Below are 51,108 nucleotides of genomic sequence, written 5' to 3'. Positions count from 1 at the left end.
GTTCGACTTGCATGTGTTAAGCACGCCGCCAGCGTTCATCCTGAGCCAGGATCAAACTCTCTGATAAAATGTTTGATTCGATCACTCAAGACAACCGTTTGGCTATCTCTCGTTTTTACTGCTTTTGGTTCGTTCGAACCGTTCTTAAAAATGTAAAGAAATTTTCGAGAATCGTATGTGTTTCACTGTTTAGTTATCAAGGTTTGTTGTTCTTTTGAACAGCTTGCTCATTTTATCTCATCCAAAACTGTTTGTCAAGAACTTTTTTAATTTTTTTCGAAGTTTTCAACTTCTCAAAAAATTAAAGCGGAGAAGGAGGGATTTGAACCCTCGCGCCGCGTTAACGACCTACTCCCTTTCCAGGGGAGCCCCTTCGGCCAGCTTGGGTACTTCTCCAAATTGCCCTACTTACTAAGTAGTTCTGATATTTATCTCTATCGCTCTCAGCGACAGGTGATATTATATCTCGTATCTTTTATGTTGTCAAGTACTTTTTTAACTTTTTTCAAAAGTTTTTTTATTATGTATTTGACTAGCGGAGAGAGTGGGATTCGAACCCACGCGCCCTTGCGGACAAACGGTTTTCAAGACCGCCTCGTTATGACCACTTCGATATCTCTCCATATGTTGTTTTTCAACATTTTTTGTGCTGTTTTGTCAGCGCATGTTGTATTCTATCATCAAATATCTTACCTGTCAATAACAAATTTGATATTTTTTTCAAAAAATTGGACATATAGCTTCAATTTCCGCTATATGCCCATATTTACAGGGATTTTTCCTCTGTTCTATTCTCTGTTTTCTCTCAAAAATGCCTCTGCAATGACAAGATCTTCCGGTGTTGTAATCTTGATATTACGATAGGAACCTTCCGAAAAGCGGATTTTCACCCCGGTCTCATGTTCTGCTACCATGGCATCATCTGTAATCCCGGTCATTTCTTTCTTAAGGATGCTGGTATATGCGTCGTAGATCAGCGGATACCGAAAGATCTGTGGAGTCTGAACGATCCATACACTGCTGCGATCCGGAGTTTCACTGACATTTCCCTCCGCATCTGCAATCTTAACCGTGTCTTTGGAGGGCATGCCAACAACACTGGCACCTGTCTGTGCTGCTGCCATAAGTCCTCTTTCGATGATCCCATTATCAATAAACGGTCTGGCACCGTCATGGATCAGTACGTATTCCGTGTCTTTGCACGCACGAAGTCCTTCATAAACGGAATCATACCGCTCTTTTCCACCGGATACTACGGCAGAAACTTTTGTAAAACCGTATTTTTCCACGATTTCTTCTCTGCACCAGGAAACATGCTCCTCCCCTGTCACCAGAATGATATCCCGGATCAGCGGACTTTCCTGAAAACAGCGCAGAGAATAACAGAGCACCGGCATTCCGTTAAGCTCCATAAACTGCTTCTGTATTTTGCTGTGCATACGCTTTCCCTGCCCTGCAGCCAGGACAATGGCTGTATTTCTGCACTCTCCCATGATCAATTACCCCGGATTCTTTTATCGTTCGCCAAGTTTCAGGTTCGGAACTGCATTCAGGTCCCAGCTATGGCGTGTTCCCTTGATATACTCATAATAAGCAGCCACTCCGATCATTGCCGCATTATCTGTGCAGAAGATCGGTGACGGGCGGTAAAATTTGTATCCACGGTCTGTGCATGCCTTTTCCATGGCAGCGCGAAGTGCTCCATTGGAGGCAACACCTCCTGCAATAGCAATTTTTTTCATGCCAAAATCAGCTGCCGCCTGCATGGTATGTTCTACCAACACATCAACAACCGCTTTCTGGAAGGATGCCGCGATATCCGCACGGTTTACTTCCTCGCCTTTCATTTTTGCACCGTTTAAGTAATTAAGAACTGCAGATTTCACGCCGCTGAAGCTGAAATCATATGGATTTTCGCCGATTTTTGCACGTGGAAACTCAATGGCATCCGGATTTCCCTCTTTTGCAAGCTTGTCGATCTTCGGTCCTCCCGGATATCCAAGGCCAATAGCACGGGCAACTTTATCAAAAGCTTCTCCCGCCGCATCGTCTCTGGTACGTCCCAGAATCTCAAACTGACCGTAATCCTTCACAATGACAAGATGGGTGTGTCCACCGGATACAATGGCACAGAGAAATGGCGGTTCCAGATCCGGATGCTCAATATAATTGGCGGAAACATGTCCTTCTATATGATGCACACCTACCAGGGGCAGATTTCTTGCATAGGCAATGGCCTTGGCTTCTGCCACGCCTACAAGAAGCGCGCCCACAAGCCCCGGCCCGTAAGTTACACCGATAGCATCAATATCATCCAGGGTGACATTTGCCTCGTCCAGCGCTTCCTGAATGACCTGATTGATTCTTTCGATATGGTTTCTGGAGGCGATTTCCGGTACAACGCCTCCGTACAGTTTATGGATCTCGATCTGTGATGAGATCACGTTTGATAAGACAGTCCTTCCGTTTTTTACAACGGAGGCTGCCGTTTCATCACAGGAGCTCTCAATACCAAGAATTAATGTATCTTTCATTTTTTTCAGTCCTCTTCAAAATTCAGTTCCACACTTTTACCGTCTTTTCCCGGCCATGCCTTCGGAAAGATCTCACGGACTGTATCCATGTAATCGTCCGGACGTACCAGAGACGGGCTGTAATGGGTCAGCCACATTTCCCCTACTCCCGCATCCCGGGCAAGGGTAGCCGCTTCACGAAACGTCATATGCTTGTAGCCTTTTGCCTTTTCGATCTTGTCATCTTCACCGTACATTCCCTCGCAGATAAAAAGATCGGAGTCTTTTGCATTGCGCAAAATGGACTCTGTTGGTCTGGTATCTGTGGTGTAGGTAAGCTTGATCCCTTTTCTCGGCGGACCAAGTACCATATCCGGTGTGTAGATCCGTCCTTCATCTTCCACGGTCTGGCCTTTCTGCAGGGGATTCCAGAATTTCAGCGGAATCTCATGCTCTCTGGCACTGTCGGGAGAAAATTTCCCCTGACGCAGGATCTCCAGGGTATACCCGTAGCATGTAACATTATGGTTTACCCGGAATGCAGTGATCCGGTAACCATTCAGTTCCAGAACCTCCTCCGGTTTCGTGATCTCGATAAATTTAATTTCAAAAGGCAGTTCCGGAGCGATCACACGCAGCGCGTTTACCACACGTTCCAGGCCTCTTGGTCCTACCAGTGTCAGGGGTTCTGTGCGGTCCGCATTTCCCATGGTCAGAAGAAGTCCCGGAAGTCCGCTGATATGATCCCCGTGATAGTGGGTAAAACAGATCACGTCTATAGGCTTGAAGCTCCAGCCCTTTTCTTTAATGGCCACCTGGGTACCTTCCCCGCAGTCGATCATCAGGCTGCTGCCATTATAGCGGGTCATCAGCGCGGTAAGCCATCTGCGTGGCAGCGGCATCATTCCTCCGCAGCCAAGTAAACAAACATCTAACATATTTTTCCTCTTTTCCTGTTCTGTGGCAAAGTTTCTTAAGATGCAGTGCGTGTCATAAGGACAGCATCTTCTGTGGGATCTGTATAGTACGCCTTACGCAGTCCGTCTCTCACAAAGCCCTGCCGCTCATAAAGCCGAATCGCCGTCTCATTTCCCGCGCGGACTTCCAGATGGATCATGGTGATCCCCCTTTCTTCTGCCAGACGGATCATGCTTTCCATAAGGAAATTTCCAATTCCCTCTCTCTGGCGGTCTCTGCGGACAGCAACATTGGTCACATCCCCCTCGTCCAGCACAGTAAGAAGGCCGCAATACCCAAGGATCCGGCCTTTTTCTTCCACAACAAGAAACATTGCATTCTCTTTCATAAGAAATGTCAGAAATCCTTCTTTTGTCCAGGAAACAGAAAAAAGTTCCTCTTCGATCTCCATGACCTGATCCAGGTCATCCACCAGCATCTCTCTTAAGATCATGCTTTTTCCCCTTCTGATTCTTTTTTCAGCCTCTGGGCACGCTCCCGCTCTGCCTGTGATACACGGAGATAGTCCGGTTTGTGCTCAGCTGCAGTCTCTGTTCTGCCCTCTTTATAATAAAGGATGCCAAGTGCACCTACCGCTCCGGCTCTCTGTCTGGAAAGATGAGACGGTGCAAAAGAAAATGGTACCTCAAGCTTATCTGCAATAATATCTTTAAATACCGGAACCCCATCTCCCAGGAATGTCACGGTTTCTCCCATCTCATTCAGCATGGAAAGAAGTTCCTCGATTCCCACTGCCATCTGATCTTTTACAGTCACAAGTCTGTGGTCTTCATAATGGTAGATTCCCGTATAAACCTGTTTTCTTCTGGCATCCATGATCGGGCAGATCAGCCCATTTACATCATAGAGATTGTATGCCAGCGCTTCCACGGTGGGAATCCCTACCAGTGGTTTGTCAAGAGCAAGTCCCAGTCCCTTGGCTGTGGCAGAGCCGATACGAAGTCCGGTAAAAGATCCCGGGCCTTTGGCTACCGCAATGGCGTCAATGGTCTTAAGATCCAGCTCTGTCATCTTCACGATCTCATCCAGCATGGGAAGAAGGGTCTGTGAATGTGTTTTTTTATAATTAACCGTATATTCCGCTACCAGTGTATCATCCTCCACAACGGCTACCGATGCCACGATCCCGGAACTGTCCAGTGCCAAAACTCTCATTCTGCCTCTTCCCCTCTCTCCTCAATGGTGATCTTTCTGTACTCAAAACCCTTCTCAAGGTCTTTCTCAATGGTAACTTCAATCCTTTTTTCCGGGAGGATCTCCTCAATGAGTTCTGCCCATTCGATGAGGCAGATTCCCTGTCCGAAAAAATAATCATCGTATCCGATCTCCTCCATTTCTTCCAGATCTCCGATACGATATACATCAAAATGATAAAATGGCAGACGCCCGTCCTCATATTCCTGGATAATGGTAAATGTGGGGCTGTTTACAGGTTCTGTGATTCCAAGACCTGCTGCCACGCCCTGTGTAAATACGGTTTTTCCAACTCCCAGGTCGCCTGTCAGTGTATAGATCTGTCCCGGTTTCGCATTCATTCCGATCTTTCTTCCGACCTCGAATGTCTCCTCCGGATCATGCGTTTCTATGATCATATTTTCCACCTTTTTCTTGCACAATTATTCTTTGCATATTATAATAGAGCGAACAGCGAAATACAATACTTTTTAAAAAGGAGTGCGAAAACTATGGCAAATCCTATCGTTACCATCACAATGGATAATGGCGATGTAATGAAAGCGGAATTATATCCGGAAGTTGCCCCGAACACAGTAAATAACTTCATCAGCCTTGTAAAAAAAGGCTTTTATGACGGCCTGATCTTCCACCGTGTTATCAACGGTTTCATGATCCAGGGCGGATGCCCGGACGGAACCGGTATGGGCGGTCCGGGATACAGCATCAAAGGCGAGTTCTCCCAGAACCGTTTCAAAAATGACCTGAAGCATACACCAGGTGTTCTCTCCATGGCAAGAGCCATGCATCCGGACTCTGCCGGAAGCCAGTTCTTTATCATGCACAAGGCAGCTCCACATCTTGACGGAAGCTACGCTGCATTCGGTCAGATCATCGAGGGCATGGATGTTGTAAATGCTATCGCAGAGACAGACACAGATTACAGCGACCGTCCTCTTGACGAGCAGAAGATCAAATCCATGACTGTTGATACCTTTGGTGTGGATTATCCGGAACCGGAGAAATGCTGATAAGCAAAATTTTCTGAAATAAAGGAATTATTTAAAAAAACATGAAAAAGCCCCGTGAAAGACAGACTGTAACGAAAACATCTGCCGTTTCCCGGGGTATTTTTTTGCCAGAAACCTGTCCTGGGCTGCTCTGTTTATTCCGACACTGTTTACGCCATAAAACAGGCATTCCGCTTTTTTCGACACTCTTTTTCCTTTATTTTTCGAAGGTTTTCACTTCTCCGTTTACTTTTGCAAAATACAGCTCTGCATCTTTCTCAAGTCCGGCTCTTCCGTTGGTTCCCTCTGTGATGGCTTTTTTCACCTCTTCGATCTGGTCATCCGGCACAATAAGCTTCAGGACAACCTTGTCGGTATATTCGGAATCCAGGATTGGCAGGCTTCTTTCTCCCGCAATATACTGGATCTTACCGATTCCTGTATAATCGGTCGTCACCTGAAGCGATATCCCATGATGTTTCTCGATCACGGTACTTGCTGCAAGTCCGGCCTGGACAGCTCCTGAGTAGGCACGTACAAGTCCTCCGGTTCCAAGAAGAACACCACCAAAATATCTGGTCACCACGATGGCTGCATTATAGATCCCGGCGCCCAGAAGCACATCCAGCATGGGTCTTCCTGCTGTTCCGGATGGTTCTCCGTCATCACTGCAGCGTGTGGCCTCCCGGTTCATTCCTACGGAATATACATAGCAGTTATGACGGGCATCCCAGTATTTCTTTTTCATTTCTTCAATAAAAGCAAGGGCCTCTTCTTCGGTTTCCACAGGACGGACCGTTGCGATAAAACGGGATTTCTTTTCCACAAGTTCGCCTTCGCCGCCTTCGTATATGGTTTTATAATGTTCCAGCATGGTTTACGCCTCCGTTGTCTATCACATTTCCAGATATTGCCACATCAGATTCCGCTTCTGCTATCTTGTCCGCGGGAATTTCCTCATCTGATGTTCTCTCTGTTTTCTGCAGAGTTTTCTTTATTGTATAATAATTATCTCCATTGCACAATGTATAAGATATCATGAATTGTGAAATTTTTTTTAAGGGTTTATTTAACATTCTATATTTGCTATAATGAAACGGATTATAAAGGAGGAATAACATGAACTACGGAAAAAGATCCACTTCCAAGAAGCGGAACGCTCTGATCTCCCGTACTTCCATGCTGGAAAAAAGAGCACATGTTTCGTTTATCCGGGTTTTATTTACAGCTCTGATTGCGGTCTGCGTCATGGTTATCTGCCTTGGTATCGGCTCCTTCCGGGGCGTGATCGCCGGTGCACCTGATGTCAACGATGTGGATATTTCACCTCTCGGATATGCAACCTTCCTGTATGATGACCAGGGAACACAGATCCGACAGCTTTCAGCACCTACATCCAACCGTCTTCCGGTCTCTCTGGACCAGATCCCGGTCAGTCTGCAGCATGCAGTGGTAGCCATTGAGGATGAACGTTTTTATGAACATAACGGTATTGATGTCCGGGGTATCGCACGTGCCGGAATGAAGGCGATCACCACCGGTAATTTTTCCGAGGGTGCCAGTACCATCACACAGCAGCTTCTGAAGAATAATGTTTTCACAGACTGGACCAACGAGTCCACACAGCTGGAACGTTTCACACGTAAGTTTCAGGAGCAGTACCTGGCTGTACAGGTTGAAAAGAAATACGATAAATCTGTAATTCTCGAAAATTACCTGAATACCATCAACCTTGGTGCAGGTTCCTACGGCGTACAGGCAGCTTCCAAGAAATATTTCAATAAAGATGTATGGGATCTGAATCTTTCTGAATGTGCAACCCTTGCAGGTATCACTCAGAATCCTACCAAATTCAATCCGATCACCAACCCGAAAGCAAATTCCAAGAGACGTAAGGAAGTTCTGGATCACATGCTAGATCAGAACTATATCTCACAGGATGAATATAACGAAGCACTGAACGATGATGTTTATACCCGTATTCAGGCTGCACAGATGGAAAATACAGAAGAAGAAAGCACCGTTTACACATACTTTGAAGACGAGGTTACCAATCAGGTCATCAGCGACCTTATGAATATCAAAGGTTACACCAAAACTCAGGCAACCAATCTTCTCTACAGTGGCGGTCTGAAGATCATGACAACCCTGGATTCCAGTATTCAGAAGATCCTGGATGAAGAGTACGCGGATCCGGATAATTATCCGGCTGATGTACAGTATGAGCTGGACTACGCACTGACCGTTCAGGATGCAGACGGAAACCAGAAAAATTACAGCAAGGAAATGCTGCAGCTCTATTTCCGTGATCAGGATCCGGAATTCGATCTTCTCTTCGATTCTCCGGAAGAAGGCCAGCAGTATGTTGATCAGTACAAGGCCAGCATCCTGGCTGACGGAAGTACCGTGGTTTCCGAGCGCGTAAACTTTGCACCACAACCGCAGTCTTCCATGTCTGTCATCGATCAGCATACCGGTTATGTAAAAGCCCTGATCGGTGGCCGTGGTGAAAAAACAGCCAGCCTGACACTGAACCGTGCCACAGATACAACCAGACAGCCTGGTTCTACCTTTAAGATTGTATCCACCTATGCTCCGGCTCTGAACGAAAAAGGTGATACACTGGCTACCACATTTATGGATGAACCATATGAATATCCGGACGGCTCTCCGGTTAACAATGCCACACGAAGCTATGGCGGCGAGACCACGATCCGTAAGGCAATCCAGAATTCCATCAATGTTGTTGCAGTCAAATGCCTGGAACAGGTTACTCCTGCTCTTGGTCTTAAATATCTGGATGATTTCGGATTTACAACTCTGGCACATGGAACTGAGGCAGATAAAGATGCCAACGGAAATATATGGAGTGATGCCAATCTGGCAACAGCACTTGGCGGAATTACCAATGGTGTCAAAAATGTTGAACTCTGTGCCGCATATGCAGCGATCGCCAATGGCGGAAATTATATTAAACCAATTTACTATACACAGATCCTTGACCATGACGGAAATGTCCTGATCGAAAACACTTCTGTTTCCAGATCTGTGATCAAAGACAGCACCGCTTACCTGCTTACCAGCGCTATGGAGGATGTTGTAAAGAAGGGTACCGGTACTGCCTGCCAGCTTGATAATATGACTGTTGCAGGAAAAACAGGTACTACCGAAGATTATAATGACCTCTGGTTCGTTGGTTACACACCATACTACACATGTGCTGTATGGTCCGGTTATGACAACAACGAGAAAATCCCTGAGGATGCCCGTAATTTCCACAAGAATCTCTGGAAAAAAGTTATGAACCGTATCCATGAAGGCCTGGATGACAAAGATTTCGATATGCCTTCCAGTGTGGAAAAAGCCAGCGTCTGCTCAGAGACAGGACTTCTCCCTCGTGCCGGTTGTCCGACCATAACAGAATATTTTGATATTTCCAGTCTTCCAACAGAATACTGTGACAAGCACTTCTACGGAAGCAGTGATTACAGTGAAAATGATTATAGTTACAGTGAAGACACTGATGCAGACACAGATTCCGCCGCTGCCGCTATTCCGACTGCTGCACCGGACGGAACTGACAGTACTGCCGGCGGTGACAGTACCGATAATACCGGTGATAATTCCGGTGGCGACAATACCGATAATACCGGTGATAATTCCGGTGGTGACAACACCGATAACACCGGTGATAATTCCGGTGGTGACAACACAGGCGGTGATGACGGCAGCGGCGATAACACCGGCGGTGATGACGGTGGCGGTGATGACGGTGGAGACACCGGAGGTGATACTGGCAGCGATGGCGATCCTGTAGAATACTATTGATCAATCATTATAACGTAAAAAAGTGGACTCCCGAATATGGGAATCCACTTTTTTTATCTTATTTTTCTGATCAGAGTACCATCTTGGCTGCGCCGTAAATTCCGGCATCATTTCCCAAGGTTGCGATCACGATCTGTGTATCTTTACAGGATGCAAATGCATACTTTCTGTAATATTTCTGAATACAGTCAACAAGCGGCTGACCCGCTTTGGAAACGCCACCGCCGATAACGATGGTTTCCGGATCTGTCACACAGGAAATGATCGCAAGGGCACCGCCAAGCTGCTCTCCAACTTTTTTCATGGTTGCAGCTGCTACCGGATCATTCTCCTTGAATGCATCCAGAACTGCTTTTGCTGAAATATTCTCCATATCTCTGAGCACACTTTTCTCTTCGGAAGCTGCAAGCTCTTTTTTTGCCATACGTACAATTCCGGTTGCGGAGGCAAACTGCTCCAGACAGCCCCTGTTTCCACAGTTGCAGGATTCTGTCTCGTGATGATCCACATTGGCATGTCCGATCTCTCCGCCAGCGCCGTGATGGCCTGTTACGATCTTACCATCAACAATGATTCCACCGCCAACACCCGTTCCCAGTGTAACCATGATCACATCGGAGGAACCTGCTGCCGCACCTTTCCACGCTTCGCCAAGAGCAGCCACATTGGCATCATTGCCAGCTTTTGCATGAAGTCCTGTCAGTTCCTCCATTTCTCCTGCAACATTCTTGTAACCCCAGTAAAGGTTTACCGCCCGATCTACCTCACCTTTGGAGTTTACCGGTCCAGGAACGCCGATTCCAACACCTTCTACGTCGTCTTTGGAAATGCCTTTCTCTTCGATCTTGGCATTTACGGCTGCTGCCACATCCGGAAGGATCTGATCTCCGTTATTCTCCTTGCGGGTCGGAATCTCCCATTTCTCAACAAGAGTTCCGTCTGTGCGGAAAAGTCCGCATTTTACAGTTGTTCCACCTACATCAATTCCAAAACAATATGTTCCCATTTCCTATCCTCTCTTACTCTTCGTCGTCTGGATTCTCTCTCTTCTTGGCAAGGTTCGCCTGAACACGCTTGTACAGTGCCTCTGCCGCATTGTATCCCATCTTCTTCTGTCTGTGGTTGACAGCGGCAGCCTCAACGATGATCGCCAGGTTACGTCCCGGACGGATCGGAAGAGAATGGCATACAACCTTGTTTCCAAGATACTCTGTATATTCCTCATGAAGTCCCAGACGGTCGTATTCCTTATCTCTGTCCCACTCCTCAAGCTTGATAACAAGATCGATCGACTGGGTATCCTTAACACTCTCGACACCGAACAGTGTTTTTACATCGATGATACCGATGCCTCGAAGTTCGATAAAATGACGTGTGATATCCGGTGCAGAACCTACCAGTGTCACATCACTGACCTTACGGATCTCGACAACATCATCACTGACAAGACGATGGCCTCGCTTGATCAGCTCCAGAGCAGCCTCGCTCTTACCGATACCGCTCTCACCTGTGATCAGAATTCCCTCGCCATAAACATCCACCAGTACACCATGAATGGAAATACACGGTGCAAGCTGTACACCAAGCCAGCGGATGATCTCTGCCATGAAGCTGGAAGTTGTTCTTTCTGTCACGAATGTCGGAACATTATATTTAACAGCCAGATCGATCATGTCCTGAGACGGACGGGTCATGGTACTGAAAATAACACATGGAATCTTGCTGGAGATAAAACGCTCATATTTAAAACGTCTCTCTTCTTCATTGAGCTGCATCAGATACGTATACTCTACATATCCAATGATCTGTACACGCTCATTCGCAAAATGCTCCAGATATCCGGTAAGCTGAAGCGCAGGTCTGTTGATCTCCGCAGTCTTGATCACGATGCCTGACAGGTCGATTTCCGGAGTCAGATTGTTAAGCTCCAGTTCCTGTACCATCTTTGTCAACTGTACACCCTTCATACTTTTTTCTCCTTTTCGCTGAAAGTTTGCATTCTCACCGCCGTTTTATCAGTACATGGCGGTTACTTGATATCCGCTGTACCAGAGCGTGAGACATCTTATCCTTAATTATACACAATCACGGTTGAAACTGCAATGCAGCATCAGGATTTATGAAAAAATTCATAGACCTGACGGGCGCTTCCCGCGTTCATGCTCTCTGTCTGTGCAAGTTCTTCTTCCGAAGCATCACGGATGTTTTCCACAGATTTGAATTTACGGAGAAGTGCTTTCCTCCTGGTGTCACCGATTCCGGGAATATCATCCAGAATGGAATGGACCTGTTCCTTACTTCTGAGAGAACGATGGTACTCAATGGCAAAGCGGTGTGCTTCATCCTGTATCCTGGTGATCAGACGGAAACCTTCACTGGATGTATCAATGGGAATTTCCACATTATTAAAATACAGACCTCTGGTCCTGTGATGATCATCCTTCACCATACCGCAGACCGGAATACGGATTCCCAGATCATTCAGCACTTTCAATGCAATATTCACCTGACCTCTTCCACCATCCATCAATATCAGATCCGGCAGTCTTGCAAAACTGTCAAATTCTCCGTTACTCTCATGGGTAAATCTTCGGGTTAATACCTCTTCCATACTGGCATAATCGTTCGGTCCCTGCACCCATTTGATCTTGAACTTGCGGTAATCACTGCGCTTCGGACGGCCTTTTTCGTAAACGACCATGGAACCTACTGACTCAAAACCACTGATGTTGGAAATATCGTAAGCTTCCATCCGCACCACATTTTTCAGGCCCAGCCATTCCTCCACTTCGTGAACAGCACCGATCGTACGGCCTTCTTCTCTTTTAATCCTCTCTCTGTCCTTTGAGAGAACCATACGGGCATTTTCCAGCGCAAGCTCCACCAGTTTTTCCTTGGTACCTTTCTTTGGAACACGGATATGCACTTTCTGCTTCCGCCTTGTTGTCAGCCACTCTTCGATAATTTCCGCATCCTCGATCTCACTCTGAATCATGATCTCAGAGGGGATAAACGGAGTACCTGCGTAAAACTGTTTCAGGAAACTGGAAAGAACCTGAGATTTTGTATCACCTTTTGCCACCCGGAGATAAAAATGATCCCTGCCGATCAGCTTGCCATCCCGGATAAAAAACACCTGCACAACGGCATCCTGGTCACGGAGGTCTTTGCTCTCATCCATGGCCACTGCAATGATGTCACGGTCCTCCTGTCCGTAGCCCGTGATCTTCTGGCGTTCCCCGATCTTTTCGATACTGCGGATCAGGTCACGGTATTCCATGGCATCCTCATAGCGCATTTCCTCTGAAGCTTTCTGCATTTTTTCCATCAGTTCACTGATCGTATCCTGAAAATCTCCGTTCAGAAATTTGATCACTTTATTGATGTTTTTCCTGTATTCTTCCTGACTGATATAGCCCTGACAGGGTGCCTTGCACTGCTTCATATGATAGTACAGGCAGGGGCGGTCCTTTCCCGTATCTCTTGGAAGATTACGATTGCAGGAACGTACCTGATACAGTTTCCGCACCAGCTCGATCACATCTTTTACCGCCCCGCCGCTGGTATAAGGTCCAAAATATCTGGCCTTATCTTTTTTCATTCTTCTGGCAAAAAGTACTCTCGGGTATGGTTCATTGACAGTCACCTTGATAAATGGATAACTCTTATCATCCTTGAGCATAGTATTATATTTGGGACGGTGCTCTTTGATCAGATTACACTCCAGCACAAGAGCTTCCAGCTCAGAGTCCGTAATAATGTACTCAAACCTGGTTATGTGCGTAACCATTCTTTCAATCTTCGCCCCTTTGTTACGGCTGCTCTGGAAATACTGGCGCACACGGTTTTTCAGGCTGATAGCTTTTCCCACATAGATGATCTCATCTTTCTCACCATGCATGATGTAAACTCCCGGTTTTGCCGGAAGTTTTTTTAATTCTTCCTCGATTATGAACATAATTATTCTCCTGTTTTACCATTACGGTAATAAGAAAACCGGGATTTCTCCCGGTTTTCCGATGATCTGTTTTATGCCTGTGATCCCGGCTTTTCTTCTGTTTCTGTATGATCGGTATCTGTCGCCTGAACAGTTTCTTCTGTTTTCTCCGGTGTCTGTGGAACCTCTGTCAGGTTCTGCCCTGACATCTCAGGTCTGAGCTTGGCTGCTTCTGTTTCCACTGTTGTGACATCTTCCGCATTTTTCACAGTGTCCTGTTTATTGGACACTTCTTTTTCATCTTCGGAAAGGACCAGATCATCCAGATTCTCCGGGATGTCCATTCCCTGCTGCACCGCACGGAGGATCTTCATAAATTCCTTGCCGGTGATGGTTTCCTTACGAATGAGATATTCTGCGATCTTATCCATCTCTTTTCTGTGGCTTCCAAGAATCCTCTTGGCCTCCTCATAAGAATGATGGAGAAGTTTCATAACTTCATGGTCGATCTCTGTTGCGGTATCATCGCCACAGTTTAAGACTGCTCTTCCGCTTAAGTACTGATCTTCCTGTGTTGCCAGTCCCATCAGTCCGAATTTCTCAGACATACCGTACTGTGTGATCATGGCTCTGGCCACCTTGGTAGCCTGCTCAATATCATTGGCAGCACCCGTGGTAACTGTATCAAATACGATCTCCTCTGCGGCACGTCCGCCAAGATAGCCTACCAGCATAGCTTCCAGCTCTTTCTTGGTATTGAGATATTTTTCTTCCTCAGGTACCTGCATAACGTAACCAAGTGCTCCCATGGTGCGGGGTACAATGGTGATCTTCTGTACAGGCTCCGCATCTTTCTGAAGAGCATTTACCAGCGCATGGCCGACCTCGTGATAAGATACGATCCTGCGTTCCTGCTTGCTTAAGATACGGTCTTTCTTCTCTTTACCAACAAGAACTACCTCTACGGACTCCTCCAGATCTTTCTGGCAGACTGCCTTACGTCCCTTCTTGACCGCAAGGATCGCAGCTTCATTGATCATATTGGCAAGATCCGAACCTACCGCACCGGAAGTTGCAAGGGCAATTGCCTCAAAGTCAACTGTCTCATCCAGAAGCACATTCTTGGCATGTACCTTCAGGATATCCACACGCCCCTTAAGATCCGGCCTGTCAACGATCACACGTCTGTCAAAACGTCCCGGGCGGAGAAGCGCCGGATCAAGAACTTCCGGTCTGTTGGTAGCAGCAAGGATCAGAAGACCCTTGGAAGTGTCAAAACCGTCCATCTCCGCAAGGAGCTGGTTCAGTGTCTGCTCACGCTCGTCATTTCCGCCGCCATAGCGGGAATCACGGCTCTTACCGATGGCATCGATCTCATCAATAAATACGATACACGGTGCATTCTTCTTGGCTTCCTCAAAAAGGTCACGGACACGGGATGCCCCCACACCTACAAACATCTCCACAAACTCCGATCCGGAAAGGGAGAAGAACGGCACCTGTGCCTCACCGGCAACTGCCTTTGCAAGCAGTGTCTTACCGGTTCCTGGAGGGCCTACAAGAAGGGCTCCTTTCGGCAGTTTGGCTCCGATGGCTGTGTATTTTCCGGGGTTATGAAGGAAATCCACAACTTCCTGCAGAGATTCCTTGGCTTCATCCTGACCGGCCACATCCTTAAAGGTAACTCCCGTCTCTTTCTGCACATAAGCCTTGGCTTTACTCTTGCCAACGCCCATACCCATGATCCCGCCGCCTTTATTCATGCGCCGCATGGAGAACATCAGAAGACCAAAAAGAAGCAGTGTCGGAAGAACTACGCTTAAGATCATCGCAATGAACTCGCCAAACGCATCCGGCGGATCTGTCTCAAACTTGATTCCCCTGCCTTCCAGCCGCTTAGTCAGCGCTGTGCTGTCCTCAGTCTTCGTCGTGTAATAGCTCATATCCTCGTACTTGGAATTCTGCTTCTTGGGTACGATCGTCAATGTATTGGACTGGATCGTTACTTCCTTAACCTGGTCCTTATCCACCATATCGATAAATTTATCATAGGAGATCTCACTGCTGTTATCCTTCAGCATGTTGGTAAACAACGCAAAACACACCAGTGTGACCAGGAGGCATATCAGAAAAGCCAGAATCGACTGATGATTCTTACCTGACCCCTGCCTGGGATCTTTGTTATCAGGTCGCTTCCCGTCCTGATCATTATTCAGTTGATTATTCATTTTTTTCCTCCTCTTGTCATTTCTTTATTATAAAGAGAAAAACCGTATAAATCAACCGTGAGATTGTAAAAATACCTGTAAAAAACACCTCATGGGATATTGCCAGTGAACATTAAATTGTAGTATACTGTTCCCAGTGATTTGGAAAATTAAAGAGGAGAGGAAATCAGACAAATGAAAATAGGTTTTGATAATGACAAATATCTGAAAATGCAGTCAGAACATATCCGTGAAAGGATCGGTCAGTTCGGCAACAAACTTTATCTTGAATTCGGCGGCAAACTGTTTGACGACTACCATGCATCCCGTGTTCTTCCGGGTTTTGAACCGGACAGCAAACTCCGCATGCTGATGCAGCTTTCTGATCAGGCGGAGATCGTTATTGTTATCAGTGCCAATGACATTGACAAGAATAAAGTGCGCGGCGACCTTGGCATTACCTATGACGAAGACGTGCTCCGTCTTATGGATGAGTTTACAAGCCGTGGCCTGTATGTAGGAAGTGTATGCATCACGCAGTACTCCGGCCAGGAAAGTGCCGATCTCTTCAAGAAACGTCTGGAGAAGCTGGGAATCCGTGTTTACAAGCTTTACCTGATCCCGGGATATCCAAGCAATACCTCCTTTATTGTAAGTGATGAAGGCTACGGAAAGAATGATTATATCGAAACTACCAGACCTCTCGTTGTCATCACAGCACCAGGACCTGGAAGCGGAAAGATGGCAACCTGCCTTTCTCAGCTCTATCATGAATATAAACGTGGCGTAAAAGCCGGCTATGCAAAATTCGAGACCTTCCCGATCTGGAACCTCCCGCTGAAACATCCGGTAAACCTTGCTTATGAAGCTGCCACTGCAGATCTGAATGATGTCAACATGATCGATCCGTTCCATCTGGAAGCTTACGGCAAGACTACTGTTAACTATAACCGTGATGTAGAGGTTTTCCCTGTTGTACAGGCTATGTTTGAGAAGATCATGGGCAGCTGCCCGTACAAATCTCCGACAGATATGGGTGTTAACATGGCAGGCAACTGTATCATTGATGATGAAGTATGCCAGGAAGCTTCCCGTCAGGAGATCATCCGCCGCTATTACAAGAGCATGGACGCTCTGGTTTCCGGTTCCGGTACAGAGAATGAAGTACGCAAGATCGAACTGCTCCTTCAGCAGGCTCACGCAGAGATCACAGACCGAAAGGTTGTACCTGCTGCCCTCGAAAAAGAGAAAGAAACCAATGGCCCTGCTGCAGCAATGGAACTTCCGGACGGCAGAATCGTATGTGGAAAAACTTCCGATCTTCTCGGTGCATCTGCAGCTCTCCTTCTGAATGCCCTGAAAGAACTGGCTGGAGTTGACCATGAGCAGCATGTGATCTCTCCTGATGCCATCCATCCGATCCAGCAGCTGAAGACCAAATATCTCGGAAGCAAAAACCCACGTCTTCACATTGATGAGATCCTGATCGCCCTGTCCATGAGTGCCGCAACCAGTGATGCCGCACGCCTTGCCCTGGAGCAGATCCCGAATCTCCGTGGCTGCCAGGCCCATACTTCCGTAATGCTCTCTGATGTGGATGTGATCAGCTTCCGTAAACTTGGCATTGAGCTTACCTGCGAAGCCAAGGCTGAACAGAAGAAAAAATATCAGAAAGACTGATCTTTGGATATCATCGATCTGACCAGATATACGTCAAAAGCTCCGACCGGGACGATACACATTATCCCGGTCAGAGCTTTTTTTATCTTCTTTCTTATCTTGTTTCTGCAGTTACTGTATTCGGATACTGCTTCCCATATTTTCTCCGTTACACTGTTTTGTGACAATGATCTTATTATCAATGCGTTCTTTCAGTTCGGAAACATGGGAAATAATTCCCACCAGACGTTTTCCGTCTGCAAGTCCTGCCAGCGCTTTCAGCGCCTGTTCCAGTGATTCTTCATCCAGAGAACCGAATCCCTCATCCACAAACATGGAGTCCAGCCGGATTCCCCCTGCTGATGCCTGGATCTCATCAGAAAGCCCCAGTGCAAGGGACAGAGAAGCCTGGAAAGATTCTCCACCGGACAATGTCTTTACACTTCGTTCTGTTCCGTTATAATGGTCGATAACATTCAGGTCAAGACCTGCTTTTTCTTTCTGGTTTTTACTCTGTTCCTGGCGTTTCAGCTCATACTGCCCGCTGCTCATCGTCATAAGACGGAGGTTGGCTCTGCGCAGGATCCGGTCAAAATATGCCATCTGGATATAAGTCTCCAGCTCGATCTTTGCCTTTCCGTTCAGTTTTCCGTTGGCTGTATCAGAAAGATTCCTGATCCATGCATATTCCTTTTCCGCTGTTGTCATTTCCTCCCGGCGCTTCTGCACTTTCTGAAAAACATCCTGGTTTCCTTTCTGAATGGAAAAGAGCTCTTTTCTTTCTTCTGCGAGATCTTTTTTCCGCTCAGAAGCCTGTGCGCGCTGTTCTCTGATCTCCGCTTCCGGAATTTCTCCGATCTCTTTTTGCTGCACTTCAAAAGTCTCTATGGAGGAAGCTATCCTTTCTTTTTCTGCCTGAAATCCCTGCAGTGTTTCTCGCACCTTTCTGCTGTTTTCCTTCAGGCTTCTGTACTCCTGCTGTCTTTCCCTGATCTCTTTTTCCAGATTTTCTTTACCGGCTTCCCAGGTGTCCTGGGTTATACTGTCCGTTTTACCGGACTGTTCTTCCACAACAAGACGTATCTCGTCTGCCATATTTTGCTGCTGTTTCTGATTCTCGGATGCTTTCATCCTCAGGCCGGCCTGCTCTCTGTCAAAGAAATTCTTTTTTTCAAGCAGCTCCTCTTTTTCCTTTTCAAGACGCTCCAGGGACTTTTCCACTGTTTTCTTTCTTTTTGTATTTTCCTGGGCTTTCCGGATTTCTTTTTCACTTTCCGCCAGAAGATCCTCGCACTGTTCCTGTGCCCTTTTTACCATAGAAGTCAGCTGTTTCCACACAGTCATAAAATCCTCTGTCTGTCCGTTCCCGCTTTTATTTTTCTTATGAAATTCCTGAAACTCTTCCAGAAACTCTTCTGCACTGGCTACGATCTGCCTCCAGGATGCATTGCTCTGTTCCTTTAAACTTCCTGCTTTCAGGCTTTGATCTACAGAATCCTTTTCCATTTTGTCCAGCTTACTTTTCTCGTTATCCAGTGTTTTCTGATCAACTGTCTGTTCTCTGGAAAGCATTCTGGGATTTGGATGACTCAGGGACCCACACACAGGACAGGGCACTTCATCCTTAAGCTCCCGGGCCAGAAGGCCTGCCTGCGCATCCAGAAAAATATGGAATATCTGCTGATAATATTCTCTCTGCTGCTGTGCATCTCTGCAAGCAGACTGATACTTTTTCTGCTGCTCTTTGGTTTTATCATAAAGGCCTTGAAATCTCCGGATCTCAGCGATAAGTCCGTTCAGTTCTTTCTTTCTCCGCGTCTGTTTTTCTTTTTCTGTGAGCGCTTTCTGCAAATCCAGCTCAGAATTTCCCAGCTGTTCCCGTTCCGTTTTCAGCTGTTCCATTTCTTTCTGCTGCTGTTCTTCCTGCCGGATGATCTTTTTCTGCTGTACCTTACAGTTTTCCAGCTGCCGTTCAATCTCTATTCGTTCTTTCTGCAGCTGCTCCAGCTCCTGGTATTTCTTCAGCTTTTCCTGTTTTTCCCGGATCAGAAGTCCCAGTTTCTCACATCTCTGATCTGCATCTTTATATTTTTCCGCCTCTTCCGATGCTTTCTTAAGTTCCGGAAGAAGTTTCTCAAGCTGTTCTCGGGCAAGCTTTCTTTTTTGTTCCAGGCCTCGTTTCTGTGCGGAAAGATTCAGCATTTTTTCCATTGTCAGGATTTCCCGGTCCACTTCCTCTTCCTGTTTCCGAAGTTCATTTTCCCGGCGTTCTCCTCTGTCAATAAACAGCTTCAGGAGCTCAAGACTCCGTTCCAGCTTTCCTTCAAATTTCGATTTCCTGAGCCTTAAAAATTCCTCCGCTTCTGTTCCTGCATCCGTCTGAAACCTCACTCCATCCAGATACTGTGCGATACTCCGGCGCATTTCATCGTAATCTTTATATCGGGAAATAGCCGCATCCCGGAGTCTCATCTGGATCTGCTGGTAAAGCCCTGTGTGAAAAATCTGCCGGAAGATCTCGCCACGCTGTACCGTTCCTGCCAGCAATAATTTCTGAAAATCCCCCTGAGCGATCATCGCTATCTGTGTGAACTGGTCGTAACTCAGTCCCAGAAGCTGCTCCACCGCCGCAGTCACATCTTTTGCTTTTGTCACTGGCTGACGTTCATCCGGATAAATAAGCTGTGCTTCTGCTTTTCGTAAAGTCAGTCCTGTGCCTCTTTTTTTCGGAGCCATATATTCCGGACTCCGACGCACCTGATAAGTTTTTCCCTGGTAGGAAAAAACAAGTTCCACAAATGTTTCTGCGGAATCTTTTGCATACTTGCTGCGGAACATGGCAGATTCCCGTACTTCTCCACTGGCTCTTCCGTACAGTGCAAAGGTGATCGCATCAAAGATCGTGGTTTTTCCTGCCCCGGTGTCCCCGGTGATCAGATAAAGTCCGCCTTCTCCAAGTTTTGAAAAATCAATTTCTGTTTTATCTGCATAGGGCCCGAAGGCGCTGATAGTCAGTTTTTCCGGTCTCATTTTACACCTCCTGAAGCTTCCGTATCAGTTCTTCGGAAAACTTCCGCTGCTCTTCATTCATCGGCTGATTGTTCTGCAGCTCAAAAAATTCCTCGAAATATTCCATCTCTGATTTCTGTGTGGTTCTCTCTGTGCCGGCAATTTCCTGGTTCTCACGTGTACGGCGGTTATCATAATCCAGACGCATAAGGTTTGGATAAATGGTACGAAGTTTCTGCATTCCGTCCACGATATCTTCCTCATCTGTCAATGTGATCTGCACATAGTCATCCGTATTTGTGTCCTTATAATTGGACTGTGAAGTCAGCTCCATATAAGTACCTTTCAGTTTTCGCATATCACGCAGCGGCGTCAGAGGGATCTCACGTACATCAGGGCTTCCTTTTTCTCCAAGTTCCACAACCGTCACGGATTTCTGCTGGCCTGCCTCGGAAAACGAATATTTCAGCGGCGTCCCGCAGTATCGGATCTTCGGACTTCCCACATTCTGCGGACTGTGGATATGTCCCAGTGCTACATAGTCAAAATCCCGAAATACTTCTGCCTCGATCTGGTCGATTCCTCCCACAGAAATTTCCTCAGAATCACATTGCATTGCACCAACCACAAACTGATGGGCAAGCAGTACATTTCTCTGACTTCTGTCAATTTCCATATGCTTAACCGCTGCCAGCACCGCCTCCTGATAGGTGCGGATATCTTCCACGTCTTCTTCCCCTTCCAGTGCATGTCGGACCGTTGCAGGACGGATAAATGGCAGAAGATGAATCCACACTTCTCCATAACTGTCCTTTAAACAGTACTTTGCTGTTTTTCCATCGTATACCGGTGACATACATATTCCACTGTCACTCATAATATGAGATCCAAAAGCGATTCTCTCTGCACTGTCATGATTTCCACTGATAGCAAAAACGGGAATCTTTCGCTGCGCAAGTCTGGTAAGAAAACTATCAAAAAGCTGCACTGCCTCCGCAGATGGAACGGGTCTGTCATAAAGGTCCCCTGCAAGAAGGATCCCATCCGGTGATTCCTGATCAATGATCTTCAGGATTTCATTTAAGATATATTTCTGATCTTCCACCATGGAAAACTCATTTACCCGCTTTCCAAGATGAAGATCCGATAAATGGATCAGTTTCATAGACCACCTCCAGCTGTCACCCAGCCTCCAAACAACTCCGGTTCAAGATCAATATCGCAGGCAGCAAGAACATCTTTCAGCTGTATCGGACTGCTGACACCGGTTACCGGCACTGTCTGGAACGGCTGATGGAAAAAATATGCCAGGGACAAAGACTGCAGGCTGTCCCCTGTTTCTTTCTGAAGTTTTAACAATTTCTGATAGGTTCGAAGATTCGTTTCATTCCAGTAGGATTTCTTCATGCTTTCTGAAAGATCTGCAATCTGTGACTCTTTCTCCTGCATCCAGGATGCATCCACCTCTTCATCCGTATATGGAACTCCCATTTTCTGAAGTTTTGAGAAAAATCCCATTGCCGTGGATGAAAACGGAATGGAAGCCGCACCTGTCTCACAGTGCCACCTGTATTCCTCCCGGGAAAACTCCACAAGTGTAGGGTCCGGATTGGTATTTCCACCCGGATTGATTCCTGCCAGGCTCCACTGATTGGATACTGCCGTAACGCCGCTTTTTTTCCGTTCTTTCAGGCACTGTTCCAACGCTTTCAGTCTGTCTGTTCTGTAATTGGAAAATCCGAAATATCGGATTCTGCCTTCTTTCTGCATTTCTTCCAGGATATCCACGATCTCTTCCACCGGTTTTTCCGGATCATCTCTGTGAAGCCAGTAAAAATCGATCACCTCTGTTCCCAGAGTCCTTAAGCTCTCATCCAGATCTGCACGGATATCCTCCCGGTTCACTCTGCTACGGCCCGGATTTTCAAAAGAATAATGTGCGCCCTTGGTAGCTACGATCACTTTCCCCCTGGCTCCCCGCGCTTTCAGCCATCTGCCTATGATCTGCTCACTGCAGTTTCCGTGTCCTTCCAGCCACTTGCAGTATACATTGGCTGTATCAATAAAATTTCCACCTGCCCGTACAAAATCATCCAGGATTTCGAAACTTTTTTCCTGATCTGTTTTATCTCCAAATCCTGCTGTTCCGAGGCAGATGCGGCTGACATTCAGATCTGTATCATTCAGCTGTATATATTTCATTTCAGTAACCTCCCATATTCGTTATATCTGTTTCTATTATAACTTTTTCCCTGTGTCCGAACAGTATGTTTCCCGCATCTATGGACATTATAACATAAAAAATCCCCCGGCATATATATGCCGGAGGATATGATATCTGTTATCTTAACCGTATGATTTATTTGTAGAGTGGTCCGTAGTTCTTGCAAGCACGGAAGTCTGCACCCTCTTTATCCATACCGAATGCATTCCAAGCTGCCGGACGATAGATGTCTTTCTCAGGAACGTTGTGCATGGATACCGGGATTCTCAGCATAGAGCACATTGTGATCAGGTCAGCACCGATGTGTCCATAGGAGATTGCACCGTGGTTAGCACCCCAGTTGTTCATTACATCGTAAGCTGTCTTGAACGGTCCCTCTTTACCATCACATCTTGGAGCAAACCATGTACATGGCCATGTGTAGTCTGTACGTTTCCAAAGTTTGTCAGATACCTCTTCCGGAAGCTCTACTGTCCATCCCTCTGCGATCTGAAGAACCGGTCCAAGACCTTTTACAAGGTTCAGACGGATCATTGTTGCAGGCATCTGAGCACGTGTCTCATAACGGCTGGAGTATCCGCCTCCACGGAAGTATCCGTTGTCGGCCATACACCACTCTGTATGATCCATGATTGCTTTCTGGTCTTCTTCTGTAACATCCCACCACTGTTTCATAACTGGGTTGCCATCAGCATCTTTAGCCTGTCCGTTAGCATCCAGGCAAGCAGCACCGGAGTTGATCAGATGAAGGAATCCGCCAGCTTCTTTGGCAACACCCTCAAGGTCATATCCTGTTGCTTTCTTAACTGCCTCCGGGCTCCAGTATGTACGAACATCAGCGAAGATCTGTGCACGTCCTGTAAGGAGTTTCATGAACATCATTCCAAGTCCGTTAAGAACATCGTTCTCTGTAGCAAGTACGTACGGCTCACGAGCGCCCTCCCAGTCAAAGGAAGTGTTCAGCATAGCCTCTGCAAAGTCACCGTTTGGATAGAAGTCTGTCCACTGTCTCTGGCCCTGGAATCCAGCTGCAAGAGCATTGTGTCCGATTGCTTCCTCAGAGAATTTCGGATCAAGTTTGTCACAGCCGTTCATCAGCTCTTTGATGATAACTGCCATCTTAACAACAAACTCGAACTGCTCCTCTTTCTTCTCCGGTGAGAACTGAAGCTCTTCCGGGTTCTTGTCCCAGCCGATCTTGCAGGTCTCTTTTGCCCATTTGAGAGCTTTCTCAAACTCTTCGTGATCGTAGATACCCTCGGTCATACGACGGATGATCTCTACCTCATCAACAGACTCAACTCTCATTCCGAGATAGGACTCGATGAAATCAGAATCGATGATAGATCCGCCGATACCCATTGTTACAGAACCGATCTGCAGGTAGGATTTACCTCTCATGGATGCAGCTGCAACTGCTGCACGGCCGAATCTTAACAGTTTCTCTTTAACGTCTTCCGGAATGGATGTGTCGTCAGCTTCCTGAACGTCATGTCCGTAGATACCGAATGCCGGAAGGCCCTTCTGTGCATGTGTAGCAAGAACGGATGCCAGATATACAGCACCAGGTCTCTCTGTTCCGTTGAATCCCCATACAGCCTTGATTGTCTGTGGATCCATATCCATTGTCTCAGCTCCGTAGCACCAGCATGGTGTAACAGTAAGAGTGATATCTACACCCTCTTTACGGAATTTATCAGCACATGCAGCGCTCTCACCAACACGTCCGATAGTTGTATCAGCGATAACAACTTTTACAGGCTCACCGTTTGAATATTTCAGGTTCTCCTCGAAAAGTTTTGCTGCGGATTTCGCCATGTTCATGGTCTGGTCTTCCAGAGATCCTCTTACATCAAGAGCTCCTCTACGTCCGTCGATGGTTGGTCTGATACCGATAACCGGATAGCTGCCTACTAATCTGCTCTTTGCCATAGTAACAATTACCTCCTAGATTTATATTCACTATTATAACTTACATTTTTTCAGGTTCTGACAACTCCTGTCCGAACTATGTTTTTATTATACGATTGCATCTTGTAAATTACTTGTGTTATAATAGCAAAAAGCAGTACAATATTCACTTTTTTATATAAGTCCCTAAAAAATCTATAAAATTTATGAAAGAAGGGTTTTATTTTGCACGATCTTGGAAGAAATGAAGACAGGCTTCGGGGAACCTACGAATTTCCTTTTGAGTTTCACCATATTGACAGTACGCATCCCCGCTATGTCATGTCCTACCACTGGCATGTGGAATGTGAAATCATGCGGATACTCCAGGGCACACTTACCGTCACTTTAGACGAAAAAAGTTTTACAGCCAAAGCCGGAGATGTGATTTTTGTCAACAGCGGAGTTCTGCATTCCGGAATTCCTCATGATTGTATCTATCAGTGCATTGTTTTTGACATGAACATGTTTCTGAAATTTAATTCCGTCTGTACTGAATATATGCAGAAGATCAGCCACCAGGAACTTCTGATCTATCATCATTTTACTGAAAAACATCCGGACATTCAGAGATCGGTAAACTCTCTTTTTGATTCTTTCTGGCAGAAGAAACCAGGATACGAGCTGGTTGTGTTTGGACAATTTTACCACTTTTTCGGATTGGTTTTTGGTAATCATTACTACCTGGAAAGTCTGCGGAAAACCAGACGTGATTACAAACGTATCGTCCAGCTGAAGCAGGTGGTGGAATTTATCGAAAAGAACTATGCAAACCCTATTACCCTGCAGGAGCTTTCCGCTTCGGTCTCCATGTCTCCCAAGTATTTCTGCCGGTTCTTTTCCGAGATGACCCACCAGACCCCTATGGATTATCTCAACCGCCAGCGGATCGAACAGGCCTGCTGCCAGCTGGCCACCACCGATGACTCCATCACAGAGATCGCATACCGGAACGGGTTCAATGACCTGAGCTATTTTATCCGCACATTCAAAAAGTACAAGGGGATCACCCCCGGTAAATATAAGCGACGCTGAAATTATGACAAAAAGCAGGATCTCACACATATGGTGGATATCCTGCTTTTTCAGAAATTAAGCTGTTTTATTATTTCTGTGATTTCTCCTTTGCATCTGCTGTCTGTATGTAAACACAGCTTTTTCGGCCTGGCAAAGAACTGTCATGCCGGAACGGATTCCCGTTTCACAGACGGGCTATGTTCATGTCTTTTCTGAATACACGCTCCTCTTCTGTATGAGAAAAAGCCGGCAGGGCAGATTTTCTGCATGAAAAAAGCCGACGCAGATCGTGTAAGATCCTGATCACTGTTCACTCCATGACCAGCACAAGATTATGTCTTCATGAAAAGCGGATACGATCATCCACCTCACTGCTTGCTTCTGACCAACGGATATCTCATACGGTCGGTCCATCTACTCGAAGGGATTCCACGGCTGCATAGAACTCTGCTTGCGAAATGCCTGTACACCGCACCTGAACGTGCAGCAGAAAAAATGTCTCAGGAAAAAACAATCCGGCTGCTCCACGGCCGCCGGACGTTTCCTGCTTGTCTTATTCTAACAAATGCCTCTTTAAAATGCAAGAAATTTCAGAACATTTCGCTCTTCATTTTACGACGGCAAATGTCTCTTTCTTACAGATTTTGCACCGCATCGATAAACCTTTTTCCGTATTTTTCGTACTTGTGCCTGCCGACTCCTGTCACATTCAGCATTTCCTCCTCGCTTCCAGGTTTCAGAATGCACATATGGATGAGGGTTTTGTCGGAAAAGACCATATACGGAGGAATTTTTTCCTCTCTGGCGATCTCCAGACGAAGCGTGCGGAGTTTCTGGAAAAGTGGCTCATCCTCTTCAGACAGTTCACCAACCGCAGATTTGGGAAGCCTGCTCCGTTTATCTTTTTTCTTCGTTTCCTGCTCTTTCGGCATTTTCATTGTGAGGGTATGATCCTCCTCCAGAAGCGATTTCGAAGAAGCGGTGAGTTTCACAATGGTATATCCGTCATCGGTCAGATGCAGATATTCCCGCAGTACCAGATAATTAAGGATCTGACGCAGCCGGTGCGCCGGGATCTTTGCACAGGCTCCATACTCCGGATTTCCATCCATATCGTACTGCCGGATCTTGGCCGTGGATGCGCCACGCAGAGTATCCAGTATCACATTCACACCGTATCTCTGCCCGCTGCTTTCCACGCACCGGACCATGGCCCTGGCTTCCCGGGTCACATCCTGCTCCTCAAACTCAGTCTGGCAGTTCAAACAGTTTCCACAGTAACTTTTTCCGTATTCGCCAAAATATTTCAGGATATACTCACGCAGGCAGTCATGGGTAAAACAGTAAAAAGTCATCTGCTTCAGCCTCTCCTGATCCCGTTCCCGCACCAGACGCCAGGTTGCCGCATCCAGCTCCTGGTTATCCTGCCCTCTCTCAATGAGATACTGGTTGGTGACCACATCTTTCCCACTGTAGAGAAGAATACATTCTGCAGGATCTCCGTCACGGCCTGCACGTCCAGCTTCCTGATAATAGCCCTCCATGTTCTTTGGCATATTATAATGAATGACGTACCTAACATCAGACTTGTCGATTCCCATTCCAAATGCATTGGTAGCTACCATCACATGACAGCGGTCATAGATAAAATCATCCTGGTTGTTCCGGCGTTCCTCATCAGAGAGCCCTGCATGATATCTGGTGGCAGTGATACCGTCCCGGATCAGTTTTCCGCAGACCTCCTCCACCAGTTTTCTGGTCAGACAGTAGATGATCCCGCTGTCATCCGGATGCTCCAGTATGTAGTCGTGTACTTCCTTGTATTTATCTTTCGGCGTTTTTACCGCAAAGTACAGATTCTCCCTGTCGAATCCTGTCGTGGTGCAAAAAGGATCCCGAAGCCCCAGAAGCCTCGCGATATCTTCTCTTACCTCTTTGGTTGCCGTAGCTGTAAAGGCGCTGATCACCGGACGCTTTGGAAGCTGTGCCACAAACTCCGCGATCTTCAGATAACTTGGTCTGAAGTCCTGTCCCCACTGGGAAACACAGTGTGCCTCATCCACTGCGATCATGGAAATATCCGCACTCTGAGCAAAATCCAGAAATGCATCGGTGGTAAGCCGCTCAGGTGCCACATAGATAATAGGGTAACGTCCTGCTTTTGCGTAACGCAAAGCTGTAAAATACTGTCCCTGTGTCAGGGAGCTGTTTAGGTATGCCGCTGAAATTCCTGCCTGGTTCAGGCTCCGCACCTGATCTTTCATAAGTGAGATCAGCGGCGAGATCACCAGGGTGATTCCCTTCATCATCAGGGCCGGTACCTGATAACAGATCGATTTTCCTGCCCCGGTAGGCATTACCGCCAGGACATCTTTTTCTGCAAGAAGCGCATCGATCACCGCCTCCTGCCCTTCTCTGAAAGTATCATACCCGAAGTGGGTCTTTAAAATTTCCTGTTTCGTCATAGATCGACATGATCCTTTCTTCACAAAGCGGACAAAAGTATCCGCATTCACTGTGTAACTTTACACCAGATAACTGCTGTTTTCCGAATATTTTATTTTAACATATTTCCGGATAAATTACCAATTGATACAAAAAAATCACAAAGTAACCTTTCCTGCACCTCCTGTTATAATGATATAAGAGAAAAAGTCTGGCACTCCGGCTCTGTCCGGAATATGCAAAAGGAGGTTTTGCCATGTGTAAAAGAAAAATAAAAACTGTGAAAGTACTTCTTTCCCTGCTGCTCTTTGCAGCCGTCATGTTTCAGATTCCCAGCGATGTACACGCCCAGGTTGAAACCATGACCACAAAACCTGCACTCTGTTCGAAAGCAGTATCTTACAGCTCTGCCGCAAAAGCATCCGCTGCGAAAAAAGCAACTGCAACTTTCCGTTCTTCCAAAACCACTCTGTGGGTCGGTCACAAAGTTACCATGCGTTCCCTTATCACTCTGAAGGGCGGCACCAGCCTGAGTATCAAAAGCGCAAAATCCAGCAGACCATCTGTTCTGGCAGTTTCCGGAAGCTATCTGGTCCCCAAAAAAGCAGGAACTGCCGTTGTCACCGCAAAATTAAACGGCGTCAGCCGCAGGATCACCATTACTGTATCTAAACTGGCTGCCAAACCTACTGTCAAAAATCTGAAAACCAGTGTTGTCGGTATCAAATATGGCCCGAATAACATGAAAACCTATTACACCCTGAAGTTTACCAATACTTCCGCGAAAACAATCACAACAGCAAAAATCCGAATTACCACAGGCTTCGGTATCTACGATCAGATGTACTGGACCAGAAATCTGACTCTGAATCTGAAGCCCGGAAAATCCATGACGAAAACCTATTTTATCCAGAATATGGTCCAGGCTCCGGAAAAAAGTGATATTTCCGTCAAGTGCCTGAAACTCAGCTGGAAATAGGCCAGTCCTCTTCCCATTTACCAGAATATCACCCGTTATTTGGTGTAGAGCAAGTAGCGAAGCGGATTGCGAATATCCGCTTGACCCGAATATCCGCCTGACCTGGCATAAAAAAATCTGCAAAGACTCTCTGTCTTTACAGATTTTTTACGATTTATAAGTATATAGATTTTTCTTTTCTGTATCTCACAGCACTTCTTTCAGTACCTGCAGTCCATATTCTGCAAGGCTGTTATCCTCTTCTCCGGTACCACCGCTGATACCAAGACCGCCGATAATGGTATCGCCGACTTTCAGCGGTACACCGCCTCCGAATATCACGATATTATCGCTCATTTTTCCAAGGCCATAAAATGTCTGACCCGGCTGTGTCAGTCTGGAAAGCTCCATGGTGGACATCTTCACAGCAACAGATGTATAGGCCTTTTTTACGGCCATATCGAAACTTACAAGAAAAGATCCGTCCATCACATGAACCGCAACCGGATTTCCGTCCGGGGTGCATACCGCAATTACGGAAGGCTTGTTTCTTCTGAGGGCTTCCTGCTCAATCTTCTCGATGAGACGTTTGGCAGAATCCAGTGTGATACGTCCCTGGATTCCCATACGCTTCAGCACTTCCTGGATCATCGCTGTATTTGCTGCCATACTATCATTCTGTGCCATCGCTGTATTTCCTCCTGCTGTTGTTGTCACAGTCTTATCTTGCACATTAAAAGCCTGTACATCATTTTTCTGCGCCAGCTGTGGATCCTGTCCCCCTGCATTCGCCACTGATGCATTCGTCGCAACATTTGCAGTATTTTCAACTATTTCTGTCCCGGCATTTTCTGATCTCACAGCACCTTGAACACTTTCAGCAGCTTCTGCCTTCTTCTCTTTGATCTTCGCAACATCCACATACCTTGCCAGCACATAAAAATAATCTGACAGCCGGTTCATATATTTCTTGGCTCCGGTATCCGATCCGAACTTCACGCTGACAAGCGCAAGCTCTCTCTCAGCTCTCCGCGCCACAGCTCTTGTCACATCAACCTCAGCCGCAACTCTGGAGTCCCCCGGCAGGATTGGAAGTTTCTCCCCGGAAAAAATTTCTTTCATCCGGCCAATCTCTTCCTCCAAAAGCTCCGTCCGGTCTTCGCTGACCTTAAATTCCCGATTATAAGGATCAGAAACCCCATCTATGATCTTCTTCAAAGTCTCCGAGATCTTCTCCAGCATCCGGACAACATCCACATCATCAACCAGAACCCGCACAAGCCCAATATGACTCATCAGCTCCTCAACTGACCCCATCAGACAAATCCGATCATCCGACTTTGAAACATTCTTCGTATGGGAAAGATCCGTCATCCCCTTATCACCATACCCGGTATAAACCTCCATCCCAGCTCAACCTCCCAGAAACTCCTGATAAATAACCCAACCCATATCAGACCAATTTTACAATCCTCGAAATGCTACGCATACCACACATACGTAAACACACACCACAATCATCCCGGCAAACCAGGCGCAGTGTCCACAAACGCGTCCACGTATTCCACGCAAACGTAACACACACCACAACCATCCCGGCAAACCAGGCACAGTGTCCACAAACGCGCCCACGTATTCCACGCAAACGTAACACACCACAACCATCCCGGCAAACCAAGCGCGGCGTTCACAAACGCGCCAGCCCCTGCCAACAACGTCACACATCCAAAGCGCCCACGGCGCCCCATCGGCACAACGTTCAACCCGGAACAATCGCAGCATACAGGCACAAGTCAATACCCTTCCGCCCGCCACAGTCAAGCACTCTAAAAAAAGCCCGAGGGGTGTGCAGAGGGGCCGCGGCTTTGCGGCCCCTTTGCGGTTTTCATCTTTTATCAAAAAGACCAAAGTTTAGTATAAATCTTAATAATATCCTCTTTCTTCGGTACACGCGGATTTGCCGCTGTGCAAGCATCCGCAAGTGCCATATCCGCCATCTTATCAACCGCTGCAAAATAAGCATCCGGTGTGATCGTCTTCATCTCTTCGATGGTAAGCGGGATATTCATCTCTTTCTGCATAAACTGAATCCAGTTTACAAGAGATCTGACACTCATAACTTCGTTATAATTGCTCAGTCCAAGAAGATGTGCAATATTGGAATATCTCTTTACTGCCGGAAGATATTCTTTCTGACTTCTGCTGCGTTTGTTGATATTTGCATTATATTCAACAATATGCGGCAACAGCATCGCATTAGCTCTTCCGTGAGGAATATGGAAAATAGCACCCAGCTGATGAGCCATACTGTGAGTAATTCCAAGACCTGCTGCATTGAAGGAAAGTCCTGCCAGACAGGATGCTACATGCATTTTCTGTCTTGCATGCATATCATTACCATCAACATATGCACGGTAAAGATATACACCACAGATCTCAATGGATTTCTCTGCAAGTGCAGAAGTAAACTCATTGTGATTGATGCTGACATAAGACTCAATGGCATGAGTCAGAACATCCATACCTGTATCTGCTGTGATCGCAGGTGGAACACTGCGTACAAGTTCAGCATCCAGGATCGCCTCATCAGCTGTCAGGCTGTCTGAGATCAGCGGATATTTCACATGTGCCTCTGTATCATTTACAACTGCAAAAGAAGTAACCTCGGAACCTGTACCACTTGTTGTAGGAATGGCAACCAGTCCAACCTTTCCGTAATTGTTGATCTTCAGGGCAAACTCACGGATTGCCTTGGAGGAGTCGATGGCAGAGCCACCGCCTACTGCAACGATCGCTTCCGGCTGATACTGAAGGAATTTTTTGACTCCTTCGGCAATTTTTCCAACCGGAGCATCCGGAACAACATCACAGAAAATATCAAATTCTTTTCCACCTGCCTGAAGCGGTTTTGTGATCATATCGATCATTCCGCTTTTTACAACAAACGGATCTGTGACAACAAGGACTCTTTTGTATGGAATATCTTTCAGTCTTCCCAGGGCATCAGCTCCAAAATGGATGGCTGTTTTCATTTCAAATGTATTCATAGAAACTGCTCCCTCTCGTCATACCGAAACACAGTTCTCTTTTTTCTGCCTGTGTTCGGATAAAGTAAAGCGGATCTCCGCATTCCGCATACACTGCATGCTCATGAACACGATCGTTTCACGATATATGTTCAATCTATTTCGGGTAGATGCATTCGATCTTATGCCTGTTAAAATGATCCAGCCACTTTTCAGATGGTTTTTTGTCTGTGATAACCATCTCAACATCCCGCAGCTGTCCTGCCACGGAAAAAGCAGTCTGATCAAATTTCGTGCTGTCTACCACCAGAATACGCATCTTTCCGGAATTGATCATGGCCTTTTTTGTTGTTCCAAAGGCTTCTTTGGATTCCATGATCCCCATATCCTCGTTTAATGCCTTACAGGAAAAAATAACCTTGTCCACATAGTAAGAACGGATCACTTCTTCGGTTCTGGCACCAAGAAAGGCAAGATACCCCTCCTTCATCACTCCGCCGGTGGAAATAATATTCCATCCGGATACATCAGAGAGCTCCAGAAGGATCTCCATGGAATTGGTGACAACGGTGAGACGTTCTTTTTCTTTCAGTGCCTTGGCCACAAAAACTGCCGTTGTGCTGGCATCCAGAAAAATATGATCTCCGTCATTCACCATGGAAGCAGCAATCTCCGCCATTTTCTGCTTTCCCTGTACATTCTGGTTTTTACGAATATTAAATGGTAAATCAATACCGACATCTTCATTGATCACCGCACCGCCATAACTCTTTGTGGCAAGTCCTTCTTTTTCCAGCTTGTCCAGATCACGGCGGATAGTTTCTTCTGAGACATTGTAAAGCTGGCTTAGTTCACTTACAACAACCCTTTTCTCTTCCTGTAATTTCTCGAGAATCAGATTTCTTCTCTCTAACGCTAGCATAAGATGCCTCCTTTTCAGATGTCATTGCAGGGATATCCTTCAAAAGGATATCCCTCAGATATAAAGACAATATTAAAGGATCGTATCGATCATTCTCTTGTCCGGATGAGCGATTACTGAGGAATCCATGTACATTCCTTTTTCAGCTACCAGCTCTTTTGCTCTCTCAATGGAAGCCTCTACTGCAGAAACCTCACCTGTAAGAAGCATGTAGGATTTACCGCACATACCTTTTGCGATACGAAGCTCGATCAGATCAACGATTGCTGTCTTTGCAGCCTGATCTGCTGCCTCGATGATAGATGCTGCATCGTAGGTCTCCAGGATTCCCAGCGCACTGATCTCCTCAACCTGTGTGGTTCCGTAGATTGCCGGGAAAATGGACTCATGCGGATTGCCCAGTACAAAACTGTCAATGCATTTATCCTCGTATGTTGTTACTGCTGTGTCTACAGCAGCTTTCACTGCGCTTAAATCTCCGGTGATAATTGCAATATATTTTCCCGGACATACTGTCTGCGCCTCCACGATCTCTACTTCAGATGTCTTAACCATGGCATCTGCTGCAGTGATACCAGCTGGTGTGGTTTTAAACTCAATCATTCCGATTGCTCTACTCATTTTGTGCACGTCCTTTCTAATTTCTTGCAATTACAACATGGCGGTCTGTTACTTCTGTAACTTTTCCGCTGATCGTTGCATGGATTCCGACACTTAATCCCTGTGCAGGCTGTGCGATCATCTGACCTTCTGTTACCATATCGCCTACATTTACGATTGCCTGTGCCGGTGCACCAATATGCTGGCTTAAGAGAACTTTTACCTTGGATACATTTACAAGCTCTTCCTGAAGCGGTGCATCCTTGTCATATCTGGTAAGTCCCAGACGTGCCATCAGGCGCTCCTCAGGAACCTTGCGGTATTCTCTTGACTCCTGTACCGGTTTCGGCTGAACACCCTGAGGTGGTCTGATTCCGGCTTTACGAAGTCCGCCTTTCATATCTGCAAGCAGTGTTCTCGGAGCCAGGCTCTGCGGACACGCATACATCTCGCAGACACCACAGGAGCTGCAGAATGCAGAATTGATATAAGGATTTACATTTCTGAAATCCTGGTTTGATGCTGCCATCATGAACATTGCCGGATCGATCGGATGTCCCAGATTATGTCTCGGGCAAAGATCTGTACATGTGTGGCAGTGGCAGCAGATGGATGCTGCTCTCTTTAAATCTATGGAAGAAGTCCGCTGCTTCTTCATGACAATAACATGGTCCTTTGGAAGAACCAGGATTGCGTTCGTTGTTTTGGTAACCGGATCAGAACCATTTCCGATACGTCCCATCATCGGGCCGCCTACGAAATATACTGGATCTTTCACAGTTGTTCCGCCTGCCTGGGCAACAACCTCTTCCAGTGTACATCCTAACGGAACTTTCACTGTAACAGGGTTCTCAACCTCTGCAACAACGGAAACATATTTGCTTGTGACCGGTTTGTGTTCTTCTACCGCGCGATATACATTGTAAAGTGTCTCTACATTGAATACGGCTACTCCCTGCTCAATAGGCAGTCCTCCTGGCCGTACCACGCGTCCGGTTGCCTCATAAATAAGAACAACCTCATCACCCATCGGATAAACCTCATCCAGAAGATGGATCTTAACCCTTGGGAATTCTTCGATATGCTGATTTAAGGCATTGATTGTCTGTACATAAGATTTTTTGATTCCGATGATGGCCTGGGAAGCTCCTACCGTCTCCGCAACCATATCGAATGTTTTCATGATCTCATATGCGTGCTTTTCCAACAACTGTCTGTGAAGTTTCAGTAATGGTTCGCACTCTGCACAGTTCATAAGAATGGTATCCGCTTTATCTGTCAGTTTCATGTATGTAGGGAAACCTGCACCACCTGCTCCGACAACACCATTCTCCTGCATAATTTTCTGTAATTCTTTGATATCCATGGCGTTACTCCAATCCTGCACCGTCATCTACGATTCCGACGATTGCGGCATCTACCGGTGCTGTTTCTACGCCGCAGCCTATTCTTGCTGCGCTTCCTTGTGCCACCAATACATACTCGCCGATTCCCGCACCGATGATATCGATGGCAACAATCTGGCTGTGCTCGGCTTTCATATGATGCACCGGCTCTACAATCATGAATTTATTTCCTATCAGTTTTTCACTTTTTCGTGTGGAAACAATGCTTCCAACTACTTTGCCTACGATCATATGAGCCTCCGTTTTTCTCCATATCCTCTGTTAGGGATGCCAGAAAGTGGCATCCCCAAAGGAGGAATATTATTTGATTATGGTAACTGTATTGCCTGTGGCAATTCTTGCTGCATTTGCTTCATCTGTATCAATATGCATTTCCAGTGTAAAGCTGTCATCTACACGGATCTTAACCTGATTAAAGATTGTTCCGCGCTCATTGTCCGCTTTAACAGAAACAATATCACCATCATGTACACCCGCAGCCTGGGCATCCTTCGGAGCCATATGAATGTGACGCATGGCCACAATACATCCCTCTTTCAGATAAATAGCACCTTTCGGTCCGACAATGGCGATCGGCGCGCTTCCGGCAAGGTCACCGGACATACGTACCGGAACCTTCATTCCCAGCTTGATCGCATCTGTTGCGGAAACCTCAACCTGAGATTTGCTGCGGACAGGTCCGAGGATTCTTACATTCTCGATCGCACGGAGCTTCAGTCCTACGATGGTAACTGTTTCATTGGATGCAAACTGTCCGCCCATCAGATCTTTTTTCTTGGTAAGCTGATAGCCTTCTCCGAACAGTGCCTCCACATGCTCCTGTGTCAGGTGAATATGTCTTGCGGAAACTCCGATAGGTACAACAAAACCATTGCCCTTGTCTTCGTTTTTGTTGATCGCATCGATCACCATTTTTGTGATCATTTCAATATTATTCGTTTCCAAGAGTACACCTGCTTTCTTTCGGTCTCATAACTGAAAACTGAAAAGCACCGGCCAGAAGCCTTAATGGCCCTTCGGCCGGTGCGTATCAGTAAGAATCAGTTGAAATTATTTAAGAACCGGAAGGATTTTCTCAACATCTGTATGAGGTCTCGGGATTACGTGTGTAGCTACAAGCTCTCCAAGTCTGGATGCTGCTGCGCTTCCGCTCTCTACTGCAGATTTAACTGCTCCTACATCTCCACGAACCATAACAGTTACAAGACCGGAACCGATCTTCTCTGTTCCTACAAGTGCAACGTTAGCTGCCTTGCACATCTGGTCAGCTGCCTCGATAGCTGCTGTAAGTCCTCTTGTCTCAACCATTCCTAATGCTTCCTGTGTCATGATTATATCCTCCTTATGGATTGCTAATGCTTTATTTGTTCTGTTTACTTCTGACTTTTTTGGTGCAGCAGTTTATTTTTCGCTGCTGTTTTTGCTTTCCAGTGCTGTTTCCGGATTCTCTTGCTGTTTCTTTTTCCACCGGCTTGCACTCAGCTCAACCAGTTTGACGATTTCCTCGTGAGGATTGGCAATTACCGCATAACTGGCAGGTTTCTTGATTGCCTGCTCTACTGCCGCATTGACAGCTGCTGTAACTGCTGATACATCGCCTTGTACGATCAGGGTCACCAGTCGTCCGCCCAGCTTACGCTCCCATGACGCCAGCTCAACGTCTGCCGTTTTGCACATGATGTCCAGGGCATTGATCGCCGCAACCACACCTGTGATTTCTATAAATCCATATGATTTTCCCATGAGCGAACTCCTTAATTAATTTCTGTTCCTCTCAAAGCCTGAATTAGAGCTTCGGAAGAATTTTTTCTACATCTGTATGAGGTCTCGGGATCACGTGTGTAGCTACGAGCTCTCCAAGTCTGGATGCTGCTGCGCTTCCGCTCTCTACTGCTGCTTTTACAGCGCCTACGTCTCCACGAACCATAACAGTTACAAGACCGGAACCGATCTTCTCTGTTCCTACAAGCGCAACCTCAGCTGCTTTTGTCATTGCATCTGCTGCCTCGATTGCAGCTGTGAGGCCTCTTGTCTCAACCATTCCTAATGCTTCCTGTGCCATGATTCTATCCTCCTGAATCTTATCTTCGTTACAATTTTATCATATATGATTCCGCCACTTTTGTAAAGTAAACTTCGGAATCCGCTTAATCTTTATCCAGGGCGCTGATCTTCAGCATTTTCTGTGTACCTGGTTCCGGGTTGGGGATTATGTAATGCTGTACCACACCTGTCATGCTCTCTGCGACTTTCATGCCGGCTTCTACCGCTGCCGTGACATCTGACACGCTTCCGCGGTACTTGATGCAGACAAGAAGCGGTACTGGCAGGCTGTCCGCATTCGCCGGTTTATTCTTATCGAATACCTCCAGGTGGACATTTGCAGCCTTGCACCCGGCGTCAGCTGCCACAAAGGCTGTCGCAAGTCCGAAGACCTCCAGAATTCCTACAGCTTCTGCCATGTTGCTTCTCCTTTCCCGTTAAGGTTATTTGTTAACAATCGCGATCTTAAGACCTGTCATTGCCAGGTTTGTCTCAAGTGCCTCGTTGATCTCCTCAAGCGGGAACTTGTGTGTGATCAGCTCAGACATCGGAAGTCCGATTGCTTTTGCTCTCTTAAGGAAATCAAATGTTGTTGCATAGTCTCTCAGGTTGTATACCCAGGAACCAACAAGGTTGATCTCTTTGGAGCAGAGGTCGAAGTGCGGGTTAATGGTTGCGTCTCCACCGTTGATGAAGAAACCAAGCTCGCAAAGACCGCCGCCGTTGCGGATGAATTTATAAATGTTGGAATGTGCATGAGGATTTCCAGTACACTGGAAAGCGAAATCTGCAAGATGTCCGCCCTGAGCCTCTTTAACAGCCTCAGTAAGTGCCTCAATGCCTTTGAAATTCATAAAGTTTACAGTTGTGTTTGCGCCCATTCTCTTGGCAAACTCAAGACGTTTCTCATTTCCGTCTACTGCACAGATATTGTGAACGCCCATTGTATGGAGAACAGCGATGCAGATCAGACCGATCGGTCCGCAGCCCTGAACAACAACTCTGCTGTTGAATTTCAGGATTCCTGTTGTTTTTGCTCTCTCTACTGCATGTACAAGTACTGCACATGGCTCGATGAGGATACGGGAATCAAGATCCAGGTCGCTTACATTGAAGAATGTGGAACCGAATTTTCCGCCTCTGATGAAGATGTAATCAGCGAACCATCCGTTGAATTTTACATCGTCATCTGGAAGAAGTCCGTATACGTCAGCGCCGCCTACGTTCTTCTTGTTGAGGTCGAACATTGTGATTTCAGGATCATCCTTGAAGATCATGCAGGTAACGATCTTGTCACCGACTTTAACCGGTTTACCAGCTGTATCAACTTTAACATTTTTACCCATTTTTACGATCTCGCCGGTTCCCTCATGTCCGAGAACTACCGGGATAAGACCGAACGGGTCATTTTTGTACTCATGAGCATCTGTTCCGCAGACACCGCATCCCTCAACTTTTACAAGGATGTCGTCATCTCCAACTTCCGGAAGATCATACTCCTGAAGCTCGAAATGTTTCTTCTCTGTCATCATTGCTACTCTTGCTTTTTTAGGGATTGTGTTTCCTGCCGGAGCAGCCGGAGCGCTTGCTGCTGGTGTTGCAGCCGGAGCGTTTCCTGTCATGCCGGAGAGAACCTGTTTAACGATTTCTTCGATATTTACATTGTTCATATCCATTGTTTCTGTTCCTCCTGATCAACGAATGCAAAGACTGTCTGTCATTACGCAGCGTCTTCTCTTGGTGAATGTGCTTGCGCTTGTAAGTCCCTCACCGGTACGGCTTGCGATAGTGAATGTACAGAAGCCTTCTCCACCAAATCCAAGTGCGGAATAGGACGGGCCGTTCTTTACAAGGATCGCGGTATCGATTGCTTTCGCATATTTTGTAATGTTATCGATATTCTTGGAATGAATATGTGCGGAATGACGGTTGCCATGCTCAAGCCATACAGCCTGCTCTACAGCATCGTCGAAATCCTTTGCTCTTACGATTCCGAGGATTGGCATCATAAGCTCTGTTGTGATAAGCGGATGTTCCTTCGGTCCCTCGAAGATGATGCAGCGGGTATTGGCCGGTGCCTGAACTCCGATCATGGAAAGAAGGGTCTTCGCATCACGTCCTACACATTTACGGTTCAGCTTGCCGCCTGCAAGTACAGTCTCAACAAGTTTGTCCTGCTCTTCCTTGGATGCAAGGTAGCAGTCATTCTCTGTAAGCATGTAGTGCATTAACTCATCAACTACGGAAGATACTGCAACAACTTCCTTCTCTGCGATACATGGAAGGTTATTATCGAATGTACACCCGTTTACGATATCCCTTGCTGCCTTACGGATATCAGCAGTATCATCAACCAGTGCCGGCGGGTTACCTGCTCCTGCACCGATTCCTCTCTTACCGGAGGAAAGAACTGCTGTTACAACACCAGGGCCGCCTGTTGCTGCGATCAGATGGATATCTTTATGTTTCATCATAATATTGCTGGTCTCAAGAGTTGGTTTCTCAACTGTGACAGCGATATTATCCGGGCCGCCTGATTCCAGGGAAGCCTCATTTAAAAGATTGATTGCGTAAATAGAAGTTTTAACTGCTGCCGGATGCGGGTTGAATACGACTGTATTTCCACCTGCCAGCATGCCCATTGTGTTACAGAGAACTGTTTCACTCGGGTTTGTACATGGTGTGATCGCACCGATCACGCCAAACGGTCCCATCTCGATCAGAGTCAGTCCTCTGTCTCCGGACCATGCAGTTGTTGTGATGTCTTCGGTACCAGGAGTCTTATCTGCTACCAGGTGATGTTTGAGGATCTTATCTCCTACATTACCCATACCAGTTTCCTCAACACCCATACGTGCCAGTACTTCCGCATTCTCTTTGATCTTCTTGCGGATGCAGGTGATGATCTTCTCTCTCTGGTCCATAGACATTGTCTTAACTACCTGCTGAGCCTTTTTGGCTGCCTCGATAGCATCATTCATATCCTTGAAAACGCCATGTTTTCCGGCCGGAGCATCTGCAATCTGCATCTTTGCCATAACTTCCTGTACAATTTCCTGTACCATATTCTCACTTATTGGCATGAGATTGTCCTCCTTAATATTCCGTCAAAAAATTATTTCAGGCCAAGCTGAGCCATAACCTGTTTTGTGATCTGAGCAACGAGTTCTGCATCGTTGTTTGCAGCAGCCGGAGCCTCACCCTGAGGATCAGCAGCGCTTGTTCCGCAGTCTTTTCCAACGAAATCATACTGATATCCCGGGAACTGTTTGTAGTCCTCGCTGTGGCATGCGCCGCCGCAGTTGTGGCAGTTCTTTCCATCTTTGTTCAGGCAGAGGTTTGCCGGATGTTTTCCAGGCATACCGAATTTACGACGGATCGCATAGAGTTTCTCGATGTTCTCTTTGTCGAATTCCTTCGGGCCGCCAAGAAGTTTGCTCTGATACAGAAGCTGTGCGTAGAACTCTACAGACTCCATCTTCATGTATGCAGCGTTAAGGTCTGTGCTCCATGTAAGTGCTCCGTGGTTCTCAAGAAGTACTGCATCGAAATATGGAAGGTATTTCTCAAGGTTATCCGGGATCTCCATTGTGGAAGGTGTACCGTACTCAGCGATCGGAACACATCCAAGAGCGATAACTGCCTCTGGCATGATCGGCTGTGTAAGTGGAATACCTGCGATTGCGAAAGATGTAGCATAAATTGGATGAGCATGTACAACAGATCCTACATCCGGTCTCTTCTCATATACTCTCATATGCATCTTGATCTCAGATGATGGTTTGAATCCCGGGTTAGCCTGGATTACATTACCCTTGCCATCTACTTTACAGATGAACTCTGGTGTCATGAAACCTTTGGATACACCTGTTGGTGTGCAAAGATACTCATTCTCTGCTACTTTAACGGAGAAGTTTCCGTCGTTAGCTGCAACCATGTTACGGTTGTAGATTCTTTTACCGATGTCGCAAAGCTGTTTTTTGATTTCAAACTCGTTTACCATGCTTAATTTCCTCCTTGAGCATTGGATTGCACTATTTTGTTTCTGAAAACATTTTACTCCATACCACAAAATAAGTCAAGGGCAATCCGTTGTTTTGTGTTGGTTTCTTGTTGTTTATTATGTTGTTTTTATTGTTTTTTATGTTGCATGTTTGCAGAGGATCTTTTCTCTTTAATCCCGTGTTTCTCAGCCGCCAATCTGACAGTCCAGACCGCATACCGCATGCACCGCGTTCTTTAACATCTGCATATGTTCTGCTGTCGGCGGAAGAATTCCTTCCATTAAATAAGGGCGTCCAAGTCCTTCATATTTATCCTGTCCCAGTCTGTGGTAGGGAAGAAGATGAATTTTGTTTACGCCCGGAAGGGATGCCGCAAATCTGGCGATCGCCTGGATCTCTTCCACAGAATCATTGAATGTCGGAATAACCGGAACACGGATCACCAGTCTGGTTTTTCCGTAGAGCGCAACTTTCCTTGCATTTTCCAGCATCAGTCCGTTAGCCCTTCCTGTAAACTCCTTATGTTTTTCCTGGTTCATATGTTTGATATCCATCAGATATACATCCAGGTAAGGAAGAACCTGTTCGATCTTTTCCCAGGGAGCACATGCCATGCTCTCTATTGCGGTATTAATACCACGTTCTTTTGCCGCACGGAGAAGATCTCTGGAAAAATCCGCCTGACACATACATTCACCACCGGAAAGGGTAATTCCTCCTCCGGAGCGATAATAATATGCGCGGTCTTTCTCCACTTCCTCGATCATCTCGCGAACTGTCACATCACGGCCGATCACCTTGTCCTCACCCAGAACTTTCATGTTCTGGATCCGGTACTCCTGTGATTCCGGATTGCAGCACCAGCGGCAGCGAAGAACACATCCTTTCAGGAACACGATGGTACGGATACCCGGACCATCGTGTACTGAATATTTCTGAATATCAAAGATCCTGCCCTTTGTATCCAAATAGTCCATAATTACCTCTTAATTCCTTGCGTCTGCTGCGCGTCTCCGGTTAAAATCCCTGCTCTGTTCTTCGGATGATATCATCCTGCAGAGATCTGGAAAGCGTAGTGAACAGTGCACTGTATCCGGCAACACGTACAACCAGATGTTTGTATTTCTCCGGATGTTTCTGAGCATCCAGAAGTGTCTCTCTGTCGACAACATTGAACTGCATGTGCATACCCTTCTGATCAAAGTATCCACGGATCAGTGCTACAAATTTCTCCAGGCCCTCTCTTCCTGCAAGTGCAGACGGATGGAATTTCTGATTGAACAGTGTTCCGTTGGATACGATAAAGTGATCCAGACGGGATACGGAAGTTGCTGCTGCTGTCGGGCCCTTCACATCCTTGCCTGCTGACGGAGAAACACCATCTGCAACTGGTGTATGTGCATAACGGCCATCCGGTGTAGCACCGGTCTGTCCGCCAAGGGGAACATTTGCGGATACCGGATAAAGTCCGGCCTGATAATGTCCGCCTCTCGGGTTTTTGTATTTCTGAAGTGGTTTTGTGTAAGTATAGGCAACATCTCTTGCAAAATAATCCACATCCGGAATATCGTTTCCGTATTTCGGAACTTCATCGATCAGTTTGTGGATTTCTTCAAATCTTGCCTTTTTCTCCGGAGATGGTTCTGCTCCAAGCGCTGCTGTCATAACAGCCTTGGCTGTCTGCTCATTTACACCGATGCCATTTTCCTGAAGCTTCTGCATTACAATTGTAGTAATATCTGCTGCAGACTGTGCATCAATACCCTTGCCATAGTTCCATGCCAGAGCTTCCTTCATCTCTTCCATGGTAACTTTCTTTTCTTCATAAACAAGTTTACGGATCGCATACAGAGAATCTGCCATGTTTGCAATACCAAATCCCTGAGGGCCGGTAAAGTTATAAACAGCGCCTCCCTCCTGAACGGATTTACCACGTTTCATGCAGTCATCCACCATACAGGAAAGGAATGGAAGCGGACACCTCTCAGCATGTGCCACGTCAATGGCATTGTCTGCATTTACAAGCAGGGAAATAAAATATTCCATCTGTTTCTTATATGCGTCATAAAACTCATCAAAGGTCTTCATCTCTGTGACATCGCCTGTCCTGACACCGATCTGGACTCCTTTATCCATACCATTGGAGAAAACCATCTCCAGCGGGCGGCACATATTGAAGAATGCCGCATCATGCCAGCCGTCTGTCTTACCGGCTTTCTGCGGTTCTACGCATCCAATGATGTTATATTCCCTGGCATCTGCAAGAGAAAGTCCTCTGTTCTGCAGCGCCGGAATGATAACCTCATCATTATAATAAGCCGGAAGTCCGATTCCTGTTCTTGTAAGCTCTGCAGCTTTGATCAGGAATTCATGTGGAGATCCGTTCCATACTCTTACAGAAAGAGACGGTGCCGGAAGATGCACATGCATGGATGCCTGAATACACATAAAGGAAAGATCGTTGGTCACATCCTCACCGTCTTTATTCTGGCCGCCTGCGATCAGGTTCTGGAAAAGGCTGTAGCCTGCAAAACCTTCTGCTGATGCAGCATCACGGCATTTGTTCAGATCGTTTAATTTTACCCAGATACAGTCCATCAGTTCCTGAGCAAACTCTCTGGTAAGATTACCTGCCTCCATATCACTCTTGTAATACGGATACATGTACTGGTCAAAACGTCCCGGTGAAATGGAATGTCCGCTGCTCTCCATCTGGATCAGCTGCTGTACGAACCAGAAAGACTGGCAGGCTTCATAGAAATTACGGGCACCTTTCTCCGGCACACGTGTACAGTTGGACGCAATCTGGAGAAGCTCCTGTTTTCTGGTCGGATCCTGACACTGATATGCCATCTGCTCTGCAAGCTCTGCATAACGATGCGCATAATCAATAACAGCCTGGCAGCTTAAGATCACTGCTTCCAGGAAACGTGACTTCTTCGCATAATCACCATCTCCCACATTACTTTCATCCAGTTCTTTCTGTGCTTTGGCAATGATACCCTCATAACCAATTGCCAGAACTTCCTCATATTTAACCGTTACATGTCCTACACCATTGTAGAAATAATTTCCCGGTGTAAAAATGTTGTGGTCAATGGCAAGGATCGCTTCCGGAGCCATATAGGAAGTCGCAAGCTCGCTGGTAGTCTTACCCTTCCAGTATTTATGTACCTCCCGAAGATCCGCCTTGGTCTCCTCCGAAATATAAAATGGATCAGCAGTTCTGGTAGCCACCGTATCCAGTTCATCCTCCAGCCACTGGAAAGAATACTCCGGGAATGTCTGACATCCTCTTGGTGCCAGGGTGCTGCTTCCGACGATCAGTTCCTCATCACGGATGATGATCGGAATGTTATGCAGGATATGGGCAAAAGCCTTCGCTCTGCGTGTGATGATCGGCTCGTCTTCAGTTTCCTTGTAGGACTCTGTGACCAGTTTCGCTCTGGCAGATTCGATCACCGGCATCTTGGCATAAAGATTATCCACAAGATGTGTGATCCTGTCTGTTTTCGGGATATCTGCTATATGAAATTTCTCCATGATTCTCCTTTCTCATAACCGGTTGTTTCTGGTGATCTGTCTGCCTCTACGCTTCCAGAACCGCTCCTGTCCGGCTATGTGCTCATGTAGTTTTATTATACCTTACCCCTACTTCGATGTCAACGAAATCCAACATGTGTTTCTAGCTGTTTTTGTGGTTTTTATCGGTTGTTCCCTGTTGATTTTATTTGTTTTTTGTATTTTTATGTTTTTCTCTATTGACTTTGTTTTTCTGCTCTGCCATACTTAGATTTATATAGGAATTCCTTTGTTTTTCAGAAAAAATTTATGCAAAGCGGACATTCGTATTCCGCTCTGTCACATGTTCTCAAACAGTAAAAGAGGTGTATTTTTATGTATCTTTCTGATATGCATACCCACTCCATCGCCAGTGGTCACGGCACGGAATGTACCATCACAAACATGGCACGCGCAGCTGCCGAGAAAGGTCTCCGGCTTCTCGGGATCACTGATCACGGTCCCGGCACTCTGGCAGCCGGAACTTCCTCCTATTTCCGCAGCCTTACCTATTCTCCGAAAAAACATTTCGGAGTAGATCTGCTCTACGGAATCGAACTGAATATTCTGGACCGGAAGGGAACTGTAGATCTGGATCAGGAATTATTATGCAAACTTGATTATGCCATTGCAAGCATGCATACCTGGAACTACCGTCCCGGTACCAGAGACGAGAACACAGAAGCTTTTGTCAATGTCATGAAGAATCCCTGTGTCAAAATCCTCGGTCACAGCGACAACACCCATTATCCGGTAAATTATGATGTTCTTGCCCGAACTGCCAGAGAAACCGGAACAATCTTTGAAATTAACGAAGCTTCCCTGGCTCCATATGGCTACCGTGGTGATACCAGAGAAAACTGTTATGAGATTCTCCGCTGCTGCCGCAAATATCATCTGCCGCTGCTGCTCTCCAGTGACAGTCACGGTCCGGAACACATCGGTGATTTTACCTGTGCTGCTGAATTTGTTCATCAGGCCATGTTCCCGGAACAGCTGATTCTGAACAATCAGCTTCCAAGATTGAAGGTATTTCTGCAGACCAGATGATCTGGTAAAACAGTAAGATCGAATATACATAAAATGTATCCGAATACACATTCATGTTTGACTCACAACCAAAAAAGCCAGCTCGGACACATTTTACCATGTGTCCGAGCTAGCTTATTATTTCGGGTTATATTATATTTTCTTTATTATCATTTCTCATCTGCCTGAGAATTCTCTCTCTGCTTTCTTATCATATCCGCAAGTTCCTGATATTTTCCTGTGATATATCCATAATTCTCTCTTCTGTGAGGAAGTTTACACGCAGTGCAGTCCTTGATTCCGCTTTCCGTAAAATGGAAATTACCACCGCATTTATCTCCCAGTGCATACAGCGGACAATAACAGAACAGGCAGTTAAAATTTTCCGGATCTGCTCCTTTATGGCATGGAAAATACTCGCATTTTTTGTGGCTGAAATAGGAATATTCTTTTCCCTCCCAATATGGTTTCTCCATGGTTCTTATCTCCTCCCGGATCATGCACTCTCTTAATTTTTCCGTAAAAAAAGAGGTAGCGATCCCACCCCGGGGTAGAAATATAATCCGTTCATGAGTGCGCGGAGGGAACGAATGTATCCGGAGTAGTATCGCCTGCCATTTAATCATGTATAATTCATATGAACAGGCGCATTCCATAAAAAAATGCCTACTCTCGTAAAAAAGTAGACAACGTCCCAGGGGTGCGGAGTCCCTGAAATGGTTGTTACACTTTACACGGAAGTTTAACCTCGCCATAACAAGCAGGTTTCCTGGCTCCGGGATCATGGCTCGTCTCTCCTTCTCATACATAGGTACAATGGATTCTGAGATTCGCTCCTCCGTTACAGTGACCGGATCGCTCAGGTTTCTCACCTGATTCCCTTTTCTGCTGGCTTCTGATAATCCATGACTGTCAGATGCCCTCAGCACTTGCTATGTTCAATATGGAATTATACTGACATTATAATAACACCCTGTTAATTATATGTCAATACTGTTTCAGATTTTTTTGATATAAATTCACTGTTTCCTTATAAGAAACAGCCTGGCGGAATATGCCGCCAGGCTGTTCAATATCTTCATCTTAATAAATTTTATATGGTTCGTGATTATACAAGACGTCTTACAGAAACAATCGTTCTGTATGTCGCATCGTTACTGATCTTAATACCATCCTGAGAATTGGATGCATGTACGATCTGTCCATTGCCCATGTAAATAGCCACATGTCCACCATAGCAGATCAGATCTCCTGGCTGGGCATCTGCATAAGATACCTCAGTACCTGCATTCTGCTGCTCATAGGAAGTTCTCGGAAGGCTTACGCCAAAGTTGGCATATACACTCTGTACAAAACCGGAGCAGTCTGCACCATTGGTAAGGCTTGTTCCGCCCCATACGTATGGATTTCCAACAAACTGTGTCGCATAATCTACAACAGAAGAACCTGAGCCACTGTAGGAAGAAGAGCTTCCACTGTCAGAAGAAGTATCTTCGGAAGTATCTCCGCTGTTATCATAATCCTCGTCTGTATTGGCTTCTGCATCGTCTGTGTTGGTATCTTCTGTTTCATCGCCTGTTATGGCATTACCGTCTTCATCATACTGAGTATCATCGTTCTCTCCATCTGCTGTGTCTGTATCTTCATCCACATACTCAGTATCATCTTCAGCAGCGTCCTCGTCTGTATTTACGATCTCATCACCGTTCTCATCATACTGCACATCTTCTTCGCTGTCAGCTTCTTCATCCTGCTGCGCCTGTGCTTCTGCTTCTGCACGGGCCTGTGCTTCTGCCTCTGCCTGTGCTCTTGCAGCTGCTTCTGCTTCTGCCTGACGTCTCGCTTCCTCTTCTGCCGCGATACGCTCTGCCTCCAGACGCTGAAGCTCTGCTGTCTGCTCTGCAAGAAGGTTCGCATAGTCTGTAGCCTGCTGCTGTGCATAAGCGATCTCATTATCATAATCCGCAGATGTGGCACGCTTCTCATCCAGCTGTACCTGCAGATTCTGTGACTCAGCCTCGTACTCCTGCTTCATTCCCTCAAGTTCTGCCTTCTCCTGTGTATACTGAGCTTCCAGGTTGGCAACCTGCTGAATGGTATTGGAATACTTCTCAAGGCTCTTTCTGTCCTGTTCATATGTCTTCTGTGTGTACTCAGCTTTCGTGAGAAGATCTGACAGGTTCTCTGCATTAAGCATCATCTGGAACCATGCATCATCTCCACCTTTCTCATAGAGATACTGAATACGCTTCTTCATTGCCTCATACTGCTTGGTCTTGGCATTCTTAGCCTTCTCAAGGTTCGTCTGGGTAGAAGCAATATCAGCTTCTTTATTAGAGATGTCTCCCTCCAGTGTCTGGATTGAAACCATCACGTTTACAAGATTGGCATCAAGAGTGGAAATTTCGCCTTCAATCTGTGATTTCTGTGCGGAAAGATCATCCAATCTGGAATAAGTCGCATTCAGCTGTTCATTGGTTGCATCCATTTCCTGCTGAAGTGCTGCCTCATCTTCTCTTGTTGCGCTTACGCTGACTACCTGTGCTCCGCTGATGATGAGCGCCAGTGTCAGACATAATATTCTTTTCTTCATGACTGTTCACCCTCGCAATCTGATTCTGAATTCTGATTTATCCGACAGTTCTCTGTGTCTGTCGTTTGTTTACTTGTCTCTGCTGTTATTTCATTCTCAGCAGTTCATGTAATATTTCTGCAATATCTTGTTCCAATCTTTTTATATATTAACACAGTGTTATTTGGATTGCAAGGTTTTTCTATCAATTAGTTTAAAACTTTGTAACATTTATTAATTATTTTGACATTAAAAAAGAGAGAACCTTGCATTTTCGGTTCTCCCTTTTTGTTGATTCAATAAAATTTTTTGATATTTCTGTTGCAGCCTGTTTTTAATTGAACAGATCTGCAAGAATCTGATTTGCAGTCTTCTTCAGGTATCCATCCGGATCAGAAAGTGTGCTTCTGTTCCATCTGAAATATGCTCCATTACGGATGTAATTACCGCTGGACTCATGGTAATCATATTTGGATACGCCCGGATATTTTGCCATATAGGTTTCTGCAAGCTTGATCGCCTGGCTTCCGTAAGTTCCGTTAGGTGTCGGTGTTCCGGAAATCTGAACGCCTGCATTCGGCGTACAGTGCAGAATCACAACACTCTTATCTGCGCACTGACCAAGAACCATCCATGTATGTCCATCGTTATATCCGATATCTCCAGGATAAAGTTTCCAGTTTGAACTTGACAGCGTTGACTGGGAAATGATCCTTCCCATTCCCCTGCCAGAATACAGGGAACCGATATCTCCGGAAACAGTTGTATAATTCACTCCACCTGATTTACTCTGCATGATCTGGTATACAGACCATCCTACATAACCGGAACAGTCAAGGCCCTTCTGTTCTGTAGATTCACTGAGGTCCATATAGTTTCTGTAGTTATAAGAACTTGAATTATTATCATACCACTGTTTCCACTTGGAGCTTACACCTTTTCTGGTTGCATCTGACCAGTTATGTCCACCGCCCCATACATAAAGCGTCTGTCCTACCGGTTTCAGGGCATTGGCCAGGAAATTTTTGATCGTCCTGGAACTTGAAGGAGTTGTTGTATTCGGATTGCTGCCGCTGGACTGAAGAACTCCGGAACTGCTGAATGTGTACTGCACTCCGTCAATGGTCTTGGTTCCTGTAGCCATAACACCGGTAGACGGGTCAAAATAGTATTTCACTCCGCTGGTAATATTGGACACCCATCCGGTGGCCATAATGCCTTTGGACTTCTTTGATTTATAGAAATAATATGTATAGCTTCCAATCTTCCTGAAGCCTGTATACATAGCACCTGTGCTCGGGTCAAAATAGCGTTTCTTCGCTGTCGATGTTGTTGCCCAGCCGGTGGCCATAAAGCATTTGCTTGTAAAATATCTGGTCACGTTCTTGGAATCTGTAAGAAACGTACTCTTGGCTGCAACACCATTGCCGCTGTAGAAATAATATTTCTTATTGCTGATGGTTGCCCACTTGGTTGTCATATAACCGGTAGACGGATTAAAGTAACGGGTATTCTTCTTGCTGTCTGTCAGCCAGCCTGTTGCCATATAGCCCTTAGCTCCATTGGCATTATAGAAGTAGCGTTTACCCTTGCTGTCCTTTGCCCAGCCTTTTACCTGAACTCCTGTAGAGGCATTGAAGTAATACTTCTTTCTGTTCAGAGTAAGCCAACCTTTTACTTTCTTTCCATTTTTGTAGTAATAGGACTTCCCGCCTTCTGTTTTAAAACCATTCTTGGTTGCCGCCTGTACATCCGTTACAGTTGTGTGTACAGTCGCTCCGGCTGCAAAAAACATCAAGATCAAAAAAAGTCCCCAAAGTTTCCATTTTTTGCTTAATTTTCGCATACATACCTTCCTTTGATAGATAATTGATATTTACTATTTATGAAGTCCGGCTGATCGTTGTCTGCACTGCCCATCCTGTGAGCGGTAAATAAAACGTGCAATTCATTACAATTCTGTTACAAATTTACGTCCATATTATATACCATTCTTTATCTCCCGTCAACTCTTTCCCGTTTTTTCCCTCTCCAATCTCCTTTTCCGCACAGGAAAAATCCCGATTCCAGGATTCTTCTTCCTGTGCAGGCACCTTCATCAGAATAAAAAATCCCCGGATCATCAGGTATATGCGCTGAATATTCCGGGGATCTGATATTAATAAAAAATGTTACTTCCTGTAACAACTCTGTTACAGAGAATTTCCTACAGGAATTTTTTGCGAAGTTCTGCTCCGTCAAGTGCACTTAAATATGCCGGTGCAACATCAAATACAGTTTTGCATCCCTTCTGTCCTTCCTGGTTCATGCGATATGCAGCTCTTGCATAAGCAACGATAACGGAAGATGTGAACTCCGGATTGGAATCCAGTTTCAGGCTGTACTCGATCACATGGCTGTTCTCATCATTCCATCCTGTTTTTCCGCTGCGGATCACAAAACCACCATGTGGGATTCCGCTGTGGTCACGGTTAAGTTCTTCCTGGGAAATAAAGTGTACCGTTGTGTCATACTCATCAAAGTAGTTCGGCATAGTCTTGATCTCTTCTTCGATACGCGCAAGATCAGCACCTTCCTCAGCAACTACGAAGCACTCTCTTGTATGTTTCTGACGTGTGGTAAGCTCTGGATTTTCTCCGTTTCTTACTGCCTCAAGTGCTGCCTCTACAGGGATTGTGTACTGTTTTGCGTCTTTTACGCCTTTGATACGGCGGACTGCATCAGAGTGTCCCTGGCTGACACCTTTACCCCAGAATGTATAATCGTTTCCGTTTGTAAGGATGGCATTTGCGTACATACGGTTCAGTGAGAACATTCCCGGATCCCAGCCTACAGAGATGATTCCTACATGACCAGTTTCCGTTGCTGCCTTGTCAACATTTGCGAAATGCTCTGGAATTCTCTTATGTGTATCAAAGCTGTCCACAACATTGAAGTATTTCACATATTCCGGTGTCTGAACAGGAAGATCTGTAGCACTTCCTCCGCAGATGATCAGGACATCGATCTCATCTTTCAGCTTCTCTGCGTCGTTTAC

Annotated in this window: 43 protein-coding genes, 2 tRNA genes, 1 rRNA gene and 1 riboswitch (1 of these 47 cut by a window edge); of the genes, 6 read left to right on the top strand and 40 right to left on the bottom strand. The window is 46.1% G+C overall.

Annotated features, from left to right (window positions below; genetic code table 11):
- The 9 genes from GPK81_RS01380 to tsaE all read right to left on the bottom strand — a co-directional run.
- Window positions 1-67 (bottom strand): 16S ribosomal RNA (locus tag GPK81_RS01380); the annotation flags it as partial.
- Between the two features lie 240 nt (window positions 68-307).
- Window positions 308-396: transfer RNA gene (locus tag GPK81_RS01375), tRNA-Ser, on the bottom strand.
- Window positions 397-536: 140 nt separating this feature from the next.
- Window positions 537-622 (bottom strand) — tRNA-Ser (locus GPK81_RS01370).
- Window positions 623-788: 166 nt separating this feature from the next.
- Entirely contained in the window at window positions 789-1,493 is a 705-nt protein-coding gene (gene ispD / locus GPK81_RS01365; RefSeq protein ID WP_021976176.1) for a 2-C-methyl-D-erythritol 4-phosphate cytidylyltransferase, read from the bottom strand.
- A gap of 21 nt (window positions 1,494-1,514) precedes the next feature.
- On the bottom strand, window positions 1,515-2,534 hold the full coding sequence (gene tsaD, locus GPK81_RS01360) for a tRNA (adenosine(37)-N6)-threonylcarbamoyltransferase complex transferase subunit TsaD (RefSeq protein ID WP_021976175.1): 1,020 nt from the start codon (window positions 2,532-2,534) through the stop codon (window positions 1,515-1,517).
- A 5-nt stretch (window positions 2,535-2,539) separates the two neighbouring features.
- Window positions 2,540-3,451: a ribonuclease Z gene (locus GPK81_RS01355; RefSeq protein WP_021976174.1), complete on the bottom strand. Its 912-nt coding sequence runs from the start codon at window positions 3,449-3,451 to the stop codon at window positions 2,540-2,542.
- A 35-nt stretch (window positions 3,452-3,486) separates the two neighbouring features.
- Window positions 3,487-3,924: a ribosomal protein S18-alanine N-acetyltransferase gene (rimI, locus tag GPK81_RS01350; protein WP_215706389.1), complete on the bottom strand. Its 438-nt coding sequence runs from the start codon at window positions 3,922-3,924 to the stop codon at window positions 3,487-3,489.
- Window positions 3,921-4,646: a tRNA (adenosine(37)-N6)-threonylcarbamoyltransferase complex dimerization subunit type 1 TsaB gene (gene tsaB / locus GPK81_RS01345; protein WP_215706388.1), complete on the bottom strand. Its 726-nt coding sequence runs from the start codon at window positions 4,644-4,646 to the stop codon at window positions 3,921-3,923. The genes rimI and tsaB overlap by 4 nt, the downstream gene beginning before the upstream one ends.
- Window positions 4,643-5,083: a tRNA (adenosine(37)-N6)-threonylcarbamoyltransferase complex ATPase subunit type 1 TsaE gene (gene tsaE, locus GPK81_RS01340; protein ID WP_021976171.1), complete on the bottom strand. Its 441-nt coding sequence runs from the start codon at window positions 5,081-5,083 to the stop codon at window positions 4,643-4,645. Before tsaE ends, tsaB begins: the two co-directional genes overlap by 4 nt.
- Before the next feature lie 93 nt (window positions 5,084-5,176).
- On the opposite strand from tsaE, the gene GPK81_RS01335 reads away from it, so the two are divergent.
- Window positions 5,177-5,695, top strand: a complete 519-nt coding sequence (locus tag GPK81_RS01335; protein ID WP_021976170.1) for a peptidylprolyl isomerase — start codon at window positions 5,177-5,179, stop codon at window positions 5,693-5,695.
- A gap of 196 nt (window positions 5,696-5,891) precedes the next feature.
- On the opposite strand, the gene GPK81_RS01330 is transcribed toward GPK81_RS01335, so the two are convergent.
- Entirely contained in the window at window positions 5,892-6,548 is a 657-nt protein-coding gene (locus GPK81_RS01330) for a YigZ family protein (RefSeq protein WP_021976169.1), read from the bottom strand.
- Window positions 6,532-6,750 carry a hypothetical protein gene (locus GPK81_RS01325; protein WP_173763211.1) on the bottom strand — a complete coding sequence of 73 codons (219 nt, stop codon included), beginning with the start codon at window positions 6,748-6,750 and terminating at the stop codon, window positions 6,532-6,534. Before GPK81_RS01325 ends, GPK81_RS01330 begins: the two co-directional genes overlap by 17 nt.
- 43 nt (window positions 6,751-6,793) lie before the next feature.
- Between GPK81_RS01325 and GPK81_RS01320 the strand changes: the two genes are divergently transcribed.
- Entirely contained in the window at window positions 6,794-9,502 is a 2,709-nt protein-coding gene (locus tag GPK81_RS01320) for a transglycosylase domain-containing protein (protein WP_021976168.1), read from the top strand.
- A 70-nt stretch (window positions 9,503-9,572) separates the two neighbouring features.
- Here the strand turns inward: GPK81_RS01320 and GPK81_RS01315 are convergent, their stop codons facing one another.
- The 4 genes from GPK81_RS01315 to ftsH form a co-directional block, all read right to left on the bottom strand.
- Window positions 9,573-10,508 (bottom strand): ROK family glucokinase, encoded by a 936-nt coding sequence (locus GPK81_RS01315; RefSeq protein ID WP_215706387.1) that lies wholly within the window; start codon window positions 10,506-10,508, stop codon window positions 9,573-9,575.
- A 13-nt stretch (window positions 10,509-10,521) separates the two neighbouring features.
- Entirely contained in the window at window positions 10,522-11,469 is a 948-nt protein-coding gene (gene hprK, locus GPK81_RS01310) for an HPr(Ser) kinase/phosphatase (protein ID WP_021651515.1), read from the bottom strand.
- Between the two features lie 143 nt (window positions 11,470-11,612).
- Window positions 11,613-13,460 carry an excinuclease ABC subunit UvrC gene (uvrC, locus tag GPK81_RS01305; protein ID WP_215706386.1) on the bottom strand — a complete coding sequence of 616 codons (1,848 nt, stop codon included), beginning with the start codon at window positions 13,458-13,460 and terminating at the stop codon, window positions 11,613-11,615.
- A gap of 71 nt (window positions 13,461-13,531) precedes the next feature.
- On the bottom strand, window positions 13,532-15,667 hold the full coding sequence (ftsH, locus tag GPK81_RS01300) for an ATP-dependent zinc metalloprotease FtsH (protein WP_118070761.1): 2,136 nt from the start codon (window positions 15,665-15,667) through the stop codon (window positions 13,532-13,534).
- Window positions 15,668-15,841: 174 nt separating this feature from the next.
- On the opposite strand from ftsH, the gene GPK81_RS01295 reads away from it, so the two are divergent.
- A complete protein-coding gene (locus GPK81_RS01295; protein WP_118062677.1) occupies window positions 15,842-17,326 on the top strand; it encodes a DUF1846 domain-containing protein in 1,485 nt (494 codons plus the stop codon).
- A gap of 111 nt (window positions 17,327-17,437) precedes the next feature.
- Here GPK81_RS01295 and GPK81_RS01290 read toward each other — a convergent pair whose 3' ends face one another.
- The 4 genes from GPK81_RS01290 to GPK81_RS01275 form a co-directional block, all read right to left on the bottom strand.
- Window positions 17,438-20,335 carry an AAA family ATPase gene (locus tag GPK81_RS01290; protein ID WP_215706385.1) on the bottom strand — a complete coding sequence of 966 codons (2,898 nt, stop codon included), beginning with the start codon at window positions 20,333-20,335 and terminating at the stop codon, window positions 17,438-17,440.
- Between the two features lies 1 nt (window position 20,336).
- Window positions 20,337-21,479, bottom strand: coding sequence for an exonuclease SbcCD subunit D (locus GPK81_RS01285; RefSeq protein ID WP_021977470.1), 1,143 nt, complete (start codon window positions 21,477-21,479; stop codon window positions 20,337-20,339).
- Window positions 21,476-22,516 (bottom strand): aldo/keto reductase, encoded by a 1,041-nt coding sequence (locus tag GPK81_RS01280; RefSeq protein WP_118062679.1) that lies wholly within the window; start codon window positions 22,514-22,516, stop codon window positions 21,476-21,478. Before GPK81_RS01280 ends, GPK81_RS01285 begins: the two co-directional genes overlap by 4 nt.
- 157 nt (window positions 22,517-22,673) lie before the next feature.
- On the bottom strand, window positions 22,674-24,470 hold the full coding sequence (locus GPK81_RS01275; RefSeq protein ID WP_021977472.1) for an L-fucose isomerase: 1,797 nt from the start codon (window positions 24,468-24,470) through the stop codon (window positions 22,674-22,676).
- A 204-nt stretch (window positions 24,471-24,674) separates the two neighbouring features.
- Here GPK81_RS01275 and GPK81_RS01270 point away from each other — a divergent pair, with 204 nt between their 5' ends.
- Window positions 24,675-25,523 carry an AraC family transcriptional regulator gene (locus tag GPK81_RS01270; RefSeq protein ID WP_021977473.1) on the top strand — a complete coding sequence of 283 codons (849 nt, stop codon included), beginning with the start codon at window positions 24,675-24,677 and terminating at the stop codon, window positions 25,521-25,523.
- Window positions 25,524-26,140: 617 nt separating this feature from the next.
- On the opposite strand, the gene recQ is transcribed toward GPK81_RS01270, so the two are convergent.
- Window positions 26,141-27,970, bottom strand: a complete 1,830-nt coding sequence (gene recQ / locus GPK81_RS01265; protein ID WP_021977475.1) for a DNA helicase RecQ — start codon at window positions 27,968-27,970, stop codon at window positions 26,141-26,143.
- A 236-nt stretch (window positions 27,971-28,206) separates the two neighbouring features.
- On the opposite strand from recQ, the gene GPK81_RS01260 reads away from it, so the two are divergent.
- Window positions 28,207-28,929, top strand: a complete 723-nt coding sequence (locus GPK81_RS01260; protein WP_118062682.1) for a hypothetical protein — start codon at window positions 28,207-28,209, stop codon at window positions 28,927-28,929.
- Window positions 28,930-29,115: 186 nt separating this feature from the next.
- Here the strand turns inward: GPK81_RS01260 and GPK81_RS01255 are convergent, their stop codons facing one another.
- The 16 genes from GPK81_RS01255 to GPK81_RS01180 form a co-directional block, all read right to left on the bottom strand.
- Window positions 29,116-30,315, bottom strand: a complete 1,200-nt coding sequence (locus GPK81_RS01255) for a cob(I)yrinic acid a,c-diamide adenosyltransferase (RefSeq protein ID WP_021977477.1) — start codon at window positions 30,313-30,315, stop codon at window positions 29,116-29,118.
- Between the two features lie 488 nt (window positions 30,316-30,803).
- Window positions 30,804-31,955 (bottom strand): 1-propanol dehydrogenase PduQ, encoded by a 1,152-nt coding sequence (locus tag GPK81_RS01250; RefSeq protein ID WP_021977478.1) that lies wholly within the window; start codon window positions 31,953-31,955, stop codon window positions 30,804-30,806.
- Between the two features lie 136 nt (window positions 31,956-32,091).
- The gene (locus GPK81_RS01245; RefSeq protein WP_215706384.1) at window positions 32,092-32,856 is read right to left on the bottom strand and encodes a DeoR/GlpR family DNA-binding transcription regulator; all 765 of its coding nucleotides are present in this window, start codon (window positions 32,854-32,856) and stop codon (window positions 32,092-32,094) included.
- A 72-nt stretch (window positions 32,857-32,928) separates the two neighbouring features.
- Window positions 32,929-33,477: a BMC domain-containing protein gene (locus tag GPK81_RS01240; RefSeq protein ID WP_015525948.1), complete on the bottom strand. Its 549-nt coding sequence runs from the start codon at window positions 33,475-33,477 to the stop codon at window positions 32,929-32,931.
- Between the two features lie 16 nt (window positions 33,478-33,493).
- Window positions 33,494-34,822: a 4Fe-4S dicluster domain-containing protein gene (locus tag GPK81_RS01235; protein ID WP_021977480.1), complete on the bottom strand. Its 1,329-nt coding sequence runs from the start codon at window positions 34,820-34,822 to the stop codon at window positions 33,494-33,496.
- 4 nt (window positions 34,823-34,826) lie between these two features.
- Complete coding sequence (locus GPK81_RS01230; protein WP_015525950.1) at window positions 34,827-35,093, bottom strand: EutN/CcmL family microcompartment protein; 267 nt, start codon at window positions 35,091-35,093, stop codon at window positions 34,827-34,829.
- Window positions 35,094-35,162: 69 nt separating this feature from the next.
- Window positions 35,163-35,774 (bottom strand): phosphate propanoyltransferase, encoded by a 612-nt coding sequence (locus GPK81_RS01225; protein WP_370816971.1) that lies wholly within the window; start codon window positions 35,772-35,774, stop codon window positions 35,163-35,165.
- 138 nt (window positions 35,775-35,912) lie between these two features.
- Entirely contained in the window at window positions 35,913-36,191 is a 279-nt protein-coding gene (locus GPK81_RS01220; protein ID WP_005427721.1) for a BMC domain-containing protein, read from the bottom strand.
- A 72-nt stretch (window positions 36,192-36,263) separates the two neighbouring features.
- Complete coding sequence (locus GPK81_RS01215) at window positions 36,264-36,605, bottom strand: BMC domain-containing protein (protein WP_021977483.1); 342 nt, start codon at window positions 36,603-36,605, stop codon at window positions 36,264-36,266.
- 43 nt (window positions 36,606-36,648) lie between these two features.
- A complete protein-coding gene (gene pduA, locus GPK81_RS01210) occupies window positions 36,649-36,924 on the bottom strand; it encodes a propanediol utilization microcompartment protein PduA (RefSeq protein WP_015525952.1) in 276 nt (91 codons plus the stop codon).
- A gap of 85 nt (window positions 36,925-37,009) precedes the next feature.
- Window positions 37,010-37,324: a BMC domain-containing protein gene (locus tag GPK81_RS01205; RefSeq protein WP_015525953.1), complete on the bottom strand. Its 315-nt coding sequence runs from the start codon at window positions 37,322-37,324 to the stop codon at window positions 37,010-37,012.
- Between the two features lie 24 nt (window positions 37,325-37,348).
- Entirely contained in the window at window positions 37,349-38,581 is a 1,233-nt protein-coding gene (locus GPK81_RS01200; protein WP_178004782.1) for a zinc-binding dehydrogenase, read from the bottom strand.
- A gap of 18 nt (window positions 38,582-38,599) precedes the next feature.
- Entirely contained in the window at window positions 38,600-39,988 is a 1,389-nt protein-coding gene (locus GPK81_RS01195) for an aldehyde dehydrogenase family protein (protein WP_118070747.1), read from the bottom strand.
- A gap of 32 nt (window positions 39,989-40,020) precedes the next feature.
- Entirely contained in the window at window positions 40,021-40,908 is an 888-nt protein-coding gene (locus GPK81_RS01190) for a class II aldolase/adducin family protein (RefSeq protein ID WP_021977486.1), read from the bottom strand.
- A gap of 186 nt (window positions 40,909-41,094) precedes the next feature.
- A complete protein-coding gene (locus GPK81_RS01185; protein WP_118070743.1) occupies window positions 41,095-41,886 on the bottom strand; it encodes a glycyl-radical enzyme activating protein in 792 nt (263 codons plus the stop codon).
- 40 nt (window positions 41,887-41,926) lie between these two features.
- Complete coding sequence (locus GPK81_RS01180; RefSeq protein WP_021977488.1) at window positions 41,927-44,452, bottom strand: glycyl radical protein; 2,526 nt, start codon at window positions 44,450-44,452, stop codon at window positions 41,927-41,929.
- Window positions 44,453-44,806: 354 nt separating this feature from the next.
- Between GPK81_RS01180 and GPK81_RS01175 the strand changes: the two genes are divergently transcribed.
- Window positions 44,807-45,520 carry a phosphatase gene (locus GPK81_RS01175; protein ID WP_174088124.1) on the top strand — a complete coding sequence of 238 codons (714 nt, stop codon included), beginning with the start codon at window positions 44,807-44,809 and terminating at the stop codon, window positions 45,518-45,520.
- A 149-nt stretch (window positions 45,521-45,669) separates the two neighbouring features.
- On the opposite strand, the gene GPK81_RS01170 is transcribed toward GPK81_RS01175, so the two are convergent.
- The 4 genes from GPK81_RS01170 to GPK81_RS01155 all read right to left on the bottom strand — a co-directional run.
- The gene (locus tag GPK81_RS01170) at window positions 45,670-45,975 is read right to left on the bottom strand and encodes a cysteine-rich small domain-containing protein (protein ID WP_021977490.1); all 306 of its coding nucleotides are present in this window, start codon (window positions 45,973-45,975) and stop codon (window positions 45,670-45,672) included.
- A 266-nt stretch (window positions 45,976-46,241) separates the two neighbouring features.
- Window positions 46,242-46,444, bottom strand: a riboswitch (cobalamin riboswitch).
- A 163-nt stretch (window positions 46,445-46,607) separates the two neighbouring features.
- On the bottom strand, window positions 46,608-48,092 hold the full coding sequence (locus tag GPK81_RS01165) for a C40 family peptidase (protein WP_178745982.1): 1,485 nt from the start codon (window positions 48,090-48,092) through the stop codon (window positions 46,608-46,610).
- 313 nt (window positions 48,093-48,405) lie between these two features.
- Complete coding sequence (locus GPK81_RS01160) at window positions 48,406-49,917, bottom strand: N-acetylmuramoyl-L-alanine amidase family protein (protein WP_021977492.1); 1,512 nt, start codon at window positions 49,915-49,917, stop codon at window positions 48,406-48,408.
- A gap of 360 nt (window positions 49,918-50,277) precedes the next feature.
- Window positions 50,278-51,108 carry the 3' portion of a diaminopimelate dehydrogenase gene (locus tag GPK81_RS01155; protein WP_021977493.1) on the bottom strand. It continues 156 nt past the right edge of the window, so only the last 831 of its 987 coding nucleotides appear in the window; the start codon falls outside the window, past its right edge; the stop codon is at window positions 50,278-50,280.

It is taken from the genome of Blautia sp. MCC283 (assembly GCF_018785565.1).
GTDB lineage: Bacteria > Bacillota > Clostridia > Lachnospirales > Lachnospiraceae > Blautia_A.
Note: the sequence above shows the minus strand (reverse complement) of the source record. Positions and strands in the feature narration are given on the sequence as shown.

What these genes read in the sequence shown, in the direction of transcription:
- GPK81_RS01260 (WP_118062682.1), top strand. Translation starts at nt 28,207, where the DNA reads ATGTGTAAAAGAAAAATAAAAACTGTGAAAGTACTTCTTTCCCTGCTG.
- GPK81_RS01355 (WP_021976174.1), bottom strand. Translation starts at nt 3,451, where the DNA reads ATGTTAGATGTTTGTTTACTTGGCTGCGGAGGAATGATGCCGCTGCCA.
- GPK81_RS01160 (WP_021977492.1), bottom strand. Translation starts at nt 49,917, where the DNA reads ATGCGAAAATTAAGCAAAAAATGGAAACTTTGGGGACTTTTTTTGATC.
- GPK81_RS01245 (WP_215706384.1), bottom strand. Translation starts at nt 32,856, where the DNA reads ATGCTAGCGTTAGAGAGAAGAAATCTGATTCTCGAGAAATTACAGGAA.
- GPK81_RS01205 (WP_015525953.1), bottom strand. Translation starts at nt 37,324, where the DNA reads ATGGCAGAAGCTGTAGGAATTCTGGAGGTCTTCGGACTTGCGACAGCC.
- GPK81_RS01255 (WP_021977477.1), bottom strand. Translation starts at nt 30,315, where the DNA reads ATGGAGGTTTATACCGGGTATGGTGATAAGGGGATGACGGATCTTTCC.
- GPK81_RS01280 (WP_118062679.1), bottom strand. Translation starts at nt 22,516, where the DNA reads ATGAAATATATACAGCTGAATGATACAGATCTGAATGTCAGCCGCATC.
- GPK81_RS01315 (WP_215706387.1), bottom strand. Translation starts at nt 10,508, where the DNA reads ATGGGAACATATTGTTTTGGAATTGATGTAGGTGGAACAACTGTAAAA.
- GPK81_RS01235 (WP_021977480.1), bottom strand. Translation starts at nt 34,822, where the DNA reads ATGGATATCAAAGAATTACAGAAAATTATGCAGGAGAATGGTGTTGTC.
- GPK81_RS01335 (WP_021976170.1), top strand. Translation starts at nt 5,177, where the DNA reads ATGGCAAATCCTATCGTTACCATCACAATGGATAATGGCGATGTAATG.
- pduA (WP_015525952.1), bottom strand. Translation starts at nt 36,924, where the DNA reads ATGGCACAGGAAGCATTAGGAATGGTTGAGACAAGAGGCCTCACAGCT.
- tsaE (WP_021976171.1), bottom strand. Translation starts at nt 5,083, where the DNA reads ATGATCATAGAAACGCATGATCCGGAGGAGACATTCGAGGTCGGAAGA.
- ispD (WP_021976176.1), bottom strand. Translation starts at nt 1,493, where the DNA reads ATGGGAGAGTGCAGAAATACAGCCATTGTCCTGGCTGCAGGGCAGGGA.
- GPK81_RS01225 (WP_370816971.1), bottom strand. Translation starts at nt 35,774, where the DNA reads ATGGTGATCGATGCGATCAACAAAAACGAAGACAAGGGCAATGGTTTT.
- GPK81_RS01230 (WP_015525950.1), bottom strand. Translation starts at nt 35,093, where the DNA reads ATGATCGTAGGCAAAGTAGTTGGAAGCATTGTTTCCACACGAAAAAGT.
- GPK81_RS01170 (WP_021977490.1), bottom strand. Translation starts at nt 45,975, where the DNA reads ATGGAGAAACCATATTGGGAGGGAAAAGAATATTCCTATTTCAGCCAC.
- GPK81_RS01250 (WP_021977478.1), bottom strand. Translation starts at nt 31,955, where the DNA reads ATGAATACATTTGAAATGAAAACAGCCATCCATTTTGGAGCTGATGCC.
- tsaD (WP_021976175.1), bottom strand. Translation starts at nt 2,534, where the DNA reads ATGAAAGATACATTAATTCTTGGTATTGAGAGCTCCTGTGATGAAACG.
- recQ (WP_021977475.1), bottom strand. Translation starts at nt 27,970, where the DNA reads ATGACGAAACAGGAAATTTTAAAGACCCACTTCGGGTATGATACTTTC.
- GPK81_RS01195 (WP_118070747.1), bottom strand. Translation starts at nt 39,988, where the DNA reads ATGCCAATAAGTGAGAATATGGTACAGGAAATTGTACAGGAAGTTATG.
- GPK81_RS01325 (WP_173763211.1), bottom strand. Translation starts at nt 6,750, where the DNA reads ATGTTAAATAAACCCTTAAAAAAAATTTCACAATTCATGATATCTTAT.
- GPK81_RS01320 (WP_021976168.1), top strand. Translation starts at nt 6,794, where the DNA reads ATGAACTACGGAAAAAGATCCACTTCCAAGAAGCGGAACGCTCTGATC.
- GPK81_RS01190 (WP_021977486.1), bottom strand. Translation starts at nt 40,908, where the DNA reads ATGGTAAACGAGTTTGAAATCAAAAAACAGCTTTGCGACATCGGTAAA.
- GPK81_RS01275 (WP_021977472.1), bottom strand. Translation starts at nt 24,470, where the DNA reads ATGGCAAAGAGCAGATTAGTAGGCAGCTATCCGGTTATCGGTATCAGA.
- GPK81_RS01180 (WP_021977488.1), bottom strand. Translation starts at nt 44,452, where the DNA reads ATGGAGAAATTTCATATAGCAGATATCCCGAAAACAGACAGGATCACA.
- GPK81_RS01220 (WP_005427721.1), bottom strand. Translation starts at nt 36,191, where the DNA reads ATGACACAGGAAGCATTAGGAATGGTTGAGACAAGAGGACTTACAGCA.
- tsaB (WP_215706388.1), bottom strand. Translation starts at nt 4,646, where the DNA reads ATGAGAGTTTTGGCACTGGACAGTTCCGGGATCGTGGCATCGGTAGCC.
- GPK81_RS01200 (WP_178004782.1), bottom strand. Translation starts at nt 38,581, where the DNA reads ATGGATATGAACAATGTAAATATCGAAGAAATCGTTAAACAGGTTCTC.
- GPK81_RS01240 (WP_015525948.1), bottom strand. Translation starts at nt 33,477, where the DNA reads ATGAGTAGAGCAATCGGAATGATTGAGTTTAAAACCACACCAGCTGGT.
- GPK81_RS01295 (WP_118062677.1), top strand. Translation starts at nt 15,842, where the DNA reads ATGAAAATAGGTTTTGATAATGACAAATATCTGAAAATGCAGTCAGAA.
- GPK81_RS01185 (WP_118070743.1), bottom strand. Translation starts at nt 41,886, where the DNA reads ATGGACTATTTGGATACAAAGGGCAGGATCTTTGATATTCAGAAATAT.
- ftsH (WP_118070761.1), bottom strand. Translation starts at nt 15,667, where the DNA reads ATGAATAATCAACTGAATAATGATCAGGACGGGAAGCGACCTGATAAC.
- GPK81_RS01165 (WP_178745982.1), bottom strand. Translation starts at nt 48,092, where the DNA reads ATGAAGAAAAGAATATTATGTCTGACACTGGCGCTCATCATCAGCGGA.
- hprK (WP_021651515.1), bottom strand. Translation starts at nt 11,469, where the DNA reads ATGAAGGGTGTACAGTTGACAAAGATGGTACAGGAACTGGAGCTTAAC.
- GPK81_RS01175 (WP_174088124.1), top strand. Translation starts at nt 44,807, where the DNA reads ATGTATCTTTCTGATATGCATACCCACTCCATCGCCAGTGGTCACGGC.
- GPK81_RS01215 (WP_021977483.1), bottom strand. Translation starts at nt 36,605, where the DNA reads ATGGGAAAATCATATGGATTTATAGAAATCACAGGTGTGGTTGCGGCG.
- GPK81_RS01290 (WP_215706385.1), bottom strand. Translation starts at nt 20,335, where the DNA reads ATGAGACCGGAAAAACTGACTATCAGCGCCTTCGGGCCCTATGCAGAT.
- rimI (WP_215706389.1), bottom strand. Translation starts at nt 3,924, where the DNA reads ATGATCTTAAGAGAGATGCTGGTGGATGACCTGGATCAGGTCATGGAG.
- uvrC (WP_215706386.1), bottom strand. Translation starts at nt 13,460, where the DNA reads ATGTTCATAATCGAGGAAGAATTAAAAAAACTTCCGGCAAAACCGGGA.
- GPK81_RS01285 (WP_021977470.1), bottom strand. Translation starts at nt 21,479, where the DNA reads ATGAAACTGATCCATTTATCGGATCTTCATCTTGGAAAGCGGGTAAAT.
- GPK81_RS01330 (WP_021976169.1), bottom strand. Translation starts at nt 6,548, where the DNA reads ATGCTGGAACATTATAAAACCATATACGAAGGCGGCGAAGGCGAACTT.